The 57671-nt window shown below is 40.5% G+C and carries 49 protein-coding genes and 2 tRNA genes (2 of these 51 running past the window's edge); 9 read left to right on the top strand and 42 right to left on the bottom strand.

Annotated elements, in window-relative coordinates:
* The 4 genes from AC3WTJ_RS15475 to AC3WTJ_RS15460 all read right to left on the bottom strand — a co-directional run.
* Positions 1 to 659, bottom strand: partial view of a methyl-accepting chemotaxis protein gene (locus tag AC3WTJ_RS15475; protein ID WP_492522526.1) — the 5' end (the start) only. It extends 1084 nt beyond the left edge of the window; the window shows 659 of its 1743 coding nt (coding positions 1-659); the start codon lies at positions 657 to 659; its stop codon lies off the left edge, out of view.
* A 157-nt stretch (positions 660 to 816) separates the two neighbouring features.
* Positions 817 to 905 (bottom strand) — tRNA-Ser (locus AC3WTJ_RS15470).
* Between the two features lie 7 nt (positions 906 to 912).
* A tRNA-Asn gene (locus AC3WTJ_RS15465) sits at positions 913 to 988 on the bottom strand.
* A 19-nt stretch (positions 989 to 1007) separates the two neighbouring features.
* Positions 1008 to 1481: a SprT family protein gene (locus tag AC3WTJ_RS15460; protein WP_492522525.1), complete on the bottom strand. Its 474-nt coding sequence runs from the start codon at positions 1479 to 1481 to the stop codon at positions 1008 to 1010.
* Between the two features lie 151 nt (positions 1482 to 1632).
* On the opposite strand from AC3WTJ_RS15460, the gene AC3WTJ_RS15455 reads away from it, so the two are divergent.
* The 3 genes from AC3WTJ_RS15455 (at position 1633) to AC3WTJ_RS15445 (ending at position 2796) form a co-directional block, all read left to right on the top strand.
* The gene (locus AC3WTJ_RS15455; protein ID WP_157317882.1) at positions 1633 to 1986 is read left to right on the top strand and encodes a hydrolase/acyltransferase; all 354 of its coding nucleotides are present in this window, start codon (positions 1633 to 1635) and stop codon (positions 1984 to 1986) included.
* 74 nt (positions 1987 to 2060) lie between these two features.
* Positions 2061 to 2225: a cortex morphogenetic protein CmpA gene (gene cmpA, locus AC3WTJ_RS15450; protein WP_090818813.1), complete on the top strand. Its 165-nt coding sequence runs from the start codon at positions 2061 to 2063 to the stop codon at positions 2223 to 2225.
* Positions 2226 to 2448: 223 nt separating this feature from the next.
* Entirely contained in the window at positions 2449 to 2796 is a 348-nt protein-coding gene (locus AC3WTJ_RS15445) for a hypothetical protein (protein WP_492522524.1), read from the top strand.
* A 130-nt stretch (positions 2797 to 2926) separates the two neighbouring features.
* On the opposite strand, the gene AC3WTJ_RS15440 is transcribed toward AC3WTJ_RS15445, so the two are convergent.
* The 5 genes from AC3WTJ_RS15440 to AC3WTJ_RS15420 form a co-directional block, all read right to left on the bottom strand.
* Positions 2927 to 5239 carry a Tex family protein gene (locus AC3WTJ_RS15440; protein WP_492522708.1) on the bottom strand — a complete coding sequence of 771 codons (2313 nt, stop codon included), beginning with the start codon at positions 5237 to 5239 and terminating at the stop codon, positions 2927 to 2929.
* A 106-nt stretch (positions 5240 to 5345) separates the two neighbouring features.
* Positions 5346 to 5696, bottom strand: a complete 351-nt coding sequence (locus AC3WTJ_RS15435; RefSeq protein ID WP_028553893.1) for a type II toxin-antitoxin system PemK/MazF family toxin — start codon at positions 5694 to 5696, stop codon at positions 5346 to 5348.
* Positions 5697 to 5699: 3 nt separating this feature from the next.
* Positions 5700 to 5981: a CopG family ribbon-helix-helix protein gene (locus tag AC3WTJ_RS15430; protein WP_028553892.1), complete on the bottom strand. Its 282-nt coding sequence runs from the start codon at positions 5979 to 5981 to the stop codon at positions 5700 to 5702.
* A gap of 218 nt (positions 5982 to 6199) precedes the next feature.
* Entirely contained in the window at positions 6200 to 7372 is a 1173-nt protein-coding gene (gene alr, locus AC3WTJ_RS15425; protein ID WP_492522523.1) for an alanine racemase, read from the bottom strand.
* A 404-nt stretch (positions 7373 to 7776) separates the two neighbouring features.
* Positions 7777 to 8934 carry an outer membrane lipoprotein-sorting protein gene (locus tag AC3WTJ_RS15420; protein ID WP_492522522.1) on the bottom strand — a complete coding sequence of 386 codons (1158 nt, stop codon included), beginning with the start codon at positions 8932 to 8934 and terminating at the stop codon, positions 7777 to 7779.
* 555 nt (positions 8935 to 9489) lie between these two features.
* Here AC3WTJ_RS15420 and AC3WTJ_RS15415 point away from each other — a divergent pair.
* Complete coding sequence (locus AC3WTJ_RS15415) at positions 9490 to 10569, top strand: acyltransferase family protein (RefSeq protein ID WP_492522521.1); 1080 nt, start codon at positions 9490 to 9492, stop codon at positions 10567 to 10569.
* A 52-nt stretch (positions 10570 to 10621) separates the two neighbouring features.
* Here AC3WTJ_RS15415 and AC3WTJ_RS15410 read toward each other — a convergent pair whose 3' ends face one another.
* From AC3WTJ_RS15410 to AC3WTJ_RS15400, 3 genes are all read right to left on the bottom strand, one after another.
* Positions 10622 to 10747: a hypothetical protein gene (locus AC3WTJ_RS15410; RefSeq protein WP_492522520.1), complete on the bottom strand. Its 126-nt coding sequence runs from the start codon at positions 10745 to 10747 to the stop codon at positions 10622 to 10624.
* 85 nt (positions 10748 to 10832) lie between these two features.
* The gene (locus tag AC3WTJ_RS15405) at positions 10833 to 12239 is read right to left on the bottom strand and encodes an undecaprenyl-phosphate glucose phosphotransferase (RefSeq protein ID WP_492522519.1); all 1407 of its coding nucleotides are present in this window, start codon (positions 12237 to 12239) and stop codon (positions 10833 to 10835) included.
* A gap of 6 nt (positions 12240 to 12245) precedes the next feature.
* Positions 12246 to 13112 carry a glycosyltransferase family 2 protein gene (locus AC3WTJ_RS15400; RefSeq protein ID WP_492522518.1) on the bottom strand — a complete coding sequence of 289 codons (867 nt, stop codon included), beginning with the start codon at positions 13110 to 13112 and terminating at the stop codon, positions 12246 to 12248.
* A gap of 142 nt (positions 13113 to 13254) precedes the next feature.
* On the opposite strand from AC3WTJ_RS15400, the gene AC3WTJ_RS15395 reads away from it, so the two are divergent.
* The gene (locus AC3WTJ_RS15395) at positions 13255 to 15171 is read left to right on the top strand and encodes a methyltransferase domain-containing protein (RefSeq protein WP_492522517.1); all 1917 of its coding nucleotides are present in this window, start codon (positions 13255 to 13257) and stop codon (positions 15169 to 15171) included.
* Between the two features lie 54 nt (positions 15172 to 15225).
* On the opposite strand, the gene AC3WTJ_RS15390 is transcribed toward AC3WTJ_RS15395, so the two are convergent.
* From AC3WTJ_RS15390 to AC3WTJ_RS15290, 21 genes are all read right to left on the bottom strand, one after another.
* The gene (locus tag AC3WTJ_RS15390; RefSeq protein WP_492522516.1) at positions 15226 to 16248 is read right to left on the bottom strand and encodes a serine hydrolase domain-containing protein; all 1023 of its coding nucleotides are present in this window, start codon (positions 16246 to 16248) and stop codon (positions 15226 to 15228) included.
* 54 nt (positions 16249 to 16302) lie between these two features.
* A complete protein-coding gene (rfbD, locus tag AC3WTJ_RS15385; RefSeq protein ID WP_492522707.1) occupies positions 16303 to 17148 on the bottom strand; it encodes a dTDP-4-dehydrorhamnose reductase in 846 nt (281 codons plus the stop codon).
* Between the two features lie 2 nt (positions 17149 to 17150).
* Positions 17151 to 18167 (bottom strand): dTDP-glucose 4,6-dehydratase, encoded by a 1017-nt coding sequence (rfbB, locus tag AC3WTJ_RS15380; protein WP_492522515.1) that lies wholly within the window; start codon positions 18165 to 18167, stop codon positions 17151 to 17153.
* A gap of 20 nt (positions 18168 to 18187) precedes the next feature.
* Positions 18188 to 18733 (bottom strand): dTDP-4-dehydrorhamnose 3,5-epimerase, encoded by a 546-nt coding sequence (gene rfbC, locus AC3WTJ_RS15375; RefSeq protein ID WP_492522514.1) that lies wholly within the window; start codon positions 18731 to 18733, stop codon positions 18188 to 18190.
* Between the two features lie 15 nt (positions 18734 to 18748).
* Positions 18749 to 19492: a sugar phosphate nucleotidyltransferase gene (locus tag AC3WTJ_RS15370; RefSeq protein WP_492522513.1), complete on the bottom strand. Its 744-nt coding sequence runs from the start codon at positions 19490 to 19492 to the stop codon at positions 18749 to 18751.
* 25 nt (positions 19493 to 19517) lie between these two features.
* On the bottom strand, positions 19518 to 20108 hold the full coding sequence (locus tag AC3WTJ_RS15365) for a PI-PLC domain-containing protein (protein ID WP_492522512.1): 591 nt from the start codon (positions 20106 to 20108) through the stop codon (positions 19518 to 19520).
* Positions 20089 to 20814 carry a glycosyltransferase family 2 protein gene (locus AC3WTJ_RS15360; RefSeq protein WP_492522511.1) on the bottom strand — a complete coding sequence of 242 codons (726 nt, stop codon included), beginning with the start codon at positions 20812 to 20814 and terminating at the stop codon, positions 20089 to 20091. Before AC3WTJ_RS15360 ends, AC3WTJ_RS15365 begins: the two co-directional genes overlap by 20 nt.
* Complete coding sequence (locus tag AC3WTJ_RS15355; protein WP_492522510.1) at positions 20774 to 21184, bottom strand: GtrA family protein; 411 nt, start codon at positions 21182 to 21184, stop codon at positions 20774 to 20776. Before AC3WTJ_RS15355 ends, AC3WTJ_RS15360 begins: the two co-directional genes overlap by 41 nt.
* On the bottom strand, positions 21181 to 22827 hold the full coding sequence (locus AC3WTJ_RS15350; protein WP_492522509.1) for an NTP transferase domain-containing protein: 1647 nt from the start codon (positions 22825 to 22827) through the stop codon (positions 21181 to 21183). Before AC3WTJ_RS15350 ends, AC3WTJ_RS15355 begins: the two co-directional genes overlap by 4 nt.
* Before the next feature lie 14 nt (positions 22828 to 22841).
* Positions 22842 to 23915, bottom strand: a complete 1074-nt coding sequence (locus tag AC3WTJ_RS15345) for a class II aldolase/adducin family protein (RefSeq protein WP_492522508.1) — start codon at positions 23913 to 23915, stop codon at positions 22842 to 22844.
* Positions 23915 to 24595: an HAD family hydrolase gene (locus AC3WTJ_RS15340; RefSeq protein ID WP_492522507.1), complete on the bottom strand. Its 681-nt coding sequence runs from the start codon at positions 24593 to 24595 to the stop codon at positions 23915 to 23917. The genes AC3WTJ_RS15345 and AC3WTJ_RS15340 overlap by 1 nt, the downstream gene beginning before the upstream one ends.
* Positions 24585 to 26645, bottom strand: a complete 2061-nt coding sequence (locus AC3WTJ_RS15335; RefSeq protein ID WP_492522506.1) for a hypothetical protein — start codon at positions 26643 to 26645, stop codon at positions 24585 to 24587. The genes AC3WTJ_RS15340 and AC3WTJ_RS15335 overlap by 11 nt, the downstream gene beginning before the upstream one ends.
* A gap of 110 nt (positions 26646 to 26755) precedes the next feature.
* Entirely contained in the window at positions 26756 to 29071 is a 2316-nt protein-coding gene (locus tag AC3WTJ_RS15330; RefSeq protein WP_492522505.1) for a hypothetical protein, read from the bottom strand.
* The gene (locus AC3WTJ_RS15325; RefSeq protein WP_492522504.1) at positions 29064 to 29627 is read right to left on the bottom strand and encodes a D-glycero-alpha-D-manno-heptose-1,7-bisphosphate 7-phosphatase; all 564 of its coding nucleotides are present in this window, start codon (positions 29625 to 29627) and stop codon (positions 29064 to 29066) included. Before AC3WTJ_RS15325 ends, AC3WTJ_RS15330 begins: the two co-directional genes overlap by 8 nt.
* The gene (locus AC3WTJ_RS15320) at positions 29624 to 30313 is read right to left on the bottom strand and encodes a nucleotidyltransferase family protein (RefSeq protein ID WP_492522503.1); all 690 of its coding nucleotides are present in this window, start codon (positions 30311 to 30313) and stop codon (positions 29624 to 29626) included. The genes AC3WTJ_RS15325 and AC3WTJ_RS15320 overlap by 4 nt, the downstream gene beginning before the upstream one ends.
* Position 30314: 1 nt before the next feature.
* Positions 30315 to 30899: a D-sedoheptulose 7-phosphate isomerase gene (gene gmhA2, locus AC3WTJ_RS15315; RefSeq protein WP_492522502.1), complete on the bottom strand. Its 585-nt coding sequence runs from the start codon at positions 30897 to 30899 to the stop codon at positions 30315 to 30317.
* Between the two features lie 18 nt (positions 30900 to 30917).
* Positions 30918 to 32519: an acyltransferase family protein gene (locus AC3WTJ_RS15310; protein WP_492522501.1), complete on the bottom strand. Its 1602-nt coding sequence runs from the start codon at positions 32517 to 32519 to the stop codon at positions 30918 to 30920.
* Positions 32520 to 32524: 5 nt separating this feature from the next.
* Positions 32525 to 33556: a GHMP family kinase ATP-binding protein gene (locus AC3WTJ_RS15305; RefSeq protein ID WP_492522500.1), complete on the bottom strand. Its 1032-nt coding sequence runs from the start codon at positions 33554 to 33556 to the stop codon at positions 32525 to 32527.
* Complete coding sequence (locus AC3WTJ_RS15300) at positions 33522 to 36971, bottom strand: glycosyltransferase (RefSeq protein WP_492522499.1); 3450 nt, start codon at positions 36969 to 36971, stop codon at positions 33522 to 33524. The genes AC3WTJ_RS15305 and AC3WTJ_RS15300 overlap by 35 nt, the downstream gene beginning before the upstream one ends.
* Positions 36972 to 36983: 12 nt before the next feature.
* Positions 36984 to 38249 carry an ABC transporter ATP-binding protein gene (locus AC3WTJ_RS15295; protein ID WP_492522498.1) on the bottom strand — a complete coding sequence of 422 codons (1266 nt, stop codon included), beginning with the start codon at positions 38247 to 38249 and terminating at the stop codon, positions 36984 to 36986.
* A gap of 11 nt (positions 38250 to 38260) precedes the next feature.
* Entirely contained in the window at positions 38261 to 39064 is an 804-nt protein-coding gene (locus AC3WTJ_RS15290) for an ABC transporter permease (RefSeq protein WP_492522497.1), read from the bottom strand.
* A 206-nt stretch (positions 39065 to 39270) separates the two neighbouring features.
* On the opposite strand from AC3WTJ_RS15290, the gene AC3WTJ_RS15285 reads away from it, so the two are divergent.
* The 3 genes from AC3WTJ_RS15285 to AC3WTJ_RS15275 all read left to right on the top strand — a co-directional run bounded on the left by AC3WTJ_RS15285 (position 39271) and on the right by AC3WTJ_RS15275 (position 43828).
* A complete protein-coding gene (locus tag AC3WTJ_RS15285; protein ID WP_492522496.1) occupies positions 39271 to 40557 on the top strand; it encodes a sulfotransferase family protein in 1287 nt (428 codons plus the stop codon).
* A gap of 34 nt (positions 40558 to 40591) precedes the next feature.
* Positions 40592 to 41194, top strand: coding sequence for an adenylyl-sulfate kinase (gene cysC, locus AC3WTJ_RS15280; protein ID WP_492522495.1), 603 nt, complete (start codon positions 40592 to 40594; stop codon positions 41192 to 41194).
* 123 nt (positions 41195 to 41317) lie between these two features.
* A complete protein-coding gene (locus AC3WTJ_RS15275; protein WP_492522494.1) occupies positions 41318 to 43828 on the top strand; it encodes an O-antigen ligase family protein in 2511 nt (836 codons plus the stop codon).
* Between the two features lie 62 nt (positions 43829 to 43890).
* Here AC3WTJ_RS15275 and AC3WTJ_RS15270 read toward each other — a convergent pair whose 3' ends face one another.
* From AC3WTJ_RS15270 to AC3WTJ_RS15260, 3 genes are all read right to left on the bottom strand, one after another.
* Entirely contained in the window at positions 43891 to 46911 is a 3021-nt protein-coding gene (locus AC3WTJ_RS15270) for a DEAD/DEAH box helicase (protein ID WP_492522493.1), read from the bottom strand.
* Positions 46908 to 48170 (bottom strand): hypothetical protein, encoded by a 1263-nt coding sequence (locus tag AC3WTJ_RS15265; protein ID WP_492522492.1) that lies wholly within the window; start codon positions 48168 to 48170, stop codon positions 46908 to 46910. The genes AC3WTJ_RS15270 and AC3WTJ_RS15265 overlap by 4 nt, the downstream gene beginning before the upstream one ends.
* Positions 48171 to 48281: 111 nt before the next feature.
* Positions 48282 to 48536, bottom strand: coding sequence for a hypothetical protein (locus tag AC3WTJ_RS15260; RefSeq protein ID WP_127457279.1), 255 nt, complete (start codon positions 48534 to 48536; stop codon positions 48282 to 48284).
* 283 nt (positions 48537 to 48819) lie between these two features.
* On the opposite strand from AC3WTJ_RS15260, the gene AC3WTJ_RS15255 reads away from it, so the two are divergent.
* Complete coding sequence (locus tag AC3WTJ_RS15255; RefSeq protein WP_492522491.1) at positions 48820 to 53052, top strand: diguanylate cyclase; 4233 nt, start codon at positions 48820 to 48822, stop codon at positions 53050 to 53052.
* Between the two features lie 187 nt (positions 53053 to 53239).
* On the opposite strand, the gene AC3WTJ_RS15250 is transcribed toward AC3WTJ_RS15255, so the two are convergent.
* The 6 genes from AC3WTJ_RS15250 to AC3WTJ_RS15225 form a co-directional block, all read right to left on the bottom strand.
* The gene (locus AC3WTJ_RS15250) at positions 53240 to 53365 is read right to left on the bottom strand and encodes a hypothetical protein (protein WP_492522490.1); all 126 of its coding nucleotides are present in this window, start codon (positions 53363 to 53365) and stop codon (positions 53240 to 53242) included.
* A 49-nt stretch (positions 53366 to 53414) separates the two neighbouring features.
* Positions 53415 to 55043, bottom strand: a complete 1629-nt coding sequence (groL, locus tag AC3WTJ_RS15245) for a chaperonin GroEL (RefSeq protein ID WP_127457281.1) — start codon at positions 55041 to 55043, stop codon at positions 53415 to 53417.
* A 93-nt stretch (positions 55044 to 55136) separates the two neighbouring features.
* Complete coding sequence (gene groES, locus AC3WTJ_RS15240) at positions 55137 to 55418, bottom strand: co-chaperone GroES (protein WP_028553854.1); 282 nt, start codon at positions 55416 to 55418, stop codon at positions 55137 to 55139.
* A 231-nt stretch (positions 55419 to 55649) separates the two neighbouring features.
* The gene (gene tatC, locus AC3WTJ_RS15235) at positions 55650 to 56408 is read right to left on the bottom strand and encodes a twin-arginine translocase subunit TatC (protein WP_157317797.1); all 759 of its coding nucleotides are present in this window, start codon (positions 56406 to 56408) and stop codon (positions 55650 to 55652) included.
* A gap of 72 nt (positions 56409 to 56480) precedes the next feature.
* On the bottom strand, positions 56481 to 57023 hold the full coding sequence (locus AC3WTJ_RS15230) for a twin-arginine translocase TatA/TatE family subunit (RefSeq protein ID WP_492522489.1): 543 nt from the start codon (positions 57021 to 57023) through the stop codon (positions 56481 to 56483).
* A gap of 12 nt (positions 57024 to 57035) precedes the next feature.
* Positions 57036 to 57671 carry the 3' portion of a molybdopterin-binding protein gene (locus AC3WTJ_RS15225; protein ID WP_492522488.1) on the bottom strand. The gene runs 378 nt beyond the window's last position, so 636 of the gene's 1014 nt are visible here — the last part of the coding sequence; its start codon lies off the right edge, out of view; its stop codon occupies positions 57036 to 57038.

Genomic DNA, 57671 nt, shown 5'->3' with positions numbered 1-57671 from the left:
ATAATTATCCAACCGGATACGGCCAGCAAAAGGACGATAAATGCGACAGACACATACACGGCCCGCTCCGTTTTACGATTTTGATCCTCGATCTGATCGATACTCGCATTCGCGTAGGCGTCCAAAATTTCACCAATTTGGTTCATTCCTTCGCGCCCTTTCTCGAAAGTAGCCATAAGTTTAGGGTCATAGCTTGCATTTTTCCCTTTTCCCAAAGTCTGTACCACGGCATCTGCTTCCTTCGCCCACTGATCAAAAGAGGTATGAAACCCGGCAACATTCTGCTCGATCGTCAGCTTCGTTTCTGCGTGTGCCACCTGATGAAGACCTTTCGCTTTTAAAATGTTTGCCGCCTGCTCGACTCTGGTATTCGCTTGTTCAATATTCTCTTTCATCGCTTTGAGCTGCGTCGTTGTGTCCTCCGCATTCAATGTGCCTGATACTAGCAGTTGGTATGCCACTAGCGCCTGATACATGTCCCTGTCCGCGTTCAAAATGAGCGAAGTACTCTTGTCCGTTGTTTCATATAGGGATGACGCCAACGCCCTTGTATTGCTTCTATTTTGCTCCATTAAATAAATACTTGTCCCCAAATACAGGATGGAAGGCACTAAGAGCAATAAAATCAAACGCACTCGAATGGATAAAACTTTTACCATCTCTTCAGCCCCCGTCTAGTTGTCTCTAGTTTTCACCACTATAAGGGGTAATCGTTTATTAAATATTAGACAATTGTTAGCAAATTCATTAGAAAAACTCACAAAAAAATAAGCTCAAACGGCGCGAACGCCATCTGAGCTTATTTCCAAATTCATACGGAGAGAGAGGGATTCGAACCCTCGCACCGCTTACGCAGTCTAACCCCTTAGCAGAGGGTCCCCTTATAGCCACTTGGGTATCTCTCCAAAGATATGGCTCCCCGAACAGGACTCGAACCTGTGACAACTCGATTAACAGTCGAGTGCTCTACCAACTGAGCTATCAGGGAATGAATAAGTTTTATTTTATTATGAAGGCGCTTGTAAGTCAAGTGTATACGATTTCAATTTTCCCTTACATTTACCACAGGCATACTTGCGGACGTCCACTTTTCGTTTTCGGAAATACTCCGTTTTGCAATTGACGCATTCCAGCCGGTATTTATAAGCACTTTTCTGACGTGCCTGAGGCAGCGACTGACAGAAGCGAGACCCGCCAACCTGCGCCAACAATGTTTTGAAATCCTGATCGCGGTGCTTATAACCTCGTTTTAATATATGTAAATGATAATGGCAAAGTTCATGTTTAATGATTTTCTCGATTTCTTCACGGCCAAACGTCTCCCACTGCATCCAAGAGATTTCGATATCATGGGATTTGGTAAAATAACGTCCTCCCGTCGACCTTAATCTTCGGTTAAAACGCGCCTGGTGAACAAACGGCCTTCCAAACGATGCCAAAGAAATCTGCTCAATCCACTCCTGAAGTTCCCGATCCTCCATCCCCTACGCTCCTTAGATTTTTCATTAAAAACTTTCGCCGCAAGCTCATCTTAGACAAGTTCTCACTTGAATTTGTACCGTATGTACGGCTATACTGTCAAGTAGAAAAGAAAGAACGAAAGCTTTATACAGAGAGGATTTGACCAATCGAATGCCACAAATGCGATATGCCATTCTAAAGCTCGACCAGCAAGTAGAATTTGTTGCCATGCCATCTTCCTATTCCTATCAACTTACCGCTTTGAATCAAAGACTGCACAAAGAATTGGATAAGCTAACGGCCGATGATGTCCCTCAGCTCCCGCGAGTAATTGCAGAATGTGACGACTTAGAGCTAATCGGAACGACGTATACGCTCATTCAAGGATTAGAGTATATTAATCGTTTGGAAAAATCCTTTGCCGGCATCCAGGAGAAATCCTACCCGCTGATCTCACTGCTAACTGAAATCCGCGCGCTTCAAGCGCAGCTGGAACAGTGGTACGAAGAGGAATTTGAAGATTAATGTCAAAAGGACCTGCACCCTACTCCCTTTTCCTTCATATGCTATAAGTACATGGCGAAGAAGGGGATGGGCATATGCCGCAATGGCTCTGTAATCAATTAATGCGGGCCTTCCAGAACAAAAACCGCAGACAAATCCGATTGCTGAATGATAGCTGGTACTTTTACCGCACCCGCCGCTCACAAGAGGAGTGGCCTGACACCCAATCGACGGACGGACCGGGCAAACGTAAATTTTGATAAAAGGGCTAGTACTTGTTTGAGACAGGTGCTGGCTTTTTTGCCGTAACCGGTACATAGAAGTAGCATAAATGAAAAATATGTTGCATATTTGAAATGAGCCCACTATACTGTAAATAAATGTAATAGTCCGTTGAGTGAAGCACACTTGACCCAGCAGAATGATCTGCAGGTCGGTGTGCTTTTTTTGTTATCTAAACATGTATAAGGGAGTCGATCATTCATGGTTTTACGTCGAAGAGTGAAAAAAGGGCAAGGAGACAACGTATATCTGCTGCATGAAAGGAGGTCATCTTATTCTGTACATAACATCCCCGCCCCTTCTACACCCGATCTATGGGAGTTAAGGAAGCAAGTTATTCTCCAGGTTGCGAAGCGCCGTAATGGCCAAATCCGTATCCAAGACATCGCGGCTGAATGTAATGTCCCTTTTCGCATAGCCGCCGGATGGCTGACCCGTTTAGCGCGTGAGGGCATGCTCACGTCGGTCGTTGGCCAGCAGCAGGCAATCGTTTATTTGGTGAAGGAGGTGGGACAAGGAGAAGGACAAAGTGCAAAAGAGAAAGGATGATGCGGAAGAAGCGAAAGGATAAAGCCAAAAAGAGAGGATGATGCGGAAGAAGCGAAAGGATAAAGCCAAAAAGAGAGGATGATGTAAAAAGCAGCCGGCAGCTCATCGCCGCCAACTGCTATCTATTTGCTTATTGCTGCGGTTTTTTCATGGTCAAGCCGACGCGGCCTTTTTTCTGATCCACGTTCAGCACCCATACTTGAACAATGTCTCCAACGGAAACAACATCCATAGGATGTTTCACGAAGCCGTTCTTGAGCTGGGAGATGTGCACCAGCCCATCGTTCTTAATGCCGATATCGACGAAAGCACCGAAGTCGATGACATTGCGCACCGTGCCGGTCAATTCCATGCCCGGCACAAGGTCCTCCAGCTGCAGCACGTCCGTGCGGAAGATCGGCGCGGGAACTTCCTCCCGCGGATCCCGCCCAGGGCGCTGCAGGCTGTCTAAGATGTCCCGCAGCGTCGGGACACCCACGCCCAGCTTCGGAGCCATCTCCTCAGGCTCCAGCGTTTGCAGCAGCGACAGGAGCTGCTGCGAGCCCAGCTGCGCCAATTCCAGGCGCAGCTCCTTGAACAGCCGATCCACGACGTCGTAAGACTCCGGATGGATCGGGGTGTTGTCCAGCGGGTTCCCGCCGCCGGGAATCCGCATGAACCCGACACACTGTTCGAAGGTTTTCGCGCCAAGGCGCGGAACCTTCGACAGCTGCTGTCGGGAGCCGAACTTGCCGTTCTCCTCGCGATACTTGACGATGTTCTTGGCCAGCGTCGCGTTCACGCCCGACACATACGAGAGCAAAGACGGGGACGCCGTGTTCAGGTCCACGCCGACATGGTTAACGGCCGACTCTACGACGGCCTTCAAGTTCTCGTCCAGACGTTTCTGCGAAACGTCATGCTGGTACTGTCCGACGCCGATGGCCTTCGGCTCGATCTTTACAAGCTCCGCGAGAGGGTCCTGCAGCCTCCGCGCGATCGAGATCGCGCTGCGCTCGGCGACGTCGAGGTCAGGGAACTCCGTCTGCGCCAGCTTCGACGCGGAGTACACGCTCGCCCCCGCTTCGCTGACGATCAAGTACTTGAGCTTCTGCTCCTTGATTTCGCCAATCAGCTCCGCAACAAACTGCTCCGTTTCACGGGAAGCCGTTCCATTCCCAATGACGATCAGCTCGACGCCATGCTTGCTGATCAATTGCTTGAACTTCGCCTTCGCTTCCGCCACCTTATTATTCGGAGGTGTCGGGTAGGTCACGGCGATTTCAAGCATTTTCCCGGTGTCGTCGATGACGGCCAGCTTGCAGCCTGTCCGGTAAGCGGGATCGACACCTAGCACCACGTGCCCTTTGACGGGCGCTTGGAGCAGCAGATTACGTAGATTTTCCGCGAAAATCTTAATCGCTTGCTCCTCGCCCATCTCTGTCATCTCTCCGCGCACCTCGCGCTCGATGGACGGTGCGATAAGACGCTTATAAGCATCTTCGACAACCGCACGAAGTACATCTTGTACGACGGACTGCCCTTTGATAATTTGCCTAGCGATGTAATCATGAATTTTATCTACCGCAACGACCAAGTTAACCTTAAGAATTTCCTCACGTTCACCACGATTGATGGCAAGAATACGGTGTGGCGGGAGACGCTTCACCGGCTCCTGATAAGCGTAATACATCTCATAGACGGACTCAGCCTTTGCATCTTTTGCCTCCGTATGTAAGACCCCTTGATCCTGCGTATATCTGCGTACCCAAGCTCTAATCTTGGCATCATCTGCAATGTTCTCCGCCAAGATGTCCATCGCGCCCTGGATCGCGTCAGCAGCGCTTGCTACCTGCTTGTCCGCGTTTACGTAGCGTTCCGCTTCTTGTTCGAGCGAGCCATTTCTAGGCTGCTTCCATATCCAATCCGCTAGCGGCTCTAAGCCACGCTCTTTGGCTACGCTGGCTCTCGTCTTTCGCTTTTGACGATACGGCCTGTACAAATCTTCGATTTCTTGCAGCTTTGCAGCGCCTTCAATCGATTTGCGCAGCTCATCCGTCAGCTTCCCCTGCTCGTCGATCAAACGCACGACCTCCAGCTTGCGGTCTTCGAGGTTGCGCAAATACTGCAAACGCTCCTCGATGTCCCGCAGCTGGTTTTCGTCCAGCTCGCCCGTCATTTCTTTTCGGTACCGAGCGATAAAAGGAATCGTATTCCCCTCATCCAGCAGTCCCATCGTCGTTTTTACTTTCCCAGCGGGCAGCTGGAGTTCAGCGGAGATCTGCTTCAAGATTCGTTCTTGGATCTCCGCTTTCTTCTCTTCAGAAAGGACGACCTTTTCCTTCGGCTCTTCCTCGTATTTGTTCTTTGCACCCTTGCTTCCCGCCTGCTCTTCTTCCGCTGCATTTTTCACACCTGTACTTCCGGATGCTTCGCCGGCTGCGTGGAACCATTTGTTCATCATCGTTTCCAATATTGTCACAGTCATTCCCCACTTCTACTTAGATTCAAGTATGTATGCAAACCAAAAAACGAGGGAACCACTTCCCCCCGTCCGTTCCTGATCCTATTCAAAATTCTATCAGTCCCACGCTAATTTGCAAAGCGTCGTCAACCTTTCGCATCGTTTCTTCATCCAAATGCGTAATTTTGTCCGTTAGCCGTTGCTTGTCAATCGTTCTGATCTGCTCAAGCAGAATGACCGAATCTCGGTCGAAACCATGCGTCTCCGCGTCGATTTCCACATGCGTGGGCAGCTTCGCCTTCTGGATTTGAGCGGTAATCGCTGCAACAATCACAGTTGGGCTAAAGCGGTTGCCGATATCATTTTGGATCACGAGAACAGGACGAACTCCTCCCTGCTCCGATCCTACTACCGGCGAAAGATCTGCGAAAAATACATCGCCACGTTTCACAATCACTTCTTACACCCCGCTTACTAAGCGATCAAGCGTACCGTCCGCTTCTTCCTCCGCTTGAAAAGCTTCAGATGCCATGCTGAGATTAATTTTCGCCATCTCCATATACCCACGCTGCATGGATTCGCGTAGACTGCGCTTTTTGCGTTCAATTAAATACAGCTTCATTGCCTGGCGAATAAATTCGCTGCGATTGGAGTTCTCCTTCTCGACAATGCCGTCCACTTCTTGCAACAGATTGTCAGGCAAGCTAATCATGATCCTTTTCGTATTATGCGCATTACTCACACTCTCGCACCCCCAAGAAACGATACAAAGACAATATTACCAGTATGTCAAATTGAAAACCAAATTATACAATAGATATATGCAACCAGTATATCAAATATGTTACACCTATGGATATAAGATTCTACACTAAGTATTCGATAGCCTACTCTAAATTCCTCCAAAGGAAGGAACATTTTTAAATGGTAAATTCATCTAAGTTAGAATTCGACCCCGATTTAGTAACGATGACGCATCAGCGGATTAATGGCATCCACCCGTTCGCCGCCGCGTACGTACACACGTGCGACCCGATGTGAAATCATACAAATCACTTCATAATTAACCGTACCCAGCTGATCTGCAATATCTTCAGCCGTAATGCGTTCTCCGTCCTGCTCCCCGATCAGCACAACCTCATCGAGAGACTGGACACCTTCGACATCAGACACGTTGATCATGCATTGGTCCATACAAATTCGACCGACTACCTGCACTCTTTTGCCGCGAACCAGAACTTCCGCTTTACCTGAAAGCATCCGTGAATACCCATCCGCATACCCGATTGGCAGCGTTCCAATCTGCTCTTCGCCCTTGGTATGATAGATCGTTCCATAACTGATCCCGGAGTCTGGCGGCAATGTTTTGAGATGGACGATACCTGTTTTAAGACTAAGCACTGGTTTTAACGCAATTTTTGATTGATTCACATCCCCGGAAGGATACAGCCCATACATGGAGATACCCAAACGTACCATGGAATAAGTAAGACCAGGCAAATCAATAGCTGCTGCGCTGTTGCCAGCGTGTATATATGGAAACGTTACACCTTTATCCGTAAAATAGCTCACAATCCGCTCAAAACGGCGGTACTGCTCTAGCGTATAGCTTTTATCCACTTCATCCGCATTCGCGTAATGAGTAAACAATCCTTCAACTTCAACATTAGGCAGCGTCAACGCTTGCTCAATGAAAGGAATTGCATCCGCTTCCGTATGCAAACCAAGACGACCCATGCCGGTATCGAGCTTGATGTGGATTTTCAGCTTCTTCTTATGCTGCTGCGCCTGCAGCTCCTTCAGGACATCATGACTATAGACTGCTATCGTAACATCAAGCTCTCGTGCCCGCTCGACTCCCTCTGGGGGCGTATAGCCAAGCACCAGAATAGGTGCGGTTATTCCTGCATTCCTTAGCTCCAGCGCTTCATCAAAAAACGCTACACCCAAGTAATCCACACCTGCGGCTAAAGCCTCTTTGGATACTTCTACAGCCCCGTGTCCGTACGCATCCGCTTTAACGACTGCCATCTGCTTCATTCCTGCCGGCAGTATCTTCTGAAAACCTTCAATGTTGCTTCGCAGTGCATCTAACGAAATTTCAACCCACGTGGGACGATAAAAAGCATCCACCAGCGTTCACCTCTTTTTCCAAATGCAAAGGACAAGGGAAGGCCCGCTCCATGCGAGCAGCAGGACTCCCCCTCCAATAATTCCGAACCCGTTAGGACCGATAAACCTATGTTAAACCGAGTCACGAAACACTGTCAACCGTCCTTTGGCCTTAAATAAGGCGAAATCGCGTCATATCCAAACGACTCTTTTTATGAGCATGTCTGTTCGCATCACCTTCTCCGAAAGGGAATCGGCTCAATGCTACTCCCCTCGTACATTTGCAGCCCATTCAGTTCTTTTCTAAAAAGTGTGATCTTCCATTGCAGTCGTTCCCCTATTGGCACACTTTCCCACATTAATTTTTTCTGATAATCGCCTGTAAAGCCAAAAAGACCTGCTCCTAAGAGCAGATCTTTGGTTAGTTACTTGCCTGATTGGCCTTCCGTTGCCATCGCCACTTTAATCATTTCATTCGTCGGCAAATCACCCGTCGTTAATCTGAACTCTACGCCGTCATTCGTCCAAGTGAGCGTCTTTTTATCTTCCCCTGTGAGTACGCCGATCGTGAAACCGAGATCTACGATATCACCTGGCTGCAAAGATACCGACTTGGCCTGAGGTCTAACCTCAACCATACTAAAGTTGTACTTCCCTTTATATCTCAAAAGAACAGCCGCGTCTTCACCCAGTTTCATATCCGTAATGTCCTGTTTCACGACATCCTTAGGCAGATAGCTCGGCTCGATAATACCGATACTTTGCGGTTTGCTTGCCGCGGCATTTGACTTCGTTGCATCCGTTTTTGTGCCAGTAGACGTTGTCGGTTGGGATTGATCCGATTGGCCGCCTGTTGCGGTCAAGTTTTTGTCCGTTACACCCGCTGCCGGATGATCGGCATCCGTTACCTTAACATCGGACATTGTCGGCAATGTCTGCATGTTCCAGCTCGTCATGTTGCGCTCCATTTGGAAGAAATCCTTATCAAACTTAGCATCGAATTCAAACTTCGTGAAATTCACCTGCACCATCACATTTTGGTTCGCATCCGACACTTGAACCTGCGTAGGTGCCAGCGTCTTTTTATTCAGCCAAATTTTCTGGCGGGACAGCTGCTCATTCTGATAATTCGCCGCCACATCGAACACATATGCATCATTGTCCGTTGTAAACTGGCGATCCTTGTCCGCAATAATGCTTCTAGCTAGAGATTGGAACAAGTAAACCTGTCCTTGGTTTTCCGGCCAATCGCTTTGGAAACGGAAGCTTTTCTTCAGATGCGGCGTTAAAACGAACACGCCCTCTTCATTACGCAGCACAATTTGCGTCACATCTTTCGATGCATTCGTCAGCGAAATCCGGTAGAAATGTTCCGGCGAGAACGCCACCTCCACCTGGTACTCCTGCGGCTGTGACCCCGTGTGCAAAATCATGCTGCCAGAAGCCTGATAGCTATCCGCTTTGCTGATCACATGATCCAAATCCTTTACGATAGATCCTGCATCTTTCTTGCCTATCCCGCATCCCGCGAGAACCAATGCTAAGCACATCACCACTGCTACCATCCATGTGACCCGGCGCATTCGATCATCCCCTCACTCATGATTAACATCAACATAGTACATGCATATGAGGGGACTTGGCCGATTATGCAGCCAAGCTACCAGCTTGGACCCATTTAGGCAAAAAAAATAAGACTAGCTCCGGATTCGTCTAATCTTACTCATTTATTTCACTAATTTAAGTGTTTGAATTCTGGTTGCGTGCTCCATCATCGTAACAGCAATTCCTGCAATCTGCTCGCCTTGTTAAACTTGAACTTGCTTGATTTCTTGCAGCGTGTCTTCTACTTTTGACATTCTGTTCTCCAGATTCGAGTCTTCCATACCACGCATTCGGGTTTCCATACTACCCATGCGTCTGTCCATACTGTCAACTCTGTCTTTAATGGCTTTAACATCTGCGCCAATTTCACATTTTAACCTAGGTGAGCAGCAAAAAGAATCCCTAAAAAAATGAAATCTCCTATTCAGCTCAACTAAAATTCAGCAACCCTTCAGGTTCCAGACATATTTTTTTCACACTCATCTGGGAAAATGATATATTGAAGATTCATTCATGAACCGGAGGAATTATCTTTGAATAACAACCAAAAAATCACGCTTCAAGCCTCAAGAGGAGCGGCAGCATTTTTTGTGCTGCTTTTCCATACGTCAGCCATGTCTTTCAAGTATTATCAATACGACTTCTTAGGCATCAGTTCAATCGGGAGATCAGGCGGAGTAGACTTCTTTTTCTTATTAACCGGGTTCCTGCTCTTTCATACATATGGCCACAAAATTGGAACCCAAATGACCGTTTTGCCCTATTTAACTAATCGTCTCATACGTATCTATCCCTTCGACTGGCTTATCACACTTGTTGTGCTGCCTGTCTACTTTTTTGTTCCGAGCTTTGGATACGGCTTTGAGACTGACAAAGATACCATTATTAAATCATTCCTGCTGCTCCCTCAAGCACATGGCCCCATACTGCCGGTGGCTTGGTCGTTAAGCTACTTTGTGCTGTTTTACTTGGCTTTCAGTCTTCTTCTCTCTGTAGGGAAAAAACCAGCAGTTATTTTCGCTTCAACTTGGATTGCCTTAACTTTATGCCATTTTTTGCGAGTACCCTTTATAAGCGCAGATATCGACCGTCATTTCTATTTAAACTTTCTCTTTAGCGATGTGAACCTGGAATTCATGGCTGGTTGTTTATTGGCCAAATGGGTGGAGCAGCATAGAAGTAAACATTACAAATGGTTGATTTCTATCGGGGTGTTTGGATTTTTACTGATCTGGATCAATAACAAATATCAATTTGCTCCTTTTCATAATTACCTGTTATACGTTATTCCGGCCCTATTTGTACTGTTAGGCGCTTCCTCCGTACCTGAACGGATCCAGCTGCCAAAGTGGGTTCTTTCCCTCAGCAAACTAGGGGATGCGTCTTACACCATTTTACTTACCCACCTGATATTTATATCCATATTAATGAAATTAAGTGTGGCTACTCATTTGGTCGATTATTTAGGCCCTCTGCTCACAAACTTAATAATTGTAATATGTGTAGTACCACTGTGTCGCATGGCATACAGGTTAGCTGAGAAACCCCTTGTAGCTGGACTTCGCGACGTTATAAAGGTAAGTCCTTCCCGCTCTTCAAAACCTGTCTCCTAAACAAAAAGACTGCCTAAGGCTTTAAGCCCAAGCAGTCTTTTTTTATTTATTTTCACCACATATACACAATACCGGCAATAATACCTGCCCAGATCAGGGAACCGAACACCACGCCAACAATCAAACCTTTGCCAATTGAAACGCGTTCATCTTGGTAAGCGTCATCATGATCGATCATAAAAAAACCTCCCCGCACTACTTCAGTATATGCCTAGTATGGGGAAGATGTTGACGAATCATGCGATTGAGGTGAAAAAAATTAATTAATATGCATTTTTATTGATAAAGCCATTAATAATCGTTCGCCAAATAATTTTAATATCGAATAAAAAAGTCCAATTTTCAATATAAAAAATATCGTGCTTGATACGTTCTTCAATCGAAGTGTCTCCACGCAAACCATTGCTTTGCGCCCAACCCGTAATGCCAGGTCGAATATGATGCTTCACCATATACTTCGGAACCTCTTCCTTGAATTGTTCCACGAAATAAGGACGTTCCGGCCTTGGACCGACAACACTCATATGACCAAAAAGCACATTGAAAAACTGAGGCAGTTCATCCAAACTTGTTTTGCGAAGAAAAGTTCCAACCTTAGTGCGCCGCGGGTCATTTTCAACCGTCCACTCCGTATTAGAAGCACTTTCGGGCAACACATTCATACTGCGAAACTTATACATCATAAAATTCCTTCGGTTCAGTCCAACACGCTCTTGCTTGAAAATAATCGGCCCTGGAGATGTTAATTTAATCGCAAGGACTGATGCAACCATGACCGGTGCTGTAATGATAATTGCAGTAAGAGAGAATAAGATATCAAAAGCCCGCTTGAACAGACGATTCCGGAACTCGTCCAGAGGAATATCCCGCACATTAATGAGCGGCATCTCCGCAAAATTATCGAAATACGGTCGTGACGGTAAGAAGTCATAAAAGTCCGGAATAATTAGCGTTTTGACACCAATTTTCTCACAAACATTGATGATATGACCGAATTTACGATGGGCATCCAATGGGAGTGCAATAATGACCTCATCGACAATAAGCTTATTCAAAATGGACTCCAAATCGTCTATCTTCCCTATAATCGGCTTATAGCTCTGGTAAGCAATGTCATGTTTTTCCTGAAAATCATCAAGAAACCCGACGACTTCATAACCTAACTCCGGATGCTGTCTAAGCTTCGTGTAGAATTTCCGTCCAAGCGATCCTGCTCCAAGAATAAGTATGAATTGCTTGTTATAGCCTTTCTGGCGGACACGTTTCAGCGAAATTTTAATCATATAGCGGTAAAAGCTAATGATAAGGATATTATTGACTAGGAAAAGCAAAAGATAAGAACGTGAAATGTCGACTTCTTTTAAAATAAACAAAAGGCTTAAGAGCAGCAGCAAGCTGAGAATATGGACTTGAATAATTTTAAATACTTCGAAAGAGAACTGCTTCTTTCTCTTTGGCGTATAAAAATTGGTCATATAACTGATGAAAATCGCAATTAAGGCGTAACTGACACTCCACATCACATAGTGCTTAAAAGGTAACGGCGAACTGAATGGAATCCAGCCGCTTTTAAACTTTAACCACCATGACAGTAAAAAAACGAGCTGAATACACAGGAAGTCGGCCAGTGCATAAAGTTGTGTTAAAAACCCTTGACTCTGTCGAATCAATGTAAATCACCTCGTTGGACGTAATTTATTTCTAGCAAGTGAAAGTACAAACTTCAAACCCACACCTATGTATACCGCGGCATTCGTCAACCAAGAATATTTCTTCCGATAATGCTTTTTATGGAACAAAATCATCGCCCGATGGAACTCATATATGATTTTAAAAGGCTTCCTTCGACTGCTTGCTCCTTTGTAATGAATAATTTGCGTACGCGGATAATAATAATTTACCCAACCTGCTTCCTTAATCCTATAACACCAATCTATATCTTCGCCATACATAAAAAATTCCTCGTCCAGCATCCCCACTTGCTCAATGGCCTCACGGCGAATCAACATGAAGGCTCCAACAAGGGAGTCGATACCGTATGCCTCGTCTGGATTCAAGTACCCTAGCTGGTATTGATTGAAGCGTGGAATTTTCGGGAAAAGCTTTGAAAAGCCGAAGGCATAGTAAAAGGACGCTGACGGCGTCGGGAAGCCCCTTTTGCAGGCTTTGTCGAGAGAACCGTCTGGCAATACAATTTTGCAGCCGCTGGCACCTACGATTGGATTCTCGTCCATGAAACGCAGCATCGTTTCCAGCGTGTCTTGTTGGACGACCGTATCAGAGTTCAGCAGCAGCACGTATCTCCCTGTTGATTTGCGAATGCCTTGATTGTTGGCTCTTGAAAATCCAACATTCTCGGTGTTGGCAATGCAAGCAACCTGCGGGTATTGTTCGTTGACGGATTGGATCGTGCCGTCGTTTGAAGCGTTGTCGACCAAGATGATTTCGCATTTGTATGCTGTAGCTGACGAGAGTACTGACTGTATACAGGCTAGAGTTAAATCTCGTGTTTTGTAGTTAACGATGATAATTGATAAATCCAAGAGATGACCTCATTTGTCAATGATAATAAGTACATTATAACATGGGAGAATAAAGAGGTAAAAACTTTAACTTACTAAAAACTAGAAGTATAATGTATTATGCAATCTATTAATGTTATATAGTGGAGGATCAAAACCTTTTATGATCGTTTCTTCGGAGCTATGTTATATATGTGGAGAAATTTCCGACTTTGTTATTGAGGACAATGCAAGCTTGCTTAGAGAAGCTAAGTGTAACAACTGCACTGCCAGTATTCGAAATTCTGATACAGCAAGAATGATTACAAAAGCTTCTATTGGACGGGACTTACCGCTTTCTCAGAGTATTGATTTGCTAAAGAAATCAAATGTTTCTATTTTAGAATCTCAAGCTAGTGGGCCCATTCATTCGATCTTAAAACAATTACCAAATTACACAAGCTTTGAATATTTTGATGGAATCGATTCCGGTGAAGTTTATAACGGTATTTTATGTAATAATTTTGAACAACTAGCTTTTGAGGATAATTCTTTTGATATTATCATCAGTCAAGATGTCCTAGAGCATATTGAATATCCAGAAAGAGCACTTTCTGAAATAAATCGCGTTTTGAAATTAAACGGACACCATGTATTTACGATTCCTCTTCATGAAGCTGACAAAACAAAATCGAGAAAAAATCTAAGGCCAGTATACCATGGTGATCCGATCAGAATGACAGGTGCATTAGTTTACACAGATTGGGGAAATGATATTACAGAAATTATAGATAAATATGGCATGCAAACTCAAAAATATAATCTACATAAATTTTATGAATCAGACAAGATAACAGATGTAGATCAGAACTATTCAGAATATTTAAATTTAGACCCCTTAAATTATTATCGTTATAATTCCGTTGTTTTTTCTTCACAGAAAAAAAGCAATATTCATCATTCTACAAAGCTTATAAATGAACTTCGGTTACTTGAGTTCGGACCCGACAATATCGTAGAGGGAACCGTATTTAATGAACAACCATCTGGAGAAAGTGCTCTTTGGGTAAGGACAGAAAATGCTAAAAAGTCATCAACAATTCTAAAAATAGACGATGTAGCTTTAGTAAGCAATTGCAACGATGAAGGAAATCTAGTTACAGCAATAGTCCCTGCTTGGTTATATAAATTCCACGGGGAATATAAAATTTACCTTTATGATACTGTATTGAAAAAGAGATCAAACTCCTTGCCTTTCATTGTCAAGAAATCGTCTTCCAATGAGAGCATCAATCATTTGCAACAAGAGTATTTAAAGCTCGCTAAAGAATTACATGGGTTGAAAATTAGTAATAAAAATCCGGAATTTATTGGTTGGGGAATGACTTCTGAACATCAAGTTCCTTGGGTCGATAACATAAATTGGGCAACGTTCCGAAAAACAAGCGACGAAATCAAAAAATGTTTTAATTTTGGCTTGAAAGAAGACATTGGTATACACGCAGGAAATATTGATACATTACTCTGGCGTCATTGGGTGGTGGCATTTTCATTACAATATGCCATTACGTTTAAAGGACTCTCTCAAGAGAACATGAATTTGATTGAGTGTGGTGTTGGGGATGGAATGTCCGCGTTTTTCGCACTTAAAGAAATGCAGCACTATATAACTAACAATCCGAATATTCAATATAAGATGCACCTGTTTGATTCATGGGATTCACTACGAAATGAAAACTTAACAGAGAAAGAGATCTTCATAGAAGGAAGATATGAGAATAATTCATTGGATAGGGTAAAAGAAAATCTTCGCGATTTTGAATCAACATTAATCTACCATGTCGGGTATATTCCTTTTACGCTTACTGAGACAATATCGAATATTTCTTACTTACATATAGATCTGAATTCAGCTAATTCAACATTAGCTACACTAGAGTATTTCTATCCTTATCTTTCCGAGGGCAGTGTTATACTTTTCGATGATTACGGCTGGTCAGGATTCTCTGAAACCAAAGAAATTATCGATCAGTTCTTTTCAAACAAACCTGGCATATTACTTAAATTGCCAACAGGACAGGCTGTCTACTTTTATAAATAAGCGTTGAATTTATTTTCACATAACAAAAGTCCCTACTTTTCTAGGGACTTTTGTTTATTTTGTAATCCAACCGCAAGCAATCAGATAGTCAATAATCTTATCTACCGCAGAATAAATTAATTCATGATCTGAAATATTCGTTAGGGCAGATATGGCAATTTTTCTGCTGGCTGAATAACCGATGAAGCTTTTATAACCAGGCATATACCCACATTGTTCTCTAAATGTCATACCACTGAATTGTTTAGTTCCGAAAAATAAACGCAATACCCTTTTATGATGTTCATCTAATAAATTTCCTTCAAATAGGTTATACATAAACCTACATAGATCAGATGAATTTGTGACCATACCTCCGGACATATATCCACTTGCCGAAGGAAGATAGACAGGGAAATCTTTAACATTAACTACACTAACATTTTCTTCTGTCTTATAATGGAAAGTGTCATAGCCATCAGCTAGTTTCTTTGGAGCAACTTCACCAGAAGAGGAATAGAATGTATCCCGAAGTTTAAGGGGTACTAGAAAATATTCATTTAACAATTGAGCAAAAGTTTTATTTGTTGCCATTTCCACAATTTTACCAAGAAGAATATATTCTACATTCGTATAACGATGACTACTTCCTGGTGAAAAATGCGACTGATTATTTCTAAGTTCATGAATAATCTCGTTTATTTTCCATCTCTTCCCCAAATGTAACACCGTATACTTATATGAGTTAGTTAGAGTGGGATCATAAAAACCGCTACTATGATGCAGCAGGTGTTTAATAGTAACATCACTACCTACAGGTGATATATCAATGTATTTAGATATAAGATCCTCTAATCCAATGACTTTTTCTTGTGCTAACTTTAGGAGCAACCCTTTCACATAAATTTTACTCACACTTCCGTGATAGTAAGTAGAACCTAAAGTAGCCTTCTTTACTAATTCAGTATGTGATAGTCCAGTGCTGCAACTGAAGTAATTCCCATTTATGATGAATGAGACTTGAAGGCTAGGATAACTCAACTCTAGTCTTACTTCTTCAATTTTGTCATATAATTTCTTAGATTCATCTTTACTCATGTTGGTCTCAATAAATTTGTTTTTCATAATGTTTAACAGCATTGTTAGATCCCACTATTTAAATTTCAGCTCATGTAAAAAGGCTTTAAGCCCCTCTCGCCAATGACGCATTTCCTTAAATCCATTAACCCGTATAGATTCGTGGGATAAAGCTGAATTTTTGGGCCGCGGTGCCGGTCTCGGAAACTCCTTTGTCGTACAAGGGCTCACTTGTATTTTTACTCCGCTCTCCTCGAAAATCGCACATGCAAATTCATACCATGAACAAACACCTGAATTAGATGCATGGTAAATACCATATTTCTCTGTTTGGATAAGCTGCTGCAAAAATAAAGATAAATCCACTGTATACGTCGGAGAGCCCAGTTGATCATTGACAACCATTAAGGAATCTCGTATCTTTGCCAAATTTAACATCGTTCTCACAAAATTATTTCCATTTAAACCGTAAACCCAAGAAGTTCTCACAATAAAATGCTTAGACGACAACAACTGCACATGTTGTTCACCGGCTCTTTTTGATTTCCCATAAACACTTTGAGGATTACTTTGATCATTTTCTCGATAAGCGTTCGTTGACGTTCCATCAAAAACATAATCTGTACTTATGTAGCAAAATTTTGCCCCGATGCTTTCTGCCGCGATAACAAGATTCTTTGTTCCTTGCGAATTAACAAGAAATGCTTGTTCAACTTCTGTCTCTGCAAGGTCAACAGCGGTATAAGCTGCACTATGAATGACAACATCAGGCTTAAATGCACCCAATACTTCTACACACTGTCGCTCATTTGTTATATCCAGCTGTTCTCTGCCAAGACCATGAACTTCATGATTTATGCCTAAAATCTTCACCAAATCATGCCCTAATTGACCATTAGCACCTGTCACTAAAATCTTCATCATTAAACCTCTAGTCGCTCGCCATATTGCTTGGAATAATACGTTAGATATTCACCATTATGAATTCTTTTCCACCAGTCCTGGTGATCAAGATACCATCGAATTGTCTCATGAATGCCTGTTTCAAAATTATGCTTAGGCTTCCATCCAAGCTCATTTGTTATTTTAGTCGCATCAATACCATAACGTCGGTCATGTCCCGGGCGATCTTTAACGTATTGAATCAACGATTCAGGTTTACCTAACTCTCGAAGGATGGTCTGTACGATCTGAATATTTGTTCTCTCATTGTTACCACCGATATTATATACCTCACCATTAATCCCTTTATGTAAAACTAAATCAATAGCGCTGCAGTGGTCCTCTACATATAGCCAATCACGGATATTAAGGCCATCTCCATAAACAGGAAGAGACTTATCATTTAAAGCATTTGCAATCATTAATGGGATTAACTTTTCTGGGAATTGATAAGGTCCATAGTTATTAGAACAGCGGGTGATGTTGACTGGAAGGCCAAATGTCTCATGATAAGACCTTACTAGTAGATCAGAACCTGCTTTGCTTGCAGAATAAGGGCTATTCGGTGATAATGGCGTTTCTTCGGTGAATAGACCAGTCTCTCCCAGAGATCCATAAACCTCATCCGTAGATACATGGACAAATTTCTTAACAGCGAACTTTTTAGCAGCTTCAAGTAACACCTGTGTTCCAAGAACGTTTGTCTTAACGAAAACTTCCGGTTCCAAAATACTTCGATCCACATGGGATTCCGCGGCACAGTGCACAACTGTATCAATCCCCTGCTCAAATAGGCTGTTGACTAACTCCGAGTTTGTGATGTCGCCTTTTATGAATTGATAATTGCTATTTTCTTGAATGGATTTGAGATTCTCCAGGTTGCCAGCGTAAGTTAACGCATCCAGGTTAATGATCTGATAGCTAGGATAACGACCTAGCATATAATGAACGAAATTGCTGCCGATGAACCCGGCTCCGCCGGTTACGAGTATTTTCATGTGCGTGGAGGACTCCCGTCTTAAAAGTTTATTTCCGCATCTATAAGCAGTGGATGCTTTTGATCTTTATCAGAAAGGATTGGTTTGGAGGTTGGCCAATCAATACCTATAGCCGGGTCGCTCCAAAGTATCCCCCTATCATGTTCAGGCGAATAGTACTCGTCCACTTTGTAAAGCACTTGTGTATTGGGAACAATCGTACAAAAACCGTGCGCAAAGCCTTGTGGAACAAGCAGTTGACGCTTGTTTGATTCACTAAGAATAACTCCAACCCATTGTCCAAAAGTAGGTGAGTTTTTACGAATGTCTACCGCTACATCATAAATGGCTCCCGTAGTTACTCTGACAAGCTTTGTCTGTGCTTTGGGATTCAACTGGTAATGGAGCCCCCGTAAAACACCTGTTTCCACGGATAAAGAGTGGTTATCCTGAATATAAGGAAAATCAATTCCATGCTCAGCAAATTTCCGGCTGCTGTAGCTTTCCATAAAAAAGCCCCGATTATCACCATGGACAACGGGCTCAATTATATATAATCCTTCTAATTTCGTTGAAATAATATTCATAAAGCATAACACCTCTTACAGTTTAAGTTTCCCAAACTCATCACTAAAAAGCAAATCTTTTGCTAATTCATTCGCCTTTGCTAAAGAGGCATGTGTACCTGCATCTGTCCACCAGCCTTGGAGTATATCGTAAGTCAGTTGATTTTTTTCAATGTATGCGTTATTAACATCAGTAATTTCCAGTTCACCACGACCGGAAGGCTTAAGCGTCTTAACGATTTCAAACACTGAACTATCGTACATATAAATACCTGTAACAGCATAACTACTTTTGGGTTGTTTAGGCTTTTCTTCGATTGAGATGATTTTTTCTCCCAATAATTCTGGAACTCCATATCTTTGAGGATCTTGAACCTCTTGTATAAGAATTTTAGCACCAATCCGTTGAGCTTTGAAGTTTTTTACAAAAGGAACTATGCTCTCTTCAAAAACGTTATCCCCTAAAATTACCACCATTTGATTATTGCCAACGAAGTGCTCTGCCAAGTCTAATGCTTGTGCAATTCCCCCAGCCTCGTCTTGAACTTTGTAGGTAAAGGTTACGTCCATTTCCCGACCGCTGCCTAAAAGATTCACCACGTCACCCATATGTTCCTTACCAGTTACGATTAGGATGTCGTTAATGTCAGCTTGTTTAAGCTTTGCAATAGAATGAAAAATCATTGGATATTTGCCTACTGGAAGCAAATGTTTGTTAGTTACTTTTGTTAAAGGATACAATCTTGATCCTGTTCCGCCAGCGAGAATAATGCCTTTCATTACGGACCTCCTAAATGACAGCAAGTCATTTTATCCATTTATCAATATTATAGCTCTTTGTACATATTGCATCAAAAACTATGCTTTGCTCACTCAGGTACTTCTTATATGCATCTATATCTTCTTGTCTACCCTGAAGTTCAGGGGAAACCAGACATAATTTATATCCCCAACTTTTTAATTTTTGAAAACTTTCTTGATCAATTGGAAGCTTTGTAAAACAATCCACCCATACCCAGTCCACTTTGCCTTGCATGTTCTCAATAGTATCCAAACCTTCAAACTCGGAGTAACGCAAAGCTACCTTTTTTTCTCCCTGAGAGGATAGGAGATGAATCATAGGAAAAGAAGAGTCTAGAAAGAAGTAATTTTCAATATTATATTTTCTAACTAACTCTAGAACACGATGCTCTATTCTTTCACTTTTAACATTAAGGATAATAGTCCCGTGATGGTAATGCTTTAGATATTCCTCGAAACTTTCTCCCTCTTTGAATGGGTCATGAACAACGATAATATTATCTTCGTAGTCTCTTAGATCAAGTTCCACTCCTAACTCCAAGGGAAGTTGCTTTAACTCTTCAATGGTATTTACCCTATGAGCTATGAAATTCATTCTTCATTTCTCCCTTTAAATTTTTACTAAAATCGAGAGTTCTTTTTATAAATTTCCATTTAGAAGCTAGTCCAGTGTTCCAACTGGATTCACCGTGCAACCTCTTAGGAAACACTACCTCAAAACGTATAAGGTCTAGTTTGTGCTTACGGGCCAAATAAAGTGCATATAAATCCAGTGAAAAATCATGTGGAGGCTGTGTCCAACTCTCAAAAAAACTTCTATGAAAGATATTAGGCTGAGCATTAATGTCCGTTAGTTTGACACCCAAATACATTGATTCATAAAAACTCATTCCCGATGTAAAGAATTGATCAAATAGTGGACGATTCTTTCTGTTTCCTTTAACAAATACATTTTGAGGGTAACTTTTTTGTTCTATTATTTTCAAAGCCTTTAAAACGTCTGCAGGATCTGTTTGAAGATCTGCATGAGTCCAACCAATGTATTCTCCTAACGCGTGTTTTAGTCCGTACAAAATACCATAACCGTATCCCAGATTTACTTCTACCGTTACAGTTTGCGCAAATGAATATTTAGGAACTAGCTCGTCCAGCACTTTCTGGGTATTATCCTTAGAACCATTATTCACTAGGATAACTTTAATATCAGTTGTATTTATAACCTCATTAAACTTTGCAAGTATTAAAGGTATATTCTTTTCTTCATTGTAACAAGGTATGACGATCGACAATCTTTCTTTCATTATTGAACACCCACCATTTTTGTCCTATAAAATTTAATACAGTACTTGTTCCCGTTGCACAAAGAAATGAAAGTAAGCTATTCCACCCTAGCCATTCCAAACTAACGTAATTAACTGCAACATTAGATGCTAAAGTGGATAAATACAAGATTACAAATTTCAAAATCCCAACCCATGAGTGATTTTTTTGTTCAAAAGTCCAGAACCTATTCACTAGATAAGCAACGACCGAACCACACAAAAATGAAACAGCTTTTGCAGTCGAATGGTTAAGTAATTCAATTGATATGAAATAGACAAGAGAATCTACTCCTACTGCAGAAAACCCTGCCACTATAAAACGAGAAAGTTGTTTAATAATGGGTTTCATTGGTACTCTTGTTGAAAATCCGTGTATTTCTTTTCTAACTCTTCTACAGCTGATTTTGTCATAGTTTTATCATTTTCCAAACGGTAAGGATGATAAGCCCACTTATGAAAGAAACTTTGCCAATATTCATAAGTTTTTAAGTCATTCGGAGTTCCCCAGCAAATATAATCATCGAGTTCAAATACCTTAACGGTTAACCCATTATTTATTAATTCATTGACACAACTATCTACGTAAAACTCATTATTAATGCGAGTATTATTTTTATACAAGTTATTAAGTGCGTCTAAGAAATATTTTGCTTTCTTAAAATAAAATGTTCCTACTATAGCGTGGTCATTAAACGGATCATCACTAATTGCTTTTTTAACTGAAACCGATTTGATAGTATCCTTATCATCAACTTCAATCCAGCCATACATTTGAGGATTTCTCAAACTAGAAACATGATGTCTAAAGCTAAATGCAACTGCGTCCACGTTCTCATTTTGTAATAACGCTAGATACTTTTCTTGATCCCAAACCATGCCATTGTCACAAGCACCAATTAAAAGTGGAGACTCCATATCAACATACTTGAGACCAAGTTCACAAGTAGACGCTTGTCCTTCAGTCAGTTGAGCTACTTCCACTACATGTCCTTGGGGGTAGGTTTTTCGAATCTCTTCCATTAATGGATAACGATCTAGATGATCCTTTAAACAAAGATAAACATAATTTTCTGCTCCAGGAAGACTTTCAGCTGCTTGAATAACCATTGGTTTACCCGATACAGGAATTAGTGGCTTTGGATCTTTGTAGTTTTCTTTAACAAATCTACTTCCTGCACCTGCTAAAGGAATCAGATTCGTACTTCCCCGTTCTACAGTGAATGCCTTCTTTTCTTCAATTATTTCCGCGAAATACCTAGACCATGACTCATACTCTAACAAATCTAGAGGAGTCCCCCATTGAAGCATATGTTGAATCTCATATATAGAAACTGATAAATTATCTCTGCGAAGTAAGTTATAAATCAAACTCACATAAAATTCGCCATTCAAATTATGATCTTCTTCCATCAATTGACTAAAATATTTTTTTACGTAACTACCCTTTTTAAAATAGTAGGTTCCACTCGAGGCATACTCTTCTAATCTATTATCAGTAAAAGGTGCCTTTTCTTTTATTTCTTGCATCCACTGATTTTCAAATCTCATAAAAGCATAATTTGTAGTACCTAACATATGTGGATGAAAACCTTTATATGCAGGAACTGCACCATCTGCGTTTCTATTTCTTGTATGTTTCAAGAAATCTTCGTAATCCCAGTAACATGAAAAATCACAGTAGTTCACAATAACTTCTTCTTCATCTTTTATCAATTCTGAAATATATGATACTGCATAAACCGGTCCCTTTTTATGAGGAGGGATTTCAACGATAGTTCCTTTTGGAGCTATACGTTCTAGTATAGAACGCATTTCCGTAGTCTTGAGATGGTCACTATTACAGATGAATGTAAAGTTATCTTCGCCGGGAAACATATTAACAACGTGTTCAATAATAGGCTTTCCGTTGACTTTAATCAATGGTTTAGGATCTTCATAACCCGCTTCTATGAATCTTTTACCTATACCGGACATTGGAATTACTATTTGCATACTGATGCACATCCTTATAATTTCTGTCTATATTTTTCCGAATCCCAATTTCCCAAGTAGTTCATTTCCTCTATTGAGAGGTAGTTTATATCTTTTTTAGCTAAACTCAGAGAAAGCAAGTGAAATTTAAACACATCTTCCATTTCTTTGGCCTTTTTTAAATTGTTGGCGATAAAATATAATTGTGCTTCATAATAAATTACCTTCGGTAGTTCGTGATATTGCTCTAAATGAGTTCTTATTGCCTGTTGATCTTCCAAATTAGTAAGAATTAAAGTTGAAGCCCCACAGAAAACATAAGTATCCGGGCAAAAAGGCGTCGCTTTAAGCAAATCCTGACGTTCCGCTAAAGTTAGTAAATCAACATCATTTGTCATATAAGCAATATAAGATTCATCCCTTATTGAATTAATTAGGGATGAGATTTTATTTGAGTTCCTATAGAATGAATAGTCTACATCCAAATATCTCTCAATCTTTAGTAATACACTCTCATTTAGTGCAATGACCTCATCTAGTGTAGATGCACTTGTGATAAGTCCATGATTTTGTAAAAAGACTACTTGAGGTTGTTCTCCGTATTCACGCACATATTCATCAAATTGTTTCTTTAATTCTAATGCTAAATCAATGCCTGGAGTTTGATAATCAACTACGACACACCTAGGGAATAAAGAATTAATCACTTCCACCCAGTTTTTACGGCAAGTAATCGCATTAACTACCACTGGATGGGTATGTAATGTAAAGCGTCCCAGCATTGAATGTAAAAAAGTTTCTATAGAAGGTCTGAAAGCAGATTCTTCAATAATCGCCGTTTTTAATACGTCCGCCGCTGCTCTTTCTCTTTGTTTTTTATCCTCAATTTCTGTAACCCGAGAGTTATCCATAATATCGTTTACTTCTTTAGTTCTAACTTTTACGTAGCCTTTATCCATCTCCACATCAGAAAGTAAGAAACCTGAAGATTTAATGAGCATTGTTCCATCATCCAGCTTAACTGAAGTATTCCCGCCTCCAGCTTGAACTAGGTCAATTCGCTCACCTGCGTACTTAGACATTCTAACAAAATCTTTAATTAAGTTCATTAGATATACCTCAACAATTCTTTATAGTTTGAAAACGAAGTAACAGAATCAGGCACTTTGAAATTATCATTCTTATGATTCATCCAGTAAGAACGAATACCCATATTTGTAGCCCCAATAATGTCTTTTGAATAACTATCCCCCACCAAACATACATCTTGAGGTTGAAGTTGTAGTTTACTTAATGCCAACATAAACATGTAGGGATGAGGCTTTTCCTTACCCGCTTCTTCACTTGTAACGATGAATTTACAATATTCCTGTAAGCCTAGCTTTTCCACCTTGCGAAACTGGACATCCGCTGTGAGATCTGTTACCAAACAATTATTTAAATGTTTAATCTCGTTTAAAAAGTCATATACATTATCAAATAATTGCATGTTATTAATAAAAGTTGTCCAGTACATTTCGTAATATGTGTAGGCATCGGTCATACTATTAATTTTCAAAGCTTCAAACATTCTTTGAAAATATAATAGTCGATTATGGGAGGATGCTGTTTCCATTAGTTCAGAATGTATTCTCTTACGAGAAATATTATAATAATCAGTTAGCTCATCGAAGTTTATGGAATGTTTAATTTTGATAGCTGAAAGTGTTTCCTCCAGTGCTATTTTATGCGTTTTTTCGTAGTCATAGAGAGTGTTATCTATATCCAGTAAATACCCTTTATACATCATTTTCAGTTATCTCCTTCATCTTGTTACTAATCATGAGCAATATAACTAACTGGATTAGCCCATTGTAGTTTAGTAACCACTCTGACTGTCCTAACAATATTTCTTCTTTGTTAGGAATTATGTTATTTGAGATTTCTTCATAATTTATATCATTTAACAAATCTTTATCTAGAATAATATATTGAGATTTTAAATCCTCAGAATAGTTATGTGCTGCATCTATTCCATACTCTTCTAATTGACAGAGCATTATTTCTAAATCTATGTTCGAATCCATTGTTAATTTTAATTTAATGTATGGATTGCATTCTTCGTTTCCAACATCTACGCTATCCTCAGTAAAGTACGTGATCACAAGATCAGCAAATTGTTTTTGAGGTATTATATACTTTTGACCATCAGATACACGAGACTCAATTTGTTCGAGAACTCGCTCTGTCGAATACCCACGTTTTTTAGTATCTCTTAGTACCTTCCAGTGCCTTCTAAGTACTTCATCAGTCTCAAGATAAATTTTAAGATCTATAGCTTTCCGCATTTTGGGCAAGTAAAAAGGATGCAGACCACACAAGATGATATAATCTTTAGCTCTTACCTTTTGAGGGTCTGTGAATTTCCCCGTATCATGATCGTATTCTACTCTCTCGATGTACTCTCCCCTTTTTAGCGCAAGCAAGTCTTCCGATTGCCTATGTAAGTAATTAGCTTTTGGATTTAAGTGAGTATATTCAGACCATTTTGTATCCCCACGCTCCCATTTATGATCCCCATCCCCTTCAATATGAAGAACCAAATTTCTGTTTAGTAACTTGTTTAGATCAGATAATAATGTGCTTTTTCCTGAACCACTATCTCCACCAATACCGACGATAAAAGCAGAACCCTTCTTTTTATATACTGAGTTGCTCTTGATACCATATTTGTATAAGAGATAAATAACAGTGAATAGGCTTACTTCTAATAAAGTAAAGGCTAAATTGATATAATGGTCCACCGATATTCTAAATTCAATCGGAGAAGATAAAAATTTTAATTTAGAAATTTGAGTTGTATGGAAGAAGTTGAAATAAACTAAATAGGTAATAGTTAATATACCACAGGTAATTATAGTGTTAATTTCATGCTTCCTATAGTAATTAATAAAATAAATAGAGATGAAAGGAATAACCCATACATACCATGCCGGCATTGGAGGTACTAGTAGTACAAAAACAGAAAATAACAACCCCAATGTGCTATACAATAAGTCATTATTTACTTTAGGATAAGCAAGGAATCTAGCATAAATTAATAATATTGCCATAGGTGTGATGTATATTTTGAAGTGATCGAATGTAAAAAACACATCAAACACTTGGTTTTGCTCTGTATTTAGAAGGACTAAGGAAATATAACCTTCTGAAAAAATGTATGGAAAAGCAAGTGCTAAGTATGTAATAGGAGGTATTAAAAAAAACATTAAAATCCTTGACCATTTTGTGTTCTTCTTAAATAGATATATTAACGCTATTGGTACAGCTACAATAACATGAAATTTCGTACTAATTGCCAATCCCAAAATTAGAGATGATGTACATAGTTTATTCTGAACAAGAAAATAAACAGCCAAAAACAATAATGCTGTAGGTATCAAATCTAACTGAGAATGCATATAAGAAGCGTAGATAATAATAGGGGACGCAAAATAAAACAAGAGAGCTTCCCGATATTTTGAGGGGTAAATCTTTCTCAAAACCCATAATATAATAAGATCAGCTATTATAGTCGGTATTTTAAAGACAATATTATTAATAATATGAACATCTGTAAGATAAGTAAGCAACATAGGAATGGCATAAATATACAACATCAACGGAGGATAAGGGAACGATTTGGGTAACTCCAACATAAAATAATGCTGCCAGGGATTATCAAAATTTTTTATAAAATATTTAATAAAAGGAATAAATAAATCATCCTGATAAGCTGATGAAAACAATGCAAGGACTATTAATTTAACAAATAATATAGTCCATATTAATTTCCTGTTCTTATTCTTTATTTTTATCATAGGAACACCCTTAATATAGTGAGTCATACATTGATTCTTTTAAGCAATAAAAGGCACCTATTATGAATGTAAAAACAGGTGCCAATCTTGATCCATTTAATTACGAAACCTCAATCTATGAACATATTAATGTCGTCGTAAATAACTACACTCTTCTCGTCATGTGGAGTGATATATATTATAGCTCTAGTTGCTCCAGTTGGAACTTTAGTTGTAAGAGAATATTCTCTAAAGTTAGATTCTATATCAATAACTTCTATAGAGGAACTAACGAGTCCCCCCTTAGAATCAATCCAATTGATTTGTAATCTTCCTTTCTGGTTTGTACCAGCATCAGTTTTGGCCCATAAAGATAATAAGGCATTGCTGTTTTTTGAAATGTTATCAATAATTTGAAAAATATTGTTTGATATTCCAGGACCAACTTTAATACCATTTTTCCCAGTATGGGAATCGTTAACTAAAGAAACTTTGTTGGTTTGTATCCATCCATTTAATTCATCTTCAAATGAATTGTTTTTTATTAATTGTCTCGTATTTTTAAGAGCATCTTCTTGTGATCTCTTAATTAACGAATATCTCTTTATTTCAAAATATTCAACAAAATCACTTATTTCTTTATTTATTGTAATCGTAGAAGTTTCAGCAGGTGTTAAACTAAAAATTGTAAACTCTTTCCCATTAGCATTTGGTAACATACTTCCTAATGAACTGTACATTTTTTTTACTATTCCTGAATTAATATTATTATGAAATGTCATCGACAGTGAAGGTAAATTATTAATATCTTCTGTTTTTATCTTTCCCTTAATTTCTAATAATTCATTGCCATTAGAATTAAACTGAAAAGTATTTTTATATGATTGTATAAGTTTTATTTCATTTACACCACTGGTATATTGTAAAGTTGCATTCGATTTATTGCTTACAATATTATTATTATTTTCTTCATAATACATATCTAATATTAGACTATCTTTGAGATCTTCTGTGGAATGGTAGTTGGTATTAATCTTATCAAAATCTATTCCTAAGTTTGCATATAAACTAGAACCAATACGGCCATGGTTATAAACCCATTTCTCTCCATCATTAAAGAATGAACTCAGCATAGAAATATTTCTTGTATTTCTAATATCATCATTAGGAATGGCTTTTATTGAACTAATGATTTTCTTGGTATTCTCCTCACCCGTAGTTAGCCAAATTGTAGTATTTTTAGTAGTTATATATTGAAAGCTAACATTTATTAGTACAAGTCCTATTAAATAAACTTTATAAGAAATAGATACTAATCTTTTGAAATTAACCCTCTCAATATTTACTTCTATGAAAACTATTGTAAGAATAACAGAAATTATTGGAATATCAATATAGTAGGGAGCATTTCTTGTTACTTTAAAAACAGGAGCTAGCAGTAAAATAAACATTATTAATCCACAAAAAACTTTAACATTTCTAAAAATTAGATTTCTCAATATAAGCCCAAAAACAACTATGAAATTAAGTAAAATTAAAAGTATAACAACTGGATTATATTTTATAATATCAATAGCCATATATCCTGGAATTATTGGTGTAGCTATATTAAATGTAAGCAAAAAATATCCAGTGATTTTATAAATAATTTCTTTAACACTAATAGCGCCACCAATACCTGCATGCACTTCGAATATTGAGCCTAATTTAATATATCTTGTTATAAGATATATTATTAGGATCATAAATTGTGTTAAATGAAATAATAGTATTCTTTTATTTTTAAATAATACAGTAAAAATATTAAATAAATTAATTCTATTATTAATTGAATGAGTAATCATAACTGTAAATATACATATAGCAAAGGGAAGTGTAATTGAGGATTCTTTAGTAAATAGTGAAAAGAATAAAAACATGTTTGCAAGAATGAAATCGACTTTTTTAAATTCTTTCAAATATTTATATGTAAAGATGAATGTTGAAATAACAAATAATGAAAGCCAACCTGAAAAAGAAAGACCAAACTCGTATAATCCATAAAAAAAGACCGGGTTAGTAACATAAAATATCGATCCAATCAAAGAACGTATATCTGATTTTGTCAATAGATAAATTAAATAGTATATAAGAATTGAATTAATAATTTGTATTATCAAAGAAATATATCTTAGATTTTTAATCCCAATTATTTTTTTTTCTGCAGTAATAATTAATTCGTTAAAAATTGGTCTATGCATACTCTGTATTCTAAACTGTTCATTATATTTGGGGTTTTTATTCATAAAAAAAGTTTTAACAACATCTTGAATGGAATGAATTTGTGTATCATCCGCAATATGCATGAGTGAATCACCCATATATGGCTCTTTTATTGTCCACTGATACAAACATACATTTAACAAAATAATTGTTAATAACGAGAAACTCAGAAGAGTCTTATTCATTTGCCCCATCCTTCTTTGTTTCCTTATAGTTTAAAATAATATCTTTGAAACTTTTCGAAATAAACTCCGCCTTACTATGAACTTGACCTAGACATGATGTAAACAGAATATTATGAGCAATACCTGCTCTTATTCCTGCTTCAATGTCTGACTCCTTATCTCCAATGAGTAATGACTTATCTAAATCAATATCAAATTCTTGTTTAGCTTTTAAAATCATTCCGGGATTCGGCTTTCTATCAAAACTATCAAGTTTATAGTTATCAATACCATACTCCGGATGAAAAGGACAATAATATGTTTTTGAGATAGTTATTCCTCTCTCATACATTTGATTTATCATCCATTCTTCCAACTTTTTATATTCAGATTCAGAATAATATCCTCTACCTATTCCTGCCTGATTGGTAATAATAAACAAAAGGTATCCATTCGAGGTAAAATAGTGCAAAAATTCGAAAATCCCTTCGACAAACTCAAAATCTTCTATTTTATGAACATAATTTTTTTCCACATTAATAACACCATCTCTATCTAGAAAAAGTGCTCTGTTCATTTTATCAACTCTATCTGAGCTTTGACATAATCTTCAGGAATACCAATATCAATAAAATACCCATTAGAAATAATAAAACCAATATTCAATTTATTAGTATATAATTGCAGAAAGTCATTCTCGAAAGAAAATTTTTGAGTCTCTGGTTTTAAAGAATAAAAATCTTTCTTTCTTAATACATAGATTCCCCCATTAATTAGTCCATTTTCTTTATATTTTTTTTCTTCAAAAGCAATTACTTTATCATTATCGACAACAACTGTACCATATCTATCGAAACTTTTCATACTCTTTAGTGACATAGTGATATCTCGATTACCTGTAATATGATAAGTAAATAATTCATCAAGATTTATATCAAAGTAAGTATCTCCATTAATAATTAATACATTATCATCATGAACCATCTCTAGTGCTCTAGCAATTGCGCCCCCTGTACCCAGCGGTTCATCTTCAATACTATAACTAATAGAGATCGTCTTATATTCTGCTCCAAAGTGATTTATAACTGATTCATTTTTATAACCAACAGAAAGAACTACCTTTGTAATACCATATTGAAGTAATTGTTCAAATATATAAGAAAGAAATGGCTTATCTCCTACTGGGGCCATAGGCTTAGGTACATCCACTACTACTGACCTCAAACGAGTTCCAAGGCCACCAGCAAGAATAATTGCTTCCATATTAAAATCCTTTCCCGAATATGGCTTCCTCTACAACCGCGCATATAATATGGCCAATTAAAATATGGGACTCTTGAATTCTAGGTGTTTCATCGGACGGAACTTTAATGCAGTAATCACATAATTCCACCATTTTACCACCAGAACGTCCGGTTAATCCAACAGTAATAATTCCCTTCTCTTTGCAAACTTCTAAGGCTTTGATTACATTTTTCGAATTTCCAGAAGTGGAAATACCAATGAACATATCCCCTTCTTGACCATTTGCTTGGACTTGTCTGGCGAATAAATCCTCGTAACCATAATCATTTCCAATTGCTGTAAGAATTGAAGTATCTGTAGTTAGTGCTAATGATGGTAAACCAGGGCGATCGAAATAAAATCTACTCACAAATTCCCCAGCAATGTGCTGTGCATCTGCAGCACTTCCACCATTGCCTGCTATCAAAGTTTTTCTATGGTTCTTATAAACGTCAACCGCTTCATCAGAAACTTGTTTTATCAACTCAACCAGTTCCTTATCATTAAGCAGTGCTTGTTTTGTTTCAATGGATTTAGTGATGTGGTCAACAACAAAATTTTGCATAGTTTTTGTCTCCATTCTCTATCTTAATATGATCTTATTAATTAAGGCGCTCATTTGTCGCTGATCTGCATCATCAGGTCTCGGTTTATGAGATTCATTAAACTCAAATCTTATTTGTAGCAATTTTTGATTTACATTGATTGGGCTATTTACTGCAATTGGACTTCCAGGACTTACATTAATTTCAGTTGTTTTTTGGCCGTTTATAAAAATCTTCAAATGATTGACTTCAATAAAACTCTCGGGGATAAATCCCTCAACAACTAAATTATTAGCTTTACTCGGTTTTTCTAAGGTGACTGAAGCATCTCTCGCAACCCATCGATAGTTCTCTGTACTGCTTTGTGGCAACCAGTCCCCCTGAAAAATATTATTATTTTTGGAATATGGAAATGTTAATACACTGGGTTTCTGATTGTATAAAATTAACGAGGTGAATAAAAGAATAGAAAATGCTAAAAAAACTGGCCAATTCATTTTATACATTTTATCGGTAAAACGATAAAAACTTTTTGATATATTTGAAGTACTTATTTTAGAAAATGATTTAGGTAATAAAGTTACCTTTTTTAATTTTAAAGCTTGTTTTTCTAGTAGATGCCAACTAATAATAGCAAATAGTAATGTTACAAAAAGTGACAAAATAAAATTATGAAAAGAAGACATCTTTCCACCGAAAAGATGGGTAATAGTTTGCTGCACTGGAAAAGCATAGATGTAGAGCCCGTAAGAAAAGTCACCATACTTAGAGAACTTGGTTAAATTTATACTAGGTGTATAGGCAAGATAAAAAATAAGATAACTGCCGAAAACGACAAAAAACTCTTTTGCTCCACCAAACATAAAGGTAAACCCTAGCATTATTAAACAAATCATTGCACAATGCTTGTTAAGAGGAATCATATTCCGATATAAATAGAATACGATTCCAGCAGAAAAATAGCTAAATAATTCCATTAATTTCCTAATTTCAAGTCCTGAGAAATGTGTAATACCAAATGATATTTCCTGATTGAATGAACAATAGTATACAGTAATAAGAAAGAGAAGAAGAACTAACTTTCTATGCTTTACTAAACCTATAATACCAATTACTGCCACAATTATATAACAGAAGAATTCAAAAGGAATTGTCCAAAGTGACCCATTTACAGATCCTTTATATATATTGGACTCGAATAACCCTGGCAAATTCCATCTCATCGGGTAAATAAGTATAAAAAATGATTTCAGATAATCGTATGTTTGATAACTTCTTAGGTATTCCTTAATAGATAAATTAGTGAATAAAGTCCCGATAATAAATGTACTAACTACTAATGAGGCTGCTAACCCCGGAAATATCCTTAAGATTCTAGCTTTTATGTAACTTCCCAAGCTATGAGACCTTTCAAAACTTTGAGTAATTAAAAAACCACTTATGATGAAGAAAATAGCAACCGCTAATGCTCCGGCATCCCATTTACCTCCTGTAGCTACTAGTACTACTTCTTTCGAGTTATCTCCAGAACCTAAAGGAAAAGAATGTGAATATATAACCATAATAGCAGCAAGGAATCTTATAAAATCCAAATTATTATTTCTGCCATCAGCTCTTTGTCCTATGGTTAGATCATTCATTCTGTCTATATTCTCCATGCTTCTGCACCATATGCATTGAAATGAAAGTGCATGACTTTCCCCTCAAGCTTACTTAATTCATTAACCAAATATAATTTCAGTGTCGGTTCAATCATAAACATCATAAAACCTCCGCCACCTGCACCGGAGACCTTCCCCGCATATGCGCCAGCAGCTAGTGCTGTATCAAATACAGCTTCAATCGTGTTATTAGAGATTGTGCTTGCCATTCTCTTCTTAGCTTCCCATGACTTACCCAAGTACTCGGCGAATTTGCGCAAATCGCCTTTTAATATTGCCTCTTTCATGATTAATGCGTCTGCTTTGAGCTCATGCATAGCTTGTAATGATACCTCATTCTTATTCTCTGCATTTCGTACTTGCTCTTTAATTATATTAGCGGACTCTCTTGAAGCTCCTGTATAGTAAAGAACAATTGAGGATTCAAGCTCATTTATTACCCAACTCTTAATTCTTAAAGGATTTACAATTACACGGTCAGCTGCGTAGAATTCAATAAAATTAAACCCGCCAAAAGTTGCAGCATATTGATCCTGACGTCCACCGCTCAATCCAACATCAATGCGTTCAATTTCATAGGCTAAGTGCGCGATATCGTACTCTCCCAGAGGTAAATTCAACCACTCAACGAATGCTTGTAAAATAGCTACAACCATGGTGGAGGAAGAACCTAATCCTGATCCTGCAGGTGCATCTGAATAGGTTGTCATTTTAAAGGATAAAGGAACTGAATTGTTAAAATCTTTAACGATTCTGTTGTAAATTCCTTTATGCAGGTCTAAAAGACCATCTAACTCTAGCTTCTCGCTGCTTTCTGATTCATAAAACTCGTTACGATCAGCAGCATAAAATGATATTTTGTTATTAGTGGTAACTTCAATTGTACAGTATGCGTACATATCGATGGTTGCGTTGAGAACATAACCGCCATATTCATCGCAGTAAGGAGAAACATCCGTTCCTCCACCTGCTAGTCCTAATCTAAGAGGTGCTTTTGACCTTATAATCAAATTCATGCTTCCTTTCAATGTTAAAATCCGATGATATTGTAGACAAGACACTTTCTACTGAGAAATATTTTTGAACATATTCATAAGAATTACATGAATACTGAAATAGCAATAATTCATTACCGTATAGTTTTAATACCGTCTCAGCGAATTCACTAGGATCATTGTTTATTATCAAGTAGTTGTCTATATCAGGCAATCCCTCTGCACCGATACTTGTTGTTATCACTGGAATTTGATGATAGAGTGCTTCAACAACTTTACCTTTTACTCCGGCTCCATATCTTAATGGCACAACTGCTATTTTACATTGATTATAGTAATTTTTTAATTCATCATCGCTTACAAAACCAGTTACAATAATATTGTCTGACTGATACTTTACTATTTCTTCTGGTGGATTGGACCCAACGATATAAAATTTAATATTACCCTTTTTTTGTAATATCAAAGGGAATATTTCTTCCAAAAACCATTTAACCGCATCAATGTTAGGTTTATGCCCAAACCCGCCAACAAATAAAAGATCTTGTTTATCCTTAAAAACTGGAGCTGTTTGCTGAATATCGTCATATATATAAGCTGGAATTGCTTTTACATTTAATTCAGGTATTAGTTTTCTTAGTTCATCCACCTCTACCTGAGATGGAAAGTAAGCAACATCTGCTTTTCTGCATAACTCCAGTTCCTTCGTCTTCCATTCATTTGAAGATTCCAGTAGTTTAGAATTACCAGAAAGCTCATATTCCCTTAGATCTCTTAAATAATGCAAATCATGACCATAATATATAACTTTCGAATTAGTATAGCGTTTTAATGTATCAATGTATTTTTCAGAAATATGCGGGCGATTTAAAAAAGTGAAGTCAATATGTTCTCCGTTATTCTTAATCCAATCTTTCCAGTGTTTAGAATACCAATTCCCATACAGTACTTCTATTCCCATTTTTTCAAGTTCTGAAGTGTATGGTTCGTGTTGAAAAAAATTATCTCCCAAGAATTTAACATTAAATCCAAGCTTGCGAAAAAGATTCAGATACTGAAATACGGTTCTGCTACCAGCATCTTTATCAAAATGAGGAACATAGTGATCAATAACAAGAATCGTTTTATTCAATCTGCTTCTGTCTCTAGCCTGAAACACATTCTGGGCATTATTAAACTGAAACCCACTTAATTCTGCGCTCCACTTTTCTATAAACTTTTCTTTATTATGAACTTGATAACTCTTTACCCCTGAACTAGTATCTGTCCCGTGTGAAATCCCTTCAAAATGGACAACAATTGATTTTGGCTGAAATACTACTTTATGCCCATGCTTTCGTACCTCAAAAGCTAAATCCGAATCTTCAAAGTAAGCTGGAACATAACGCTCATCAAATCCACCGATCTCATTCCAAAGATCAGTACGAATCATTATAGCTGCACCAGAAATGTAATCCACTTCTTTAACATAATTATACTCTGGCTTGCTAGGATCATCTAAGCGACCATAGTTCCATCCGCTTGCATCATTCCAAATGATTCCCCCTGCTTCTTGAAGTCTTCCGTCGGGATACACCAACTTGGAACCAACCATTCCAATTGTACTATCTTTTTCGACTAAATCCACCAAATATTTTAGCCAATCTTCTTGCACGTTGGTATCATTGTTTAAGAAGAAAATATATTTTCCTTTGGCATGTCTAGCCGCGTTATTGCAGTTCAACAAAAATCCTCTGTTTACCCCATCTCGTACAACATGAATATTTTCGATGTAATGCGATATTTGAGTGGTCTCATCAGTTGACATATCATCAGCAATAATAATTTCAAAGGCTATATGATCAGTATTCATGGAAATAGATTTCAAGCAAGAATACGTATAATCCCATTGATTGTAGACAGGAATAATGATTGAAACCAAGGGCTTCTCAAATTGAGGAAATATAATCTTATCCTTAGTTTGATTTGAATCTATCAGTTTAATTTCAAATTGGTCAGCTTCCTTGTGTCGGTCCATATAATGATCAATTCGATCTTCTATATTCCCTATATCTTCTGTGCTCAAATAGTATCTTAATTTATTTAGATTAGTTTTATTAAAGCTTTTAATCATCTTACGCGGCTCTTTGATCGTTTTAGTGACTAACTTAGTTACAAATTTCCTTTTACTCTTCTTAGGTATTACTCTATCTCTAAAGCGATAATATTTATTAAGAACCTTCCAGCCATTAGATTGAAAAATATTATTCAATACTCTATCACTTTCTAATAAAAGAGTAATATGGCCATCCTTATTTTTAAGTTCCTGATCTTTGCCCAAGAGTTCTTGACTTTTACTATGAAGTTCCTGATCTTTGTTTTGAATCTCCTGTTCATGATTTTCTATCTTCCTGATATCTTGATTAACTCTTTTTATAACCTCTTCCAAATCACAATTTTGAATACCATATTCTAATCCAAGTCTTCTGAGAATCTCATCGTTATTCATTCTTTGCTGTTCGATTTCTTGTTTCAAAATATTCTGCTCATTTAGAGCATTAATTAGTCTATCTTGTAAATCACCTGTTTTTTCATACAAATTTATATTTTTTTCTTGTATTTCAATCAGTTTTCCTTTAATTCTATTTACCTCAACTGAAAGTTCGCTGTTGTGAGTATTTAAATAGTTAATATGCTTATTTTTATCGTCCACCTCATCTTGAAGTGAAAGAATTCTATTCATCATCTCAATGTGTTTATCGGCAAAAAGAATGGATGAACCAATAGTAAGATTAGTAATTTCTTCTTCACTACAAATTGCAATAAAATAGGTACCCTCTACATCTGTAGATTCCTGTTCCAATTTTTCTTGAAGAATATATTCTTTCTGTGAAAGACCAGTAATAACTGAAGCAACTTCATTCTTTTGATGGAATATTTTAACTTCCGCGAAAAAGTTATTGAGTAAGTCAATGAATTCATCTTTATAAAATTCTTTTATATGAAAAGGATTTTGATAATTACGTAAATCAGAGTAAACATGTTTGTTGGGTGTTGATATGATAAGCAAACCGTCTGGTTTCAGTACTCTTTTAATTTCACTAAGAAATGAGTTCTGTAGTGTTTCATTTACATGTTCAATAGTCTCAAAAGAAACAACCACATCAACAGAATGATCTGGAAAAGGTAAATTCTCTATAGAAGCTATTTGAAAAGAAAGATTATCTTTTTTATAAGTTGAAGAGGCATGTTTTATAGTCTCTTCACTTATATCTATCCCCAATACCTTATCAGCAGTATCCGAAAGGATGGATGATCCATAACCTTCTCCACAAGCAGCATCAAGAACGACTTTACCTTTTACTAATTCAGTAATGGATAAATATCTTTGAAGATGTTCGATTTTTATTTGAGTTTCCGTTAATTGTGGCACATATCTCTCGCCTGTAAATTCCATGGTTTTTCCACCTTATTCTAGAGAATAAAATTTCACATTATCCATAATATAGAACCCGCTTAATTGATGCTTTGTAACTGGTAATACTTGAATTACTAATGCATCGTGAACCCAACTATGTTGAGTATGCACTTCCTGTGAGCCTGATGCAATGGCTGGAGAAATTGAATATTGACCAATATTTAATGGAGGAAATGGAAATTCAAAGCAAAAATTATAGTGATTATCTGATATCATTTCTGGAATATATTCTTCTAATACATAACTGTTCGCTTGTATCATTACATTGCCAATTCTATCTTTCACTGAAAATCCAATAATTGGATCTACAATCGTGGTATTTGCTTTTATTTTTATGAACATTTTCACTTGTTGTCCCGGCTCAACGATCGAAATCTTTTGTTCGGATTTGGCATCGTATAGTGATATACCAGCAATCCTCGCCTCATCATCTCCTAGAACATCCAAACTTTCATCAATGTCATCAATCATTTGATTACCATCATTTTGAAGTTGATTTCCGCCTAATGATTTGGTGAGACTCGACCCCATCATAAATGCTTGATATTTCTTAGACAATTCCTTAGGATTGCCTTCGTCAAGTAAAACCCCTTCGTTAATCCAAATGGCCCTATTACAATATTTGGTAACAACTGAAAGATCGTGAGATACGAACAGAATCGTTTTCGTATCTTTAAACTCATCAATTTTACGAAAACATTTTTGTTGGAATCTCATATCCCCAACACTCAAAGCTTCATCAATAATCAGTATTTCAGGATCTATATTAATGGCAACAGAAAAGGCAAGTCGTACAAACATCCCACTTGAGTACACTTTTACAGGTTGAGATATAAATTCTCCTATATCGGCAAAAGACAATATGTCATCTAATTTCTGGTCCATTTCGTCTTTGGTATATCCCATAATTGTACCATTCATATAGATGTTCTCGAGCCCAGTAAGTTCCGGGTTAAAACCAGCTCCAAGTTCTAATAAGGCAGAAATCTTACCATTTACTACTATGTTCCCAGTCGTTGGATTCAATACGCCGGTTATCATTTTTAATAAGGTGGATTTACCCGATCCATTCTTTCCGATAATTCCCAACGTCTCACCTTTTCTTACATCAAACGATACATTATTAAGTGCATGGAACTCTTTGTGGTATTTTTTCCCAAATGGATTTAATGACTCAAGTAGTCTATTTACTGGCTTTTCATAAAGCTTATATGTTTTACTTAAATTCATTGCCTGAATAGCAATTTCGTTAGTCATTTGTACTCTCCTTATAAGACATCTGCAAAGTGAGGCCGTAGTTTTTTAAATAGAAACCTACCGATTAGTAATACCACTACAGTTATCAGCCAGAAATTAATGGTTTGAAATTCATGCTGCCAGAACCACTTGTGATAAATAAAAGTTTCTCTATAACCTTCAATAATGTAATACATTGGATTCAACTTATAAAAAAATATGTACTTATCAGGTATGATCTTCAAAGAATAGAAAATTGGTGTCAACCAAAAACCAAACTGGACAATCATTGATATAATTTGCCCAACATCTTTGAGAAAGACCGTCAATGAAGAGGTAATCCAAGATAATCCCACTAATAGTATGATCATAGCACCTAGATAGTAAGGGATTTGTAAAAGATATATCGTTGGACCATAACCATATAACATGAACATTATAAAAAGAAATACTAGGAAGAATATATGAACAAATAATGCAGAGTAAATTTTCACAATAGGTAGAATACCGACTCGAAAAACTACTTTCTTAACTAAATAACTACTTTCTGTAATAGAATACGCACTTGTTTGCAAACTTTCTGCAAAGTAGTTCCATGCAATCATCGCTGTTGAAAGCCAAAGTATAAATGGGAAATTATCTACCGGAGTTGATTTAAAACCAACTTGAAATACAAACCAAAGAAGTAAAATATTAATTGTAGGTTGTATAAAAGCCCACATTATTCCTAAATATGATCCAATATTTTTCTTCTTAAAATCATTTTTAGCAAGAGCCCATATAAGTCGTTGCTGCACAAGAAATTCCCGAACCCATTTAAAATACGACTTTTTCACTATTTGCAAAACTCCTTTGAATAAGTTAATCTCATTAATAATTATGACGGCATACAGTTTCATCTTATCAAAACGCCGACTTGAATACTAGCTACTTAACATATTGTGAAATTTGTGGAAATATAATCTTAATTATTTAGACATATTATCTACATAATTTCAGTCTAAAATAAGGATGATATTGCTTAAAAGGGGACCTTATTCTTATGCAGCAACAATCTCAACCCATATTTATCATTGGCTCGTATCGTTCAGGTACCAGTGTCTTAACTTGGTGTTTAGGACAACATAGTAACATACTCCCATTAGAGGAAACGAATTGGCTAAGCAGACTTAGTATTGATTTAGACTATTTATATGAATTAGGGACAGCCAATCACTATTATTCTCATTTAAGTTCTGCTGGGATTCTTAAGAATGATTTTTATAATTTTTTTGGTTCAGCGATAAATAACTTTGTAGAAGCTACTAAAGAACAATTAATTGCAAGATCTTTAAATATGCCCGATACCTTTTTCAATAATAATTATAGTCACAGAAGATCGCCTCAAGATAAGAAACAACGTTGGGTTGATGGAACACCTGAAAATTCTCACTATGTATATGGCCTACATAAGATGTTTCCAAACGCTAAATTCATACATATCATAAGAAACCCCGAGAATGTTGCGAAATCCTTAATGCATTTCTCTACAGCTGGAGCTAGAGATTACAAAGCAGAAGAGGCATATTCAACATGGCTTCGGTTAACAAAAGATTGTATTTTAGCAGAACGAGCTCTTGGTTCCGAAAAAGTTTTACGAATTAAATTTGAAGATTTTATAAACATGCCACAAGATACACTTACTAGATGTTTAGAATTTGTTGGAGAAAACTTTGAACCGAGTTGCCTCCTCCCCCTTGGAACGAAAATAAACAGTTCCACTTATTCTCAAGAAGATAATCCGTATTTAGACTCAAATCTAAATTCCAAAAATGAAGCTAATACTTTTTATTCCAGCCTTGTAGATGAAGAACACATATTCTTTACCCCTCTACTTTCTAGTTATAGAACCCTGCGTTCAAAATTTATACAATATTCAAAATCACAAAGACCTGATGAGATTGAAAAATTAAGTCATTGGGCATGTACTTTACAAATAGAAAATGAACAAAAAGATTTACGAATTTTTCAATTGGAGAAAGAGTTACAAAAATTCAAACCACTCGTGATAAACGAATATGGACCAAAAGAAATTACTGCAAATCACCCTTTTAACGTTCAGGAAAATGGTGATAATGCAATTTGGCTCTCTACTGCAAATGCGACAGATTCCACCAAAGTTTCTTTTGAAGGAAAAATTTTGAGTACCGTTGTCCAAAATAGTGGAGAGCTTGTAACCGCTGTGGTTCCAAAAGAACTAACTAAAAACCAAGGTTCTTATAAAATAGTAATTACTGACTTGAGAACAGGCGAAGTCTCAAATGAGATAAATTTAGTTGTAAATCCATAATGATATCTAAGTCAATAGCAATAGGAGCCTTGGAATGAGTGAGACGAAGTCTAAAATATTTTGGCACTTGCCTGAAGTAACAGTAGAAAATAGAAGGAGGTTAAACGGACATAAAAGCTGTGTCATTTGGCTAACTGGCTTATCTGCTTCAGGTAAATCAACAATAGCAAATGAACTCGGCAAGTATTTGCATGAACGACATATTCAATCTTATGTACTTGATGGTGATAATGTTAGACATGGTCTTAATAAAGATCTCGGGTTTTCTCCTGATGACAGGAAAGAGAATATTCGTCGTATTGGAGAAGTAGCTAAACTTTTTGTTGACGCAGGTTTAATTACTATAGTTGCATTAATTTCTCCCTATATTGAAGACAGGAACAATGTTCGAAAAATATTCCCTGATGGAGAATTTATTGAGGTATATATTAAATGCTCTGTCGAAGAATGTGAACGTCGTGATCCTAAAGGCCTATATATGAAGGCTAGGGCACAACAAATCAAAGACTTCACAGGTGTTTCTGCGCCTTATGAAGTTTCCGAATCCCCTGAACTAATAATTGAAACAGACCAAAATTCAGCCGAGGCCTCTGTATTGCAACTGGTAAACTTTCTTCAGGATTTTAAGTATTTATGAAAAAAGGCTTCCCCCCTAAAAGGGAGAGAAGCTTTTTTTATTTTAGTAATCATTATTTGGAAACTCCCTTCCACCTATGCTAAAATGAAGTCGAACTTTAGCGAAGAAGGAGACTATTTTCTCATGAGTGCAAGTAAGAATGCCTACGCGGCGTCGCGTGCAAAAGCGAATGGTACGATAACGACAGAGAAGAGTTCTGTTATCTTTTGGATTTTAATTGTGTTTACGGGCTTATTCATGTTCTGGGCGCCATTTCAGCGGGCGTTGTTTAACGGAGGATCGTATGATTTCGAACGCTCGATCTACTCGGCTTCGGTGTGGTCCTCCATTATTATGCTGCTGATTGCAATCCTGGCTTTCTTTGTTTTCAAGCTTAAGGATCAGAAAGATGTATTAACAATACTAGTACTCATTATGCCTCTTACTTATGTGATTTCTTTGTCGAACTCGGCTTCTCACTACTTGGCAACGAATATGGTCTATATCCAAATGCTGTATGCAACCTTCTTAATTTTAGGTGTATTTCTGACAAAAAACAAGCTTGGAGTGTCGATAATTGCAAGTTTATTGATGATATCGGGATATTTCATTGTACTGTTCGGACTTTTATACTGGTTGGGCAACGGCAGCTTTGCAGCACATCTGGTTGGTTGGTTCGCATTTATGGATTCACCGGATTTATACCGCGATGCCATCATGACGGATTCGAACGGTTTGCGTCTGACTTCCGTTTTCCAATACGCGAATACATACGCAGCTTTCTTAATTACTTTATCACTCGGAGCGTTGTTCTTCGTAGTGAAATCTCGCAAGTGGCAAACGGTTCTCCCGCACGCGTTTTTGTTAGTGCCAATCCTTGTTTCTTTCTGGTTGACGCTGTCCCGTGGGGCGATTGTAGTTATTCCGGTTGTGTTCTTGATTATGTTGTTCTTCTTTTCGATCAGCAGACAGATTCTTGCTCTCCTTCAGTTCGGACTAGCTTTCCTAACGTCTATTTTGATTCTTCAAAAAGTAACGGATATCGGAATTGGCTTACAAAAGCAACCTAGTGCTTCTGAATCATGGCACGGTTGGTCAATTCTGCTCATTGCTTCTGTAGTTTTCACAGTGGTTGCTATCGTTATTCAGCTCTTCGTGGCTCCATGGTTAGAGCGAATTACAGCCCGTTTTGATACAAAAAAATATGCTACTTTCATTCTTCCGGTAGCAGCCATCGTAATCGGTGTCCTTGGCGCAATTCTAATTCTAAGCGATACAGGCTTCAAAAACATTCTTCCTGACAATGTAAAAACCCGGATAGAAAATATTAACTTCCAACAGCACAGCGTTCTAGAACGCGGAACGTTCTACAAAGACGCAGTTAAGCTTTGGGCGGATTATCCGATCATTGGTGCCGGCGGTGGAGCTTGGGCTTCTTTATATGAAAAGTATCAAAACAATCCATACACAAGCCGACAAGCTCATAACTTTGCTCTTCAATATCTGGTCGAAGCCGGAGCGCTCGGATTCCTTTCTTTCGTAGGTTTCGTAATTGCAGTCATGATGTTCTATATACGAAGCTACATCAAGAGTTCGCAGGAGAAACGAGATCTGCACTTCCTGTTTTTCATTGTAACGATTTCACTTTTGGTCCACAGTATGATTGACTTCGATTTGAGTTATGTGTACTTGGGCGCTATTTTGTTCCTTTCTCTTGGCGGACTGCTTAGTAACACGTCTTCAGCTCCGCTTCGTTTTAAAAACGATTCTGCTGTGCTTCACAAATCATTCCCGGCGCTGCTGGCCATCTTATCGCTTGTGATGTTCTACATCTCGGTTCAGCTTCTCTCGGCAAATGGTTCTTATAAAGAAACGCTTGCAGTTATCAAAACTAGCCAAGATTACAATCAAATTACTAAACCATTAGATAAAGCAATCTCTCTACACCCTGCGCATCCGGATTATTTGTTAACGGGCCAAGTCAGCAGAATTGGAATTTTGCTTCAGGTCTATAATCAGATGCAGAAAGAAGATGCAACAAAAGCTGAACCTTTTTTCAATCAAGCCCAAGATCTAATGAATCAGCTGTTGAAAAAAGAACCGCATAACCGCGCAGTGGCGATGCAGCAGCTTAATATGTTTCTGTTAAAAGGCAAGCACGAAGAGGCGCTAAACTGGTCGAATTCTCAGATTATCAACTACCCTTGGTACACGGAGATGTACGAAAAAAGTATAACGCTAAATATCGATCTTGCGAATCAAGCAAGTGCAAAGAACAATACGCAGGAATACAATAAAAGACTTGATGATTCTCTTGCAATTTACAAAGAAGTTCTAGCTCGTGTTGATTCCCTGAAAAACCTGCCTAAAGAGCAGGCACAAGGTCGTCCTTTTGCCGTTACTCCAAATATGGCTTTAAATGTCGGTCAAATCAGCTATATGCGTGGGGATTACGCTGGTTCATCTTCAACGATTCAACCTTATATAACCGATAATCTCGATGACCAAGCGAACCGTATTCTGATCCGATGGTATTTGGCCGCTTTACAGAAACAAGGCAAGAACGATCAAGCCCTTCAGGATAAATTAATTGCAAAAGATCCTGCTGAGAAGCAAAACATTGATGCGATTGTTGCTGCAAGCTTTCCAAAATAGTAAAAAGAAAGGCTGTCTCAAAAGGTCTAAATAGACTTGAGAGATAGCCTTTTTTGTATCCGTTATTTCTCCACCCACTCCCGCCGAAGCGCAAACAGCGCCCGCAGCTCGCTCGTGGACATCTCGGTGACCCAGCTCTCGCCGGTGCCGACGATGTGATCGCTGAGGCCTTTTTTGCGTTCGATCATCTCATCGATACGTTCTTCGAGCGTGCCCAGCGTGATGAACTTGTGCACCTGCACATCGCGGCTCTGGCCGATGCGAAAGGCGCGGTCCGTGGCTTGGTTTTCCACGGCGGGATTCCACCACCGGTCGTAGTGGAAAACATGGTTCGCCGCGGTGAGGTTTAAACCGGTTCCTCCTGCTTTCAGCGAGAGGATAAAGATTCTGCAGCGCTCCGCCTCCGGGAGCGCGTCGTCCTGGAAGCGCGCGATCATCTCATCGCGCTTCGCCTTCGCCACGGCCCCGTGCAAAAACTGCACGGGCTCCCCCCGCTCCTGCGCGATCACGCGCTGCAGGAGACGGCCCATCTCGACGAACTGGGTGAAGATGAGGCAGCCGCCTCCTTCGCTTCTGAGTTCGTCGATCATTTCAAGCAGGCGCTCCAGCTTCGCTGAGCGCACACCTCTCCCGGGGGCTCCCCCGGCCCCCGCACGATCTCCTTCCTTCAAAAACAAGGAAGGATGATCGCAAATCTGCTTCAACTTCGTGAGTGAAGCCAGAATAAGCCCCTTTTTCTCCATTATAGAGAGACTATCGATTCTCTCCATCAAGGTTTGCACGACGTTTTCGTAGAGTGCACCCTGCTCGGGGGTCAAAGCTACATAAACCTTGGACTCCACTTTCTCGGGTAAGCTCAGCTGAATGGCCGGATCTTTTTTGACTCGCCTTAACAGGAATGGACGGATCAAGCGCTGAACGCGTGATGTTAGTCCTGGCGCGCCGTCGGTGCTTTTTTCAATAGGGCCAACGTAATGATGGTTGAAATGGCGCAATGTACCGAGATACCCTGGATTAATAAAATCAAAAATCGACCAAAGCTCGGTCAACCGATTCTCAAGCGGCGTACCTGTCAACGCGATTCGGTGGCGGGCATCCAGGCCTCGAATGGCTTGAGATTGCTTGGTATACGCGTTTTTGATATTTTGTGCTTCGTCCAAACAAAGCGTGTTCCAAGTCATGCTCGCTAATTCCTCTTCATCCAACAGAGCGATGTTGTAAGAGGTTATGACAAGGTCGGCGCCTGCCACAGAATCTTCGAATGCCTCACCCTTTGCGCGCTGCGCACCGTAGTGGAGATGGATGTTAAGAGATGGCGCGAAACGCTCTATCTCTTTTTGCCAATTGCCAAGTACGGAGGTCGGACAAATGAGCAAGGACGGAGCCGAATTCGCAAGTTGTAATTCGTTTTGGTCTTCGCTTTGACTTTTGCCCTGACTTCGGGCTCGACTTGTCAATCGCTCAGCACCCTTCACAGCCAACAAATAAGCAATAAATTGCAACGTCTTGCCAAGCCCCATATCATCCGCCAGACAACCGCCTAGGCCGATTCCTCGCAGAAATAGGAGCCACGACACCCCTTCCTTCTGATAAGGCCTAAGATCGGCCTCCAGGCCTTCAATCTGATCAAAAGGCAGCGATTCACGTTGATTGAGCTTTCTCAGCAAGGTTCGTAAAGAGCCGTTTAGTTCAATATTGATCTTAAACTCTTCCTTCCGATCACCGGCGGAAGACACAAAAGACACCTGCTGCGAAGGCTCGTCCGTAAGCTGCGTCTCCAGAACGTCCCGAAGGGAGAATCCCTTGCGCTTCTCTCTCTGGAGCATCGCCGCTTTCATCTGCTCTAAATCCGCAGGATTCAGCTGTACCCATCTGCCGCGAATATAGATCAGCCTTTTTTTCTGCTCGGCAATTTGGTGGAATTCTTCCTCAGATAGATCGACACCGCCCAGAGCCACCCGCCAGTCGAACTGGATGATGTGGTCCATGCCGAACATTGGCCTGCGCGAGGTGCCGACAGAACTCCTTACTTTCGCTCGCAGCTGAGGCCGCGTACGGCTGAGTTCCCCCCACCACGAAGGCAGGAAAACCGAGATGCCGGCTGCAGCGAGCAGCAAGCTTGATTCCGTAAGAAACCCCCAGGCCTGATCGTCCGATAACTGCTCTACAATTTTCCCTTCCTGGAACTCACTTTCAAGATGTGGCAAAATACGCAGTACCCGATTCGTTTGATCATGTATACTGGCATCCATGCCATCCTGCCATGCCGCAGGAATTCTCCCTACCAAAATAGTCCCAGCCGTGCTGAATTCCACAAAATGATTAGCATCCTTACGATCCTGCGCGATAAACCTTAGACGCCAATCGGCTCCGTTATCTTTAGCAGTCGTTGTCCCGTCCACATACGTTTCCGCATAAGGTTCTACGAGTTGTACACAGATTCGGTAAGGTTTACCGTCCTGTTTCCAACCAATGGCCAGCAGCCAATCATCTTCCTGCATCCAGCTCGTTTCGGAGGATGGCCCCTCTCTCAAGAGTGTATTCCCCTCCGATAACCGCCCCCATGCCATGCCGATCTCCGAATCAGGCGATTCTTTCATCATTTCTAAGGTTGCAGCATGGAACCAGTCATGCCAGAAGTCCTCATCCTGAGCCCCCTTGTATAGCTGCTCAAGCTCTCCCAGTTTCGCACCCGGCAGCTGCGGTTTCCACCCCATACCGCCTTGAAACCAATGCCGAAAAGACGGCATGTACCACCCGGCAGCTAGCGCCTCTTTAAACAGCGCAGCCCCTTTTTTCATCAAAAGCACATCTGCATCCCAGGATAATTTCCCATGCAATAATGTACCCGGATTAGCCAAATAGTCCAAGACCATATAAGGTGTCAAGACAAGGGCCTCGCCGTACCCCGTTCGAATACTTTCAAGCTGCGTGCCGTAAAAAGACCCCTCATGCCAAGCAAATAGCAGCTTTCGCAGCGCGTAGCCGGGAACCTCGTTGGCCTGTTCTGTCTCTCCATAGAAGGCGAAACTCCCTGTAGGGAGTTTTTGCACGCGAATATGTACCTGTGACAAGCTGATCATAGCAGTAGCTTCCCTTTCCGTAACTCCTCTTGAAATGCGCGGTATCGTGAATACTGTTTGATAAGCTGCACCAAATACACTTCAAATCTAGGCGTTTGTTTTAGCTTTTTGTAAGCAGCAGCCAGCTTTTTAAGGAGCTTGACGCCTTGTTTATATGATTCGCGATTTTTAACTTGGAGAATTTCGTCTATGGCATAATGATACAGCGGCAGCAGTACGCGAACATCGGCTTTCTCGACCATTTTAAGCTGATTAGAGTCAATATCGAGGGGAGATATGCTTAACCAAAGCATCAAATCCGCCCATGCCTGGTACTCCTCTTTCCCCAACAGGAAACGAGCGTAATGCCGATAACTGCCGGGAAGCTGCTCCACCATAGCTCTCCTGTACTCTTCATCCATGCCAGTGCTCGCTGCCGCCTCTTCCCACAAATCAAAATACTCAGCAGCCTCATACGTCACTTCCTTGCGAATTGCAGGCCCTAGCCATCTAAGCCATTTCAGTAATCGATCCCACCGCTCCTCTTGCACAAAAACTCTTAGATAACCGAACCAATCTCTTGGCTCAATCACATCAATCCCCGTTAAGACGCGATCCCATGCATTTTCGTCCTCACCGGACAACATATCGAAATGCGCTAGCGCCAAAATCGCCGCTTCACGCTCCGCTTTCTTTCTTTCTCTATCGCCTGCAAGCTTCCGCAATCTGACAAGCTCGTCCGCTATAAGCTCTTTTTCATATAACAATCCGGACCACAGCAGTTTACTGATCTCAAACCATTTGCCTCTGGCTTCCTTCGATTCTTTAGAAACCTGTATAGCCACATAGGCCGCAAGCTCCTTCAAATGCTCTGGATACCTCTCCTGGGCATGCTCCATATCGATACTATGCAAAACAGTTGTCATCTGTCCCTGACTGTGCTTCGCAATTTTAGAAAAAAAGTAACCTGCATTATAAAAAAAGTCATACATGCCTGACTTCGCATCCGCCAAAGCATCGCAAAGCTGGGTTAAATACAGAACAACTTGAATATCATAGATACCCCTGATTGTTAACTCCCATTCGTCCGCAAACTGATTGAGCTGGCCCCACGCCCGCATATATAATTCCTCGACGCTAAAAGCGTTGTATACTTTAGAATTCGCATATTGCTTGTCAAAATAATGGGTCCATTCCGCACACGTTCCTGTCTCCTTCGGAGTGCTTACCGGACCCCGGGCCGTTAAATCAATTTGTGGTTTAGCATCTAGTTCGTGCATGCCCGGCCTCCTCGCTCAAAAAAGCTATCTATTCATTATACAGGAAAAGGCGCCCATCAATAAAAAAAACCCTAGCTGGAATCTTTACAGATTCAGACTAGGGCATCCTCTTTATTTGTCGCGCAGCATGCCTTGGTGCGGATGCGGGTGAGTACCGCAATACTCATCTGTCTCTTCATACGTACACACATGCTCATAAACCGGTACACAATGATGTCTATTTACGATTTGAATCGGGTGAATAACTTGAACCTTTTGCGGGTGATAGAAATCTCTAACAATTCTTTCTGGACTTGTCATTATAGGGTCAGCTGGGGGACACTGAAATTGTTTTCCTTGGCTAGTTTGATTCGGTTGATAAGCCATTGATGAAGTCAACTCCTCTTTAGGTTTGAGATAGTATACGTCTATGCCTAGTCCAAAGAATGTACCAATGCCTAGTTTTTCAATAATTAGGCTCATTTTTTGCAGGCCAAGCAGGTAGATGTCCAATCAGAACAAAAAATGACAGGCTCTCTGGCGTTTTCACCATTTCTATCTCCCATTTGGCGCTTATTTTTGTTACAATTGAGAAATCAGACCTATTCGATGGAAACATCCCCATCCCCTACATACACAAACCCTATACTTTAGAAGGAGAGGGAGTAAGATGAATACTACAACTGATAGAAATTTCTCGGAAACTCGACATCTAACTTACTCTCACACCTTTGACTATGCAGAAATGCATTTTAATCATAAGCTATGGTCTTACTTCCCTTATAAACAAATTGAGAGCCGCCTACTCTCCTGGGCGGATGCAGCTCAAGGAGACTTATTCCGTCAACCGACAAGTTGGAAGCTCACGGACGGAGATCTGATTGTGCAGCTGCCTGCTTTACCGGATGGCTTTGTGCCCTTTTCGCAATTGCACCATGAGCAGTTAAGCGATGAAACCAAAGCAAAGCTTCTCATCCCCCTTTGTAAAGCGCTTTCAATTTTACATGATAAACAGTTTTATATGGGCTTTCTTTCGCCGGACATGCTATTTTTCCACCCAAAAACACTAGCCATTCTAGTTGATGTCCAACCATTTCCCTCCGCCATTGAGTTCATCAATCACTTGCTGACGGACTATCCATACAGCTTGTTTCCACGCTATGCGCGAAGGTTTCTTTTATCACGCGTTGCTGATTTTGAATCTATCCATCTGCTGCTGGAGTCAATGTACAACGGTCTTGTACCTGCGGCTTTGCAGCCTCTTTCTGAACGGCTTCATACGAAGCCTGAATCTTTTTTATTCGTTGACGAGATAGCTGCATCGCTGCTTGATTATTTGCATCTTCCAGCGGAGCCGCAACCTGCTACAGATATCCAAAACAGCTCAAAATTGCTCCACCCAGCCGCTTCTCCCATTACTCATGACCAGCAGGAGCGTTTTCGTGATTATTTGAAATCCAATGAAGATCGACTGCTAGGTCTCATCTGTGAAGATGAGGCTATTCGTTTCGATTTGTATGCGCAGCACATTAATGAAGTCATTGAAAAGGGATATTATTTCAAAATCGTCTCGCAAGAACTGCCCTATTCCACCTTGCGTGAAGTGGTCTCCAGAACGCTGCACAGAGCTTACGACATTCTGCCGGAGTCCATTACGATGCTGCGGAACTTGGCGCGGAAATTTGACCAACTGCTCAAAAAGCATTATGAAGGCGACGACATCCTTTATCTGCTGACAGAGTGGCTGCATCAGTTTTTCATGTCGGTTATTCCGCTTTTTCCCATTCAAAACTTTGTGTTCACCTTTGAGAACTGCGAGCACTTTGATGAAGATTCCCAGCTAATTCTGCTGAACTTCTGGAGAGAGCACGGCCATGAGATGAATTGCCTGAACTTTATTTTCAGCGGAAGCCGTATTCCTAACCAGTTTGCAGAAGTGCCTTTCCAAGTCCTTAACATGCATCATGAGGACCCTGCCATCTATGAGCAGTTGCTCGCTTCACAGTTTGGACGAGCAGACGCAGCTTTAATCGACCAGCTAAAAACTTGGTTATACGAAAATAGAATTAACGCAAGCCACTGCCGCATGATTTTGGAGGAGCTCGCCCAGTCTCATAGCATTCAGATCACGCGAAACGGTTGGATACCAACGACCCGATTTCATCTGGATTATGAGCAATTGAATCCTCTTCGCCTGATTGCAAAGCGTATCGCTGTTCTGGATCAAAAGGATTTAGAGCTTATGAGGCTGCTATGCTGCCTGCCTATGCCGGTCCATGCTGCCTCCCTCTTTACCGCAAATCGACTGGATGCAGGCAATATTCTGCTTTCGGTGACCAAGCTTGCAGAGCTCGGCCTTATGCATGTTAGCCGCAATGACAGTCTTTTTATTTCGAGTGAAATTATTGGACTGGTCCTGCAACAGCTGCCTGAGGACAAACTTGCGTCCTATTACCAAACAGCACTGAAATATCTTTATAGATACCGTCCTTTCGCATTGCCTCAGTTGATCACACTGTCATGTCAAGCAGGGGAATACAAGGTCGAATACTATTTGCTTTTAAAATATTACAGACAAATTCGCACCCTGCTCTCTTACAGCCAAAAGGCCGAAATCTTAGAGCGCATCAAATATTTATATGAAAAACTGGAAAGGCCTTACCTTGTTTTCCTGGATCGACTACTTAGCCGTATGTATCATCTGCTTAACCAATTCGCACTATCCGAACAGTTGGCTTTAACTGTCTATGAACGAACGGGAACCGTTTCTGACCGTTTTGGTTGGTTGTCTATTCGCATCATTCAAAATAATGTGGATGTTTATCAGCTGCGCGAGGAGCTTTTTCCTTTCATTTTTGATGAGAAACAGCTGCTTACGGATCGAGTACGGGCCGCATTTTTGCTCAATACGAGTAATCTTTGCTTTCCGCTGCAGGATGAAGAAATGCATACCTTGCATAAATTCTATATCGAAGTTGTTTACCCACAACGTCACTTGCTTGCCCTGAGGCATTTTGCGGAGATAACGAATTACTATACGATTAATATGTTGATCCATTTTCCTGAAACGGAAGAATGGGCCCTGTCGATTGCAGCCAAGCTTGAGCCGTTACTGGATTCCTCACCACATACGGACTTGATGCTGCGACTTTATGATCTTTATTCGTATCAAAGCAACAATAAGATCATTAATACGTATGTCTATCGCGGAATTGAAGGCGCCAAGCGCTCAGGATATACGATTAAGGAGCAAGTCGGCCATCTGAATGCGATGGAACTCTCCTTGAACCAAGGCGATATCGCCAGTTATTTGTATCATAAGGAACGCGTTCTGCAGGTCGACAAGCTGCGTCGCAAGGATTTGGCCGAAAATTATTTGACCAATCAACTCTTATTCGCGCTGGAGTGGGAGGAATGGGCCTTATTCCAGCAGTTGGAGACAAGCCTCATTGAGCAGCAAATTACCGATTGGGGCCAGTCCTTGTTGGCCGTTTATCAGGGCTACGCCGCCTTTCGTCAGCATCTTCCGGTTCATGTTCCCGGCTCTCTTGAGAATGAAAATCATTCTGTCTTCCTTGAAGCGCTGCGCCAAGCAGGATTAGGTAACACCTTATATGCTTGCCAGCTCTTCGAGCAGTTTATTGCTAAAAACAATGCTGGCCTTTACGCCGGCTGGGCTTATCGGGAAATGATTACTCTTTTGCTCAAACTGCATTCAGATCGAGTAGACCACTGGTTTGACCATTTTGAAACCTACTTAAAAAGAGATGCCTATGATGTTTTTTTACCTGATTATTACAGGCTTTCAGCGGAGAAGTCTATGGCCGAGGGCGACATTCAACATGCCATGCTGTTTTTGCGGCGTGCATTAAACGGTTATCAGATGATTCAAAAGGAAACGTGGCGCCCGTATCTGACAGCCTGTATGCAACAAGCGATTGCTCCCGCTTATGCGCCAGCGTCTCCGGCTATTTTGCAGGATGATTATGTGCAGAAAATGATGGCCGACCGCGAACAATGGCTGCTTCTTTCCTTGGATTTGCAAATTATTATTGAACTAAGCGAGCAAATAACGGAAACGCTGGACCTGTCCACAACCATGCAAAGACTGACCAAGGCCTTATTTGACTATTTCCCAGTCATTCAACTTTCAATTACGTACAAGCTTCTGCATTATAAGCAAAAGGTTTTCGTCACCGCCTCGGGATTGCGTGATCATGACGAATTGATTGCCTACCAAACGCGAAGCGAAGATCACGGCGTGCTCGCCTTCACCTTGTTTCAACGTGGCGATCAGGCGATCACCTTGCAAGTTCATGTTGATGGCATGACCAAAACCAAACAGCAGCACATGGAACACTTCCTGTCCTTCATCAAACCGCATATCATCAACGTACTTCTGCATCGCGAAATGGTCATTGATAACTTGACCGGCTTCTACCTGCGGGGTTATTTCATGGAGAAGCTACGAGAAGAGTTTGAGCTTGCCAGCCGTTATCAGCTGGATCTTTCCGTCATCATGATCGATGTCGATAATTTCCGGAGAGTCAACGAATTCGGTCATCCGGAAGGGGACCGGGTGCTGCGGGAAATCGCTGATATCTTCCGCTTTAATTTAAGGAAAAGCGACATTGCCGGCCGATATGGCGGCGAGGAGCTTATTCTTATTTTACCTAAGACGGACGGTAAAGAAGCTCTCAAGATTGCCCATCAACTGCGTGGCGAAATTGAGAAAGAATTCGCTTATGGGCGTCCGTATACGATTACCGTCAGTGTTGGTGTTTCTTCCTTGGAGCTGTGCCAACCTAGCTCTATTGAGCAGCTTATTGAGCAAGCGGATACCGCTGAAATTACGGCGAAGCGGACGGGGAAGAACAAGGTGATTGCGGCTTGGGATTTGTGAGCGGGCGGTGAGCGGTTGATGTGGGGATTACTGTGTAGGGATTGCAAAGCAGGGATTGCAGTGCACGGACTACGGTACGACGAGGATAATGGACTGAGATGCCGCTATTCGCAACTTTTTGGCTCAATTTAACATTTAACGGACTGAGGCGCCGCTATTGGAGTTGAAATACCCATTTCAACTCCAATCATAAGCGAATAACGTCTCTCCTGTCCGTTAGCTCCAGAAAAGCAGCCAAAATGCCAAAATAGCGGCCACTGTGTCCGTTAAAAATGACATTGTCGATCATAAAAAAGAGGCTCCTCAGATTCATCTGAGGAGCCTCTTCGAGCTAGCTATGAAGCAATAGGCTTTTCAGCCAATTACATCATGCCGCCCATTCCACCCATGCCGCCCATATCAGGCATGCCTGGTTTGTCTTTTTCTGGTTTGTCAGCGATAACCGCTTCAGTAGTCAAGAACATAGCTGCTACGGAAGCTGCGTTTTGAAGTGCGGAACGCGTTACTTTCGCAGGGTCAACGATACCAGCTTCGAACATGTTTACCCATTGTCCGGATGCTGCGTTGTAGCCGATGCCTACTTTTTCGTTTTTCAAGCGCTCAACGATAACGGAGCCTTCTTGACCAGCGTTAGCTGCGATTGTGCGAACTGGCTCTTCCAGGGAGCGCAGGATGATGTTTACACCTGTTTGCTCGTCGCCGGAAGCTACTACTTTCGCTACTGCGTTGTATACGTTCACGAGAGCTGTACCACCACCGGAAACGATACCTTCTTCAACAGCTGCGCGAGTCGCGTTCAAAGCATCTTCGATGCGAAGTTTGCGCTCTTTCAGTTCTGTTTCAGTCGCTGCGCCAACTTTGATTACCGCTACACCGCCGGAAAGCTTAGCCAAACGCTCTTGCAGTTTTTCTTTATCGAAATCGGAAGTTGTTTCTTCCAGTTGGGAACGAATTTGCGTTACGCGTGCTGCGATGTCTTTTGCGTCGCCAGCACCGTCAACGATGATTGTGTTTTCTTTAGTTACACGGATTTGACGCGCGCTACCCAATTGCTCAGGACGCGTGGATTTCAGATCCAAACCAAGCTCTTCAGTGATCACTTGTCCACCAGTCAAAGCAGCGATATCGCCAAGCATAGCTTTACGACGGTCACCGAAACCAGGAGCTTTAACAGCTACGCAAGTGAATGTTCCACGGAGTCTGTTCACAACAAGCGTTGCTTGTGCTTCACCTTCAACATCTTCAGCGATGATCAGAAGTTGTTTACCGGATTGAACCACTTTTTCAAGAACAGGCAAGATTTCTTGGATGTTGGAGATTTTTTTGTCAGTGATCAGGATGTATGGGTTGTCAAGGACAGCTTCCATTTTATCCGTGTCAGTGATCATGTAAGGGGAAGTGTAGCCACGGTCGAACTGCATACCTTCTACAACTTCAAGCTCAGTCAAGAAACCTTTGGATTCTTCAACGGTGATAACGCCGTCTTTACCTACTTTTTCCATAGCTTCAGCGATAAGCTCGCCTACTTCTTCGTCAGCAGCAGAGATTGCCGCAACTTGTGCGATGGATTGTTTGCCTTCGATAGGCTTAGCGATGGATTGAAGCTCTTCCACAGCCGCTTTAACAGCTTTCTCGATACCTTTGCGGATAACCATTGGGTTAGCGCCTGCAGTAACGTTTTTCAGACCTTCACGGATCATAGCTTGAGCAAGAACCGTTGCTGTTGTTGTACCGTCACCGGCAACATCGTTTGTTTTGGTAGCAACTTCTTTAACAAGTTGAGCTCCCATGTTTTCGAAAGCATCTTCAAGCTCGATTTCTTTCGCGATCGTTACACCGTCATTCGTGATCAACGGGCTACCGAATTTTTTCTCAAGTACAACGTTACGGCCTTTAGGACCAAGGGTTACTTTTACAGCGTTAGCCAAAGCATCTACCCCGCGAAGCATCGCGCGGCGTGCGTCTTCACTGAACTTAATATCTTTTGCCATGAATAGGAAACCTCCTCTTATTTAAACGATACATAGTAAGTAATAAAACGGAAAACCTAAGTAAAACGTAATGCCGATCTATATCCTGCTAAATTAGGCTAATACAGCGAGAATGTCGCTTTCGCGCAAGATCAACAGTTCGCGGCCTTCGTATTTCACTTCAGTTCCTGCGTATTTGGAGAAAATGATGCGGTCGCCTTCGCTTACTTCAAGCGGAACACGAACGCCATCTTTCAACGCGCCTGCGCCTACGGCTACAACTTTACCTTCTTGTGGTTTTTCTTTCGCTGTATCTGGCAGCACGATACCACTTGCTGTAGTCTCCTCTTTCGCAACGGCTTCAATGATAACTCGATCACCTAACGGTCTGATCATGGAAAAATAGCCTCCTTTAGAAAATTGGTAATGGTGTGTTTCAAGGTTATTAGCACTCGAATGTGTTTAGTGCTAACAACAACTCTTATGATACTCATTCTGGGAGTAATTTGCAAGTCCTTTTACACATTTTTCGTACTTTCGAACACCCCCCTCATTCTACCCAAATGAAAAACAAATATTCCCTGCCGCAAAGAAAAACAGCCTGCACAAAAGTGACAGACTGTTTTCTTATTTGGGACCGAATTCCCGTTCCCATTCTGCATCCTGCAGCAGCTGTTTACGGTAAATAAAACGCGACATAAATACGCTGAACTCATATAAAACGATAAGCGGCAGAGCTACGAGGATAGCCGAAATGGCATCCGGCGGCGTAATCACTGTAGCCAAAATAACGAGCAGCATGTACGCATACCGTCTGAATTTATGTAACCGTTTCGGGTTAAGAAGCCTGATTTTGGTCAAAAACATAACGACAATCGGCATCTCAAACACAAGTGCCAATGGCAAAATAATATTGAACATAAATGCAAAATATTCAGCCGCACCATACATCTCGGTGATATCGAGACTTTTGCTAATGGAAGAAGTAAAGTAAAAAGCCATTGGAAAAACAACCCAATAACCGAACGAAAGACCTGCTAGAAAAAGCACAAATGCATAAGGAATATAAATGATCGAAGCTTTCTGCTCCGTCTCGCGCAGCCCCGGCTTAACAAAGGCCCATATATGATAAAGCGTAACCGGCAAGGTAATAAGGATCCCTACGGCTAAGCCAAAATTCATATATAATCGCAAAGCATCCCATGGAGAAAAAACATTCCAGCTAATCGTATCGGCCGGTGGAATATTTTTGAGGTATCGAATAACGGGTTTGGCGGAAATCAAACCGGCCACCATCCCGATAACCAACACAACCAATATCCACATGATCCGTTTACGCAGCTCACCAAGGTGCTCCACGAGTGACATTTCTTCGTTCGTTGACATATTTCACCAACCTGATCTAGTGAATCGAGCCTGTAAGACTGAACCACTTGTTATGCTAAAAAGAAAAATGAACTAGTCCGGTAAGCGGCGCGAATGACTTGGTTGAACAGCTGCCGCCGGCGTTGCAGGTGTAGATGCCGCACGCTGTGCGGAGGATTCCTCCGCCAAGTCATCCAACTCAGGCCCGGGCGTGTTCGACATGAACGCCACAGCCGCTTTCTCGGCAGGCTGTGCGGTTGCAGGCGCCGCCTGAACTGAAAGCGCGTCAGCCTTATCCAAGGCTGGAGCGCTCGTCGCGAAAGCGACAACAGCCGGCGCTGGAGACGCAGGCGATGCATCAGCCTCGCCCAAGGCCGAGCCGCTCGCAAAAGCGACAACAGCAGCGGGCGCTTCCTCCTCGGGAGAGGAGGAAGCCTGCGGAGCTTGCTGAACCGCCTCAGGCGCAGGTGAAGCCGCTTTCGGCTCATCGTTCATGAGCTCGTAGGCACCCTTCTTGAAATCTCTGAGCGTACGTCCCAGCACACGGCCAATCTCAGGCAGCTTATTAGGTCCGAACAACACTAACGCAACGACCGCGATCAATAATAACTCGGTAAATCCAATGTTTTGAAACATGTCTTTCATCTCCTAACACTGATAAAACCCGCCATACCCCATCTCCGTAATTTCGCTGCGCACAATCGTCTCGCCTGCGCAAATACGCGGCAGCAGCACATCAAAGGACGTATACGGGTCATGCATCACGCATCCCGGCAAGCCCATGATCGGCACATCGCCCAGATAGGCGATCATCAGCATCGAGCCCGGCAGCATCGGCGTGCCGTAGCTGACCACGCGGGCGCCGGCTTGCTTGATCGCGCCCGGCGTGCGGTCGTCCGGGTCCACGGACATGCCGCCCGTGACCAAAACCAGATCCACGCTCTGCGCAAGCAGCGCGTGGATCTCACCAACAATCGCTTCGCTATCGTCGAGCGCGAAGCGTTGGTCTACCACCTCGGAGCCAAGCTGCGCGACTTTCTCCTTCACCACCGGGCCGAATTTATCCTGGATTCGGCCCTTGAACACCTCGCTGCCCGTCGTCACGACGCCAACGCGCAGCTTACGAAACGGCTTCACCTCAAGCAAGGTGAAGCCCTCCGCACGGCGAGCGGCGGCAATCCGCTCGACCTCCACGACCTTCGCTTCGTCCACAATCAGCGGGATCACCCGCGTGCCGACCAGCGAAGCGCCTGCCTCCACGACCACGCCGCTGCGGATGGTCGA

The organism is Paenibacillus sp. FW101-FHT12H11, from assembly GCF_058790355.1.
This window is presented reverse-complemented; position numbering and strand designations above follow the sequence as displayed.

Bases quoted from the DNA above. Each gene is read 5' to 3' on its own strand.
- AC3WTJ_RS15460 (WP_492522525.1), bottom strand. From the start codon at position 1,481: ATGGAGGATCGGGAACTTCAGGAGTGGATTGAGCAGATTTCTTTGGCA.
- AC3WTJ_RS15455 (WP_157317882.1), top strand. From the start codon at position 1,633: ATGCCACAAATGCGATATGCCATTCTAAAGCTCGACCAGCAAGTAGAA.
- cmpA (WP_090818813.1), top strand. From the start codon at position 2,061: ATGCCGCAATGGCTCTGTAATCAATTAATGCGGGCCTTCCAGAACAAA.
- AC3WTJ_RS15445 (WP_492522524.1), top strand. From the start codon at position 2,449: ATGGTTTTACGTCGAAGAGTGAAAAAAGGGCAAGGAGACAACGTATAT.
- AC3WTJ_RS15440 (WP_492522708.1), bottom strand. From the start codon at position 5,239: ATGATGAACAAATGGTTCCACGCAGCCGGCGAAGCATCCGGAAGTACA.
- AC3WTJ_RS15420 (WP_492522522.1), bottom strand. From the start codon at position 8,934: ATGCGCCGGGTCACATGGATGGTAGCAGTGGTGATGTGCTTAGCATTG.
- AC3WTJ_RS15410 (WP_492522520.1), bottom strand. From the start codon at position 10,747: ATGATCGATCATGATGACGCTTACCAAGATGAACGCGTTTCAATTGGC.
- AC3WTJ_RS15395 (WP_492522517.1), top strand. From the start codon at position 13,255: ATGATCGTTTCTTCGGAGCTATGTTATATATGTGGAGAAATTTCCGAC.
- AC3WTJ_RS15390 (WP_492522516.1), bottom strand. From the start codon at position 16,248: ATGAGTAAAGATGAATCTAAGAAATTATATGACAAAATTGAAGAAGTA.
- rfbD (WP_492522707.1), bottom strand. From the start codon at position 17,148: ATGAAGATTTTAGTGACAGGTGCTAATGGTCAATTAGGGCATGATTTG.
- rfbB (WP_492522515.1), bottom strand. From the start codon at position 18,167: ATGAAAATACTCGTAACCGGCGGAGCCGGGTTCATCGGCAGCAATTTC.
- rfbC (WP_492522514.1), bottom strand. From the start codon at position 18,733: ATGAATATTATTTCAACGAAATTAGAAGGATTATATATAATTGAGCCC.
- AC3WTJ_RS15370 (WP_492522513.1), bottom strand. From the start codon at position 19,492: ATGAAAGGCATTATTCTCGCTGGCGGAACAGGATCAAGATTGTATCCT.
- AC3WTJ_RS15365 (WP_492522512.1), bottom strand. From the start codon at position 20,108: ATGAATTTCATAGCTCATAGGGTAAATACCATTGAAGAGTTAAAGCAA.
- AC3WTJ_RS15360 (WP_492522511.1), bottom strand. From the start codon at position 20,814: ATGAAAGAAAGATTGTCGATCGTCATACCTTGTTACAATGAAGAAAAG.
- AC3WTJ_RS15355 (WP_492522510.1), bottom strand. From the start codon at position 21,184: ATGAAACCCATTATTAAACAACTTTCTCGTTTTATAGTGGCAGGGTTT.
- AC3WTJ_RS15350 (WP_492522509.1), bottom strand. From the start codon at position 22,827: ATGCAAATAGTAATTCCAATGTCCGGTATAGGTAAAAGATTCATAGAA.
- AC3WTJ_RS15345 (WP_492522508.1), bottom strand. From the start codon at position 23,915: ATGAACTTAATTAAAGATTTTGTTAGAATGTCTAAGTACGCAGGTGAG.
- AC3WTJ_RS15340 (WP_492522507.1), bottom strand. From the start codon at position 24,595: ATGATGTATAAAGGGTATTTACTGGATATAGATAACACTCTCTATGAC.
- AC3WTJ_RS15335 (WP_492522506.1), bottom strand. From the start codon at position 26,645: ATGATAAAAATAAAGAATAAGAACAGGAAATTAATATGGACTATATTA.
- AC3WTJ_RS15330 (WP_492522505.1), bottom strand. From the start codon at position 29,071: ATGAATAAGACTCTTCTGAGTTTCTCGTTATTAACAATTATTTTGTTA.
- AC3WTJ_RS15325 (WP_492522504.1), bottom strand. From the start codon at position 29,627: ATGAACAGAGCACTTTTTCTAGATAGAGATGGTGTTATTAATGTGGAA.
- AC3WTJ_RS15320 (WP_492522503.1), bottom strand. From the start codon at position 30,313: ATGGAAGCAATTATTCTTGCTGGTGGCCTTGGAACTCGTTTGAGGTCA.
- gmhA2 (WP_492522502.1), bottom strand. From the start codon at position 30,899: ATGCAAAATTTTGTTGTTGACCACATCACTAAATCCATTGAAACAAAA.
- AC3WTJ_RS15310 (WP_492522501.1), bottom strand. From the start codon at position 32,519: ATGAATGATCTAACCATAGGACAAAGAGCTGATGGCAGAAATAATAAT.
- AC3WTJ_RS15305 (WP_492522500.1), bottom strand. From the start codon at position 33,556: ATGAATTTGATTATAAGGTCAAAAGCACCTCTTAGATTAGGACTAGCA.
- AC3WTJ_RS15300 (WP_492522499.1), bottom strand. From the start codon at position 36,971: ATGGAATTTACAGGCGAGAGATATGTGCCACAATTAACGGAAACTCAA.
- AC3WTJ_RS15295 (WP_492522498.1), bottom strand. From the start codon at position 38,249: ATGACTAACGAAATTGCTATTCAGGCAATGAATTTAAGTAAAACATAT.
- AC3WTJ_RS15285 (WP_492522496.1), top strand. From the start codon at position 39,271: ATGCAGCAACAATCTCAACCCATATTTATCATTGGCTCGTATCGTTCA.
- cysC (WP_492522495.1), top strand. From the start codon at position 40,592: ATGAGTGAGACGAAGTCTAAAATATTTTGGCACTTGCCTGAAGTAACA.
- AC3WTJ_RS15275 (WP_492522494.1), top strand. From the start codon at position 41,318: ATGAGTGCAAGTAAGAATGCCTACGCGGCGTCGCGTGCAAAAGCGAAT.
- AC3WTJ_RS15270 (WP_492522493.1), bottom strand. From the start codon at position 46,911: ATGATCAGCTTGTCACAGGTACATATTCGCGTGCAAAAACTCCCTACA.
- AC3WTJ_RS15265 (WP_492522492.1), bottom strand. From the start codon at position 48,170: ATGCACGAACTAGATGCTAAACCACAAATTGATTTAACGGCCCGGGGT.
- AC3WTJ_RS15260 (WP_127457279.1), bottom strand. From the start codon at position 48,536: ATGGCTTATCAACCGAATCAAACTAGCCAAGGAAAACAATTTCAGTGT.
- AC3WTJ_RS15255 (WP_492522491.1), top strand. From the start codon at position 48,820: ATGAATACTACAACTGATAGAAATTTCTCGGAAACTCGACATCTAACT.
- AC3WTJ_RS15250 (WP_492522490.1), bottom strand. From the start codon at position 53,365: ATGAATCTGAGGAGCCTCTTTTTTATGATCGACAATGTCATTTTTAAC.
- groL (WP_127457281.1), bottom strand. From the start codon at position 55,043: ATGGCAAAAGATATTAAGTTCAGTGAAGACGCACGCCGCGCGATGCTT.
- groES (WP_028553854.1), bottom strand. From the start codon at position 55,418: ATGATCAGACCGTTAGGTGATCGAGTTATCATTGAAGCCGTTGCGAAA.
- tatC (WP_157317797.1), bottom strand. From the start codon at position 56,408: ATGTCAACGAACGAAGAAATGTCACTCGTGGAGCACCTTGGTGAGCTG.
- AC3WTJ_RS15230 (WP_492522489.1), bottom strand. From the start codon at position 57,023: ATGTTTCAAAACATTGGATTTACCGAGTTATTATTGATCGCGGTCGTT.